Source organism: Kribbella yunnanensis, assembly GCF_039529655.1.
Lineage (GTDB): Bacteria > Actinomycetota > Actinomycetes > Propionibacteriales > Kribbellaceae > Kribbella > Kribbella yunnanensis.
In genome coordinates, this window is the sequence record NZ_BAAANF010000010.1 from 1 (window position 1) to 54,949 (window position 54,949).

The window sequence follows — 54,949 nt, forward strand, 5'->3', positions numbered from 1 at the left end:
AGACATCAACAACACCTCCACAATCAAGGTGTTGCAACGACCACCTGAACCCAAGCGATGTACAACGGCACGGAGGTCGCACTCGACAACACACTCCTCACACTCACTTGTGCTGGCTTTCACCAGGGAGGGTCTGGTCGATCGGGACGTAGTCCGCGTGCCGGTGGGTGATCCTCCACTCGCCCTCCTCGCGGCGAAAGATATGCGTGACGCGCAACGTATACGGCTCAACCGGCACCCCGACGACCGAGTTGGCGATGTGCTCGAACCCGACGATGTACGCCAGGTCCCCACTGACGTCCGCCGCAACAACCTCGAACCGGTAATCCGTGGAGTCGGACCACCGCCCCGCCAGCCAGGTCAGGACCTCGCTGATCTCCTTCCATCCCTGTCGAACAGGCACTTTCGCCCCGAAGACAGTCACCGGGTCCTGCCTCGCAGTCAGCTCCACGCGCAGACTCGCGTCGCCGTCGATCAGCGCCCGCTCCGCCTCCATCTGACGGGCCAACGTCGGCGTCAGGAAGTCGTCGAGGTCACTCATACTCGCCTCCAGGGCTCGTACTCGCCCAGAGATTGTGGCCGGGGCGTTGTCTCGGCACAGCGGTGGGCATCCCATGTTTCCCCGCGCACATACGCCTGGCAACCCTCCGCAGAATGGGTCGAGGTTGCCTGTTCGTCAGAATCCGCGTCAGAGCTCAGCCTGTGCGCACCGGCCCGCCACAGCGGGGTCGGTCGCGCGGCAGCACGGGGTGCGGGCGGCAGCCCGCAGGGGGAGGACGGCGATTAGCCGGGGTGGGTGGGGTGCGCGCGGAGCAGGCGCGTTGAGGAGCGGAGCGACGAAGGTAGCGGCTGCGGAGCACGCGGGGTTGATCGTCGTACAGGTGCCCGGGACGGGATTCGAACCCGTACGCCTTTCGGCTGCGAGGTTTAAGCTCGCTGCGTCTGCCGTTCCGCCACCCGGGCGCGGGGTCGAGAGTACGTTATTTGTAGACCTTGCGGGGGTGTACGGCGTGCGCTCCGGCTACTCGGTCGAGGAAGAGTTTGCCGTTGCAGTGGTCGATTTCGTGCTGGAGGGCTCGGGCTTCGAAGGCGTCGGTGGTGATGGTGACCTGGTCGGTGGTTCCGGGGAGGATGCCGGTGACCGCGAGGCGGGTGGCGCGTTTGACGTCGCCGGTGAAGTCGGGGACGGACATGCAGCCTTCGCGGGCTTTTTCCTGGCGGGAGGCTTCAACCACCACGGCGTTGCAGAGGACGAAGACGCCGTGGCAGGTGCGGGTTTTGGGGTGGCCGGTGACGTCGAGGGCGAACATCTGGGCGGAGATGCCGACTTGAGGGGCGGCGAGGCCGACGCAGCCGGGGGAGACGCGCATGGTGGCGACGAGGTCGGCGGCTAGGGCGATCATGACCGGGTCTAGGGGGTCGACCGCTGCGCCGGGGGTGGCGAGGACCGGGTGGGGGGCGCGGACTACTTCGAGGATGTCGCCGACTAGGCCTAGCTGGGCGGGGCTCCAGCTGGCGAGGGTCTGGTTGAGGTGCGCGACGCTCACAGGTCGTCGCTCTCCGCCGGGCTGAGGGTGACGCCGACGCCGAGCTCCTCGGCGGTGATCTCGAGGGCGCGCTCCAGGGTCTCGAGGTCGGCGGTGACCGGTAGCTCGACCTCGGCGGTCAGGACGTACAGGTCGCCGCTCAGGCGGGTGGCCAGGTCGGTGATGGTGCCGCCGACCGCTGCGACCATTCGGGTGACGGCGGCGACGATGCCGGGGCGGTCGGCGCCGTGGACGCTCAGCAGGTACGACGGTCCGATCGCGGCGTGCTCGTGTTCCGGGCCCATGGCGCGGACTGTGATGACGAGCTCACCGCGGAGTGGTTCCACGGCGGCGACGACCTCGTCGAGGGAGCCGGAGCAGACGATCATCATCGCGAAGTGACCGCGCAGGAGCGTCATCGTGGAGTCCTCGAGGTTGACGCCGGTACCGGCGAGGGCCTCGGTGACGTCCGCGATGATGCCCGGGCGGTCCGGGCCAATGACGGTGACTGCGAGCTGGCTCATGCCCGGGAACCTACCGTCAACCAAAGGAGGAGATCACACCGACTTCGGTATCCGGACAGCCCGGAACGTGCCGGCGGGCGGTTTCCCACCGGTACCGTCAGGTTCATGGAACAGCCTCGGCGCAGCCCACGCGACTGGATCGTGGACAGCGTCGTCTTCGTGTTCGCGATCGTCCTCGGCCTGCTCATCTTCGACGACAGCGCCAAAGCGTCCGAGGGCATGCGAGTGCTGGACGTGTGCCTGGGCCTGGCGCTGAGCCTGACGCTGTGGTTCCGCCGCCGCTGGCCGGTGCAGCTGGCCTTGCTCGCCTCGGCGGTGTCGGTGTTCTCCGAGGTGGCCAGCGGGCCGACCCTGATCCTGATCCTGTCCGTGGCGGTCTACCGACGGCTGCGGACCACGCTGCTGGTGTTCGCGGTGAACGCGCTGTCGCTGGCGGCCTACCTGCAGGTCAAACAGCAGGCCGACGGGCCCGCGGTGGCGGTCGCGGCGATCGCGATCTACATCGCGACCGCGGGCTGGGGGCTGTACATCCGGTCCCGGCGGCAGCTTCTGCAGACGCTGCGGGACCGCGCCGACCGGGCCGAGATGGTGGCCCGACTGCAGGCGGAACAGGGCCAGCTCCGGGCCCGCGAGGAGATTGCGCGCGAGATGCACGACGTACTGGGGCATCGGTTGTCGTTGCTGAGCGTGCACGCGGGAGCGCTGGCCTATCGGCCGGATGCGTCCACCGAGGAGGTCGCCGATGCGGCCGAGGTGATCCGGGCGAGCGCCCATCAAGCGCTGCAGGATCTGCGTGAGGTGATCGGCGTACTGCGGGCTCCCGTCGGCGAGCTGCCTCAGCCCAGCTTCGCGGACCTCCCGGCGCTGGTCGAGGCGTCCCAGGCGGCCGGCGTACCGGTCGAGCTCCAGCAGGACGTGGTCGGCGCGCTCCCCGATCACATCGGACGTACGGCGTACCGGATCGTCCAGGAAGGTCTCACCAACGCGATGAAACACGCACCGGGGGAGCGAGTCACGATCGCGATGAACGGTGCCCCGGGCAACGGCTTGACGGTCGAGGTCCGCAACCCGGCGCCGGACCGGCGGCGTGGCGACGGCCAAGGGCTGCTCGGGTTGGCCGAGCGCGCGGCCCTGGTCGAGGGCCGGCTCGAACACGGCCGCACCCCCGACGGCGAGTTCCGGCTGTCCGCCTGGCTACCGTGGCCGCCATGATCCGGGTACTCATCGTCGACGACGATCCGCTGCTGCGCGCCGGCCTGAAGCTGATGCTGGGTGGTGCGCCGGACATCCGCGTGGTCGGCGAGGCCGGCGACGGGACCGGCGTCACCGGGCTGATCGAGCGGCTCGCGCCGGACGTCGTACTGATGGACATCCGGATGCCGAACACCGACGGCCTGACAGCGACCGAGACGGTACGCCGGAGGCCGGGCGCGCCGGAGATCATCATCCTCACCACGTTCGACGCCGACGAGCACGTCCTGCGCGCGCTCAGAGCCGGGGCCGCCGGATTCGTGCTGAAGGACACCCCACCGGCCGAGATCGTCGAGTCGGTACGGCGGGTTGCCGGCGGGCAGCCGGTGTTGTCGCCGGCCGTCGCCAAGCGACTGATCACCCGGGTCGCAGCGTCGGGTCAGGATCAGCGCAAGACGAAAGCCGTCAACCGGCTGGCCGGATTGAACGAGCGGGAGCGCGAGATCGCCGTCGCGGTCGGCGAGGGGAAGTCGAACGCGGAGATCAGCGCGACCCTCTATCTGAGCGTGCCGACGGTCAAAACCCACGTCTCGCGGATTCTCACCAAACTCGATCTGAACAACCGCGTGCAGATCGCCCTCCTGGTCCACGATGCGGGCCTGCTCCACGAGTAGGACACCTACCGGCCATCTGCGCCTTCTATCGTTGGAACGTCCGTCCGCCAACGGGAGGCTCCTCCATGCGCTTGGTCGCAACTGGTCTCGCACTCGCTCTGCTAATCCCTGCCGTACCCGCTTCGGCGAAGGCGCCGTACGACCCGGCCGCGTACGTCGATCCGCTGATCGGCTCGCTGCGGGACGGTACGACGTGGCCGGGCGCGGTCCGGCCGTTCGGGATGATCTCGTGGAGCCCGACGAGTACGCGCGGCGACCAGACCAGCACCGGCGCGGCGAACGGCTACCAGTACGACGTGACGCGCGTCCGCGGGTTCAGCCTGACCCACCTAAGCGGCGCCGGCTGTAATCCCGGTGCGGCCGGTGACATCCCGATCCTGCCGTACGTCGGGGCGGTCGACTCGTCGCCGACGGCGGACACGAAGGATGCGAAGTACGCCACGAACTTCAGCCACGCGAACGAAAAGGCCGTCCCGGGCCGTTACACGGTCACGCTGGATTCCGGCGTCAAGACCGACCTGGCCGTGACCACGCGGGCGGGTGTCGGCGAGTTCACCTTCCCGGCCGACCAGGCCGCGAACCTGCTCTTCCGTACGTCGAACTCTCTGAACGGCAGCGAGGATGCGGAGATCACCATCGACCCGAGTGGTCGCAAGGTGGCCGGATCCGTGCTGACCGGCGCGTTCTGCGGCCGCCGGGCCAACGGGGGAGTGAACAACCGCAAGACCTACTACCGGCTGTACTTCACCGCCTCGTTCGACCAGCCGATCGTTGCCAACGGCACCTGGAAGAACGGAGATCTGGCCGCGGGCAGCACGCACACTACCGGCGGCGAGGGCTACGCGACCGGTGCTGACCGCGCCGGGCGTGGTTCGGGCGGCTACGTGACATTCGCGTCGGGCGCCAAGGTACGGATGCAGTTGGGGATCTCATACGTGAGCCTGGCCGGTGCCGAGCAGAACCTCCGGACCGAGGTACGGCGCAACGCGACCGTCGCTCAGCTGGCAGCCGACGGGTACGACGACTGGCGGCGCGAACTGCAGGCGATCAAGGTGACCGGCGGGACCGATGCGCAGCGGACCACGTTCTACACCGCGCTCTATCACGTGCTTTTGCAGCCGAACATCTTCAACGACGTCGACGGACGCTACCTGGGCAGCGATCTGAAGATTCACCGCCTCGCGCGCGGTCAGAAGGCGCAGTACGGAACGTTCTCCGGGTGGGATCAGTACCGGGCGCAGATCCAGTTGCTCGCCCTCCTCAAACCCGATGTCGCGGGCGACTTCGCCCAGTCGATGTATCAGTTTGCCCAGCAAAACAAGGGTATCTGGGATCGCTGGCTGCACAACAACGGCCCGACCCATGTGATGACCGGCGACCCGGCCGCGCCCACACTGGCCACGTTCGCCGCGATGGGCGTGCGCAACTTCGACGTACAAGGTGCGTTTGAATCATTGGCTCGCCAGGCCCGCACGCAGAACCCTGACGCCGAGCTAGACGGTGGTTGCCCAGGGCAATGCACCGGCCAACGCCCAGCCCTCAACACCTACCTGGCGCACCAGTACGCACCCCAGGACGCCTGCCACTGCTGGGGCGGCGCCGCCGAAACCCTCGAAAACTCCCTCGCCGACTACTCCCTCGCCCAGTGGGCACAGCGGCTCGGAACGAGCGCACCGGATCTGAAAGACCGCGGTAGCTGGTGGAAGAACACCTTCGACCCCGCAGTCGGCTACCAGCGAGCACGCCGCGCGGATGGCACCTGGGAGCCCAACTTCACCCCATCGACCCAGACCGGCTTCGCGCAGGGCTCGAGTGCGACGTACACCTGGATGGTCCCGCAAGACGTCTCCGGTCTGGCCGCGCAGATGGACGGCAAGGCTGTCGAGCGGCTCGACGCCTTCTTCCACGACGAGCAGGGCAACTGGGCGGTCAAGGGCGGCAGCGCGCTCCGCTACGACCCGACCAACGAGCCCGGTCTGCACACGCCTTGGCTCTACAACGGCCTCGGCGTCGCCTGGAAGACCCAAGCCACCACCCGCGAGATCGTCGACACCGTCTACGGCACCGGCCCGGCCGGCCTCCCCGGCAACGACGATCTCGGCACCCTCTCGGCCTGGTACATCTTCGCGGCGATCGGCCTCTTCCCGCAGACCCCCGGCCGCGCCGAGCTCCTCGTCGGCAGCCCGCTCTTCCCGAAAGTCGAGCTCCGCCGCAGCAACGGCGTACGGATCACTGTGGAAGCACCAGCCACCTCAGACTCCAACCAGTACGTCGAATCGCTGGCCCTGAACGGACATCCGCGAACCGAGTCCTGGTTGCCGGAATCGTTCGTCACGCGCGGCGGGCGTATCGCCGTACAGCTGGTCGACACCCCGACCACCTGGGGCACGGCCCCGATCGACCGCTGACCTTTGCGCGTCGGCGCAAAGGTCGGGCAAGTCGCCTTCCCCGGACCTAGGCTGCGGCCCGGAGAAGGGGAGGGCCCGATGAAGTCACGAATCGCGGCAGTCATGGCCGCCGGCACGTGCGCCGTACTGACCTTGGCCGCACCAGCAGCAAGCGCAGCGGACGATGTCACCGCTCCGGTGCAGGTCAGTGCCGATGCCGGCGCGTTCTTCCGGAATGCGGCCAGTGTGACGCTGAAGTACGCGTTCAAGGACCCGGGGACCGAGGAAGAGCCGGGCAGCGGGCTCGCCGACTACGACGTGCGCTACCAGGAGGAAGCTCGGCCAGCAGGAGTACGGCGAATGGGTCCTCCCCGCGGAGTGGCAGAAGACGACCGCCACCACCGTCACCCACACCGCCGAGCGTGGTACCGAGACCTGCTTCCAGGTGCGAGCCCGAGATGTGACTGGCAACGAGAGCGCGTGGAGTGAGTACTCGACCTGCTCTGTCTGGGACGGAACCCCGCCGGTGTACATCGGCGGCTACACGAGCGGCCGGGTGTCGATCGATGCGTTCTGGCGCGTCTGGTTCGACGACGACAGTGCCCACGAGGACACTGTGGACGTCGCCTACCGGGATCTGGTCCCCGGGAAGCCTCGCGGCCCGTGGGTGTACCCGGACTACTGGCACGACCAGCGCAAGAGCGACTTCTTCTGGGACTCCGTCCCTGGCGTGGACCGGTGCGTGTCAGCGCGCGGCCGGGACTGGGCCGGCAACGTGTCGGGCTGGACGCCCGAGACCTGCGTCCTCGCGCCGTGGGACGACCGCTCGTTCACCTCGACCGGAACCGTCAGCAGGGTGCTCGAGCCGATGGGCTACCGCGGCACCGTCAGCACGCTGAAGTCGAACGGCGCCGCCCTCGTCAAGACCGGTCAGATCGGCAAGCAGATCGCCCTCGTCGCCACGCACGGCCCCGGCCAGGGCACCGTGGACGTCTATCACGCAGGGGTGAAGCTCGGCCGGGTGTCCTTGGCCGCCCCAGCCACGGAGTACCGGAAGATCACCTACCTCCCCGCCGGTGTGCAGCGCACCGGCGACGTCAAGCTCGTGTCAGTCGGTACGGCGCCGGCCGCCATCGACGGCATCGCTGTCATCAAGCTCTGAGCCACTGCAGTAGCGACCGGCCGGGGCGACCGGCCGGTTGCTTCGCGGTTTGCTAGGACTGCGTTGCGCGGCGGAACTCTTCGCGGGGGGCCTGAAGGGTTCCGAGCGAGGTGACCTCGCGGCGGAAGAACAGGGCCAGGGTCCAGTCGAGGATGACGCGGGCCTTGCGGTTGAAGGTGGGGACGCGGGAGACGTGGTACGTGCGGTGCACGAACCAGGCCGGCCAGCCCTTCACCTTGACGCCGAACAACTGCGCCACGCCCTTGTGCAGGCCGAGGCTGGCGACCGAGCCGACGTACTTGTGCTCGTAGTCCTGCGGCGGCTTGCCGTCGACTGTGCGGAGGATGTTCGCGGCGAGCCGGTTGGCCTGCCGAACCGCGTGCTGGGCGTTGGGTGCGCAGTACGCGCCGCTGTCCGAGGTCAGGTCCGGTACGGCGGCGTTGTCGCCTGCGGACCAGGCGTCGGTGACACCCTCGATCCGCAGGTTGGCGAGGCACTTGACCCGGCCCTTCTCGTCGAGCGGGAAGTCCGTGGCGGCCAGCGCCGGGTTCGCCTTCACACCGGCGGTCCAGACGATCGTGTCGGCGTCGAACTCCTCGCCGTCACTGAGGACCACGCGGCCCTTCTCGCAGGACTCCAGCCGGGTCTCCAGCTTGATGTCCATGTTCCGCTTGCGCAGCTGGTCGACCGTGTACTTGCCGAGATCCGGGCCCACCTCGGGCAGGATCCGGTTGGTCGCCTCGACGAGGACCCAGCGCATGTCCTCGGGCTTGATGTTGTCGTAGTACCGGGTGGCGTACCGGGCCATGTCCTCGAGCTCCGCGAACGCCTCGACACCGGCGTACCCACCACCGACGAAGACGAAGGTCAGCGCCGACGTGCGCAGCGTGGGGTCGGGCTGCGAGCTCGCCACGTCCAGGCGGTCCAGCACCTTGTTGCGCAGCGCGATCGCCTCTTCGACGTTCTTGAACCCGGTCGCCTCCTCGGCCAGCCCCGGGATCGGCAGCGTGCGGGCGATCGAGCCGAGCGCGACCACGACCTGGTCGTAGGCCAACTCGTACTCCGGGCCCTCCTCGGGCATCACCTTCGCGACCTTGTGTGCGTGGTCGATCCCGGTCACCCGCCCGGTCACCACCCGGCACCCCTTGAGCGTCTTACGCAACGGCACCACCACGTGCCGCGGCTCCACCGAACCAGCCGCTGCCTCCGGCAGGAACGGCTGATAAGTCATCACCGACCGCGGGTCCACCACGGTCACCCGGATCTTGCCTTTCCTGGCCGCGCGACGCAGTCCGTACGCGGTGTACATCCCGACGTAACCGCCTCCGACGACGAGGATGTGCGGCACCTGGGCTGTCATGCGGTTCACTCTCCCTGAGTGGCTCTACGACTTCATGTCTACTTCAGGTTATCCGTTCGTGAAAACTTTCACAAACCCTCTGGGGAGTGATCTCACCCACCGGAATCCCTCGCTGGAGTGACCACCCATGGGCCTATCGTCACCCGGTTCCCACCCACCGCCCAGCTATCCGCCCACCCGTCACCCAACCGCAAGATGCCCGCGCCCGATGGCACGATGATCGGCATGAGCTGGACTCTGATGGTGTCGCCATTGCATCTCGTGGCCGCGGACGGCGGACTGGAGTGGGCGGCCGAGGCGTCGTTCTCGTACGGACTGCCGGATGCGCCGCCCGATGCACGGGAGCTGCCGACCGTCGCTGAGGTGGTCCGCGTCCTGCGCGAGGCCGGCTGCCACGGTGATGCGTGGTTCCGGGTGCCCGGCCATGGGCTGCCCACCTGTCCTGCGCCTGGGGACTGCGCTTCGGAAGACGGGCTGGACCTCGGGGAGGTCGGTCTGCAGGTGGAGGATTCCGACGAGGACCTCCGGCCTGATCAGGCTGTTGACTGCGTCTCGTTCCGCAAGCCGTCGGGACGGGCAGCGCTGGTGGCCGCGACTGCGTTAGCGGCGGTGGCCGGCCCGCTGGTCGTGTTCGACGACGGCCTCGAGGCGGTGGTCGTCGTGTCCCCGGGCGACGATCCGGAGGTGCTGGCCGTGCTTTGGCCTTGGTGGGCGGACCCCAGACACTCACCAACCTGTCGTGGGGCGGTCCGCTGAGCGTAGCGTGCGCTTCAGAAGTGGGTGAAACGGAGGTTGGTGAGTGGGGGCGGTCCGGCAATCAGGTGAGGCGGTAGACCGAGACGTGCGAGGGGGAGTCGGCGGTGAACTCGGTGCCGGACCAGTCGGCGTGGCGGGATTCGAGGGTGAATCCGGCTAGTTGGGCCATCAGGTCCAGTTCGGCGGGCCAGATGTAGCGATGGGGGGTGCGGGAGAGGGTGGCCTCGTAGCCGTCGTCGGCGAAGCGGAAGTGGTGCGAGACGACGTGCTGGTTCAGTACGTCGTACGTGTCCAGGAGGATGTAGTTCGGGTCGGCGATGCCTACCGTGGCGGGGGTGCCGGGTGGGAGGCGGCGGAGTTCGGGGACCCAGAGTTCGATGACGAAGTGGCCGCCGGGGGTGAGGTGGCGGGCGGCGTTGCGGAAGCAGGCGACCTGTTCTTCCTGGGTGAGCAGGTTCGAGATCGTGTTGAAGACCAGGTAGACAAGGGAGAACTCGCCCGGCACGCGGACGGCGGACATGTCGCCGATGGTGACCGGGATGGTGGCCTCGTCGGCCTTGGTCCGGAGCTGCTCGATCATCGGCGGGGAGAGCTCGATGCCGCTGACGGGGACGCCACGGGCAGCCAGCGGTACGGCGACTCGGCCGGTCCCGATCGCTAGTTCCAGGGCACGTCCGCCGGCGGCTAGTTCGGCCAGGCGGGCGGTGGTCGGGCCGAGGACGTCGTCGGCGAACATGCCGATGCCGGGGGTGTCGTAGGTCGTGGCGAGCTCGGTCGTCCAGATGTCGTGGCGCCAGCGGAGTTTGTCCTCGCGGTCGTCTTCGGCGTACTGCAGGAAGCCGAGGCGGTCGTAGAGACGACGGGCGTTCGGGTTGTCGCGTTCGACACCGAGATCGAGTGGTACGCCGCGGTCGGCCGCTTCCTGCTGCAGTTGCCGGATGATCGCCGTACCGATGCCGCGGCCCTGCACCGACGGATCCAGCTGGATGCCGTTCAGTTCGATCCGGGCCGCCTCCCGAGTGACGCGAAGACGGCCGACCGGGCGGCCGTCGAGCTCGATGACGCTGGTGGTCGACGGGCCGTCGGAGATCTGCCGGCGGGCCAGGTCGAGGTAGCCCTCGCGCCAGCCTGGTTCGTCGGCTGCCGCCGGCAGGCGGCCCTGATCGCGAGATGCCTCGATGGAGACATCCAGCAAGAAGTCGACGTCGTCGAGGGTGGCCGGGCGCAGGGTGTGCATAGCTCAGCACGGTAGGACGCGGAGGCTTCGGTGGCCACTGGATTACGGCTGATAGACGTTTGTGAGAAGGGTTGATCGGGGGTGGGGTCGCGAGGGTCAATGGGATTGTGAATCGCAACCGTGTGCTCGCAATCGGGCTGGTGGTCCCACCGGCGGTGTGTGCTCTGCTCGCGTTGCTGCGCGACAGCTTCGACAATGCGAACGCCGCCTTGGTGCTGGCCGTGGTGATCGTCGGCGTCGCCGCGTTTGGGCAGCGGTCGGCCGGGGTGCTCGCGGCCGTTTCGAGTGCGGTGTGGTTCGACTTCTTCCTGACCGTTCCGTACAACCGATTCACCATCGACAGCAGGGATGACATCGAAACCACGATCCTGCTGGTGGTCATCGGTGTCGCCGTCAGCGAGATCGCCATCTGGGGCCGTCGGCAACAAGCCCGCGCCTCCCGCCACCGCGGCTACCTGGACGGCGTGATCACGACCTCCCAGGCCGTGGCCACAGGTGGTTCGACGCAAGACCTGATCGACCACGTCCGCGCGGAACTGACCGTCGTACTGGGGATCGACGGCGTGAAGTTCGTTGCCGGAAACAACCGAACGTCGGCACCGCAGCTGAACCCCGACGGCACAGTCACCCGCGGCAGTCACATCCTCAAGGTAGAACGCGACGGCCTCCCCACGAACGCCGAGATCGAACTCCCCGTCCAGCACGCCGGCCGCATCCGAGGCCGCTTCCTCCTCACCGCCGCCACCCACATCGCCCGCCCCGACCTGGACCAACGCCGAGTAGCCGTAGCCCTCGCCGACCAGGTAGCCGCCGCCCTCACCACCCAACCCCACTGACCGGCCTGCGGGAGCACCACGTCCCGGGTGGCCGCCGGCAAGCGTCGTACCTGCCCATACAGGTACGACGCCAAGCCGTTTCCATCGGTGGCCGATTGAAATCGTTGGTGGGTTGGGTTTCGGTTGGGGAACGAGGGGTGGATTCTCAGATGTTGTTAAGGGTGGGACCGTAGTATTTCGATACGGCCCCGGATGTGGGTCACCAGGAGGAATGTCATGCAGAGCAGTAACCCGGTCCTGAACCGGTCGAGTGCGTTTGCGCCTGGCCATGGCCAGGCTTATCCGGGGGCCGCTCCGTACGGTCAGCAGCCCGGTCAGTACGGCGGACCGGGTGTGCCGCCCCAGCAGTACCAGGGTGCACCGGCCGGCAGCCGCCCCATGACGCTGGACGATGTCATCGTCAAGACGGCGATCACGCTGGGTGTTGTCGCCGCGACCGGCGCCGCCGCCTGGATCGCGGTCCCGGACCGTTTGGTGTTGCCGGCCTTCCTCGGTGGCGCGTTGCTGGCCTTCGCGGTGGCGATGGTGCTGTCGTTCTCGCGCCGGATCAACCCGGCGCTGGTGATGGTCTATGCGGCGCTCGAGGGTGTCTTCCTCGGTGTCGGTAGCAAGGTCATCGTCAACGTGTTCGCCCGCGGCGACGCGAGCATCGTCGCGCAGGCGATCCTGGCCACGCTGGTGACGGCGGGCCTGACGCTGGCGGCGTACAAGTACTTCGCGATCAAGGTGACACCGCGGTTCCAGAAGATGGTCATCCTCGCGACGATGGGCTTCGCCGGCGTGCTGCTGGTCAACCTCGTGCTCGGGTTCTTCGGGATCACCACCGGGATCAGCGGGATGGGCCCGCTGGGGCTGCTGTTCGCGGCGCTCGGTGTCGGGCTGGCGGTCTTCAACCTGATCCTCGACTTCGACATGGTGGAGCAGGGCGTCCGCGCCGGCGCCCCGCAGAACGAGGCCTGGCGCGCTGCCTTCGGCCTGACCGTCACGCTGGTCTGGCTGTACTGGAACATGCTGCGCATCCTCGCCATCCTGCGTGGCGGCGACTAGTCACACCCGCACGACAACCCGAAGGGCCGGTTCCGCGAGGAGCCGGCCCTTCGGCCGTTTCCGGCCACCGGACGGGAACCGTCCGGAATGAGTTCTAGGGTGCGGAGATGGACAAAGCAGCAGGGCTGGGAGCGTGGTACGACGCGCCGTCGCTGAGCGCTGGAGCCGCGGTGGTGAGGCGACTGGCCGAGGTCGGGCCCCTGCCGGACATCGACCTGCGGCCAAACGGTCTCCGAGTCCGACCGGCTCCAGGTGAAGCAGGTGATTCCAGCGCGCTGCAGGAGTTGCGGATTGTGTTCGACGCGGTGGACACGGCCGCCGTACAAGAGTTTTGGGGTACGGCGTTTGGTTATCGCGTGGCCGGGGGTGGGCGGCTGGTGGATCCGTTGCGCCGGGGTCCGGACGTGATCGTGCTGCCGACTGACGACGTGCGGCCGCTGCGGAATCGGTTCCACGTGGACGTCGTACGGCCGAGCGCGGTGGTTGAGGCGGTGCGGGGAGATCGTGAGCCGGCGGGACCGTGGGGTGTGATGCTGGCCGATAGCGAAGGCAACGAGGTGGATCTTGTCCCGGGCGATTCGCTCGCGCCAACCGCCGACGACTGGCAGACGTTGTTTGCAGCAATGACTTTCTATCCGACGACCTCGGCAACGCAGTCGGTTCAGTTGGTGACGGCCGTTGCGCAGCTTGCTGATGCGGCTGGCAGTCCGTTGATGCTGGACATCCGGGCCGACGGCGTGGTCATCGACCACGGCAAGGACAAGTGGGAAGAAGCTGGAGAAGCGTTCGTCGAGCTGGCGACGCGGATCCAGAGTGCCGCTCGAGACCTCGGTCTGACTGCGAAAACCGACGAGTTGCGGTTCGTGCAACTGGGGCTCGACGCGGTCGACGTACCGGCGGTTCAGGCGTTCTGGACAACGGCTCTCGGCTACACGCGCGACAAGCGGTTCGAGGTCGGTGACAGCTACGATCCGCGGGGTCTCAACCCAGGCTTCATCTTCCAGCATTTGGACCCAACCGAGTCCGAAAGGCGGGAGCAGCGCAACCGCATCCGGCTCGAACTCGACATCGCGCCCGACCAGTTGCCACAGCGCATCGAGCAAGCGGTCCAGGCCGGTGGGACGATCCGCAATGAACTACCGGATCGTTGCTCACTCACCGATCCCGAAGGCAACGAACTCGACCTGATAGCTCGAAAGCCCTTGTAGAACAGGCTGTGTAGAACAGGAAGGGCCCGCCCCTCCACCTGTAGGGGCAGGCCCTCCGAAATCTCTTCTCCTGTTCGGCTGTCAGCCCATTCGCCGGTGTGCTTTGACGAGGTCGTACTCATGGACGATGGCGGTTGCGTGCCCGTGCGCGAGTTCGTACTCGCTGGAGAGCCATCGCACTCTGTCGTCGAAGCGCAGGAACGACGGTCCGTCGTTCATCAGCTGGAACCACTCGGTCATTCCGCGTCCGGTGCATCTGGGCACCTTCTCCACCAAACGCTGGTGCGTTTCCTCGGAGTGGTTCAAGCCCATCGTTGCCTCCCGTTATCGGGGTACCGCGTTGCTATCGACTGTGCACCACGAGGACGCCTACAGGCAAGAGGTTCTTCATGTCTGTCCCATTTCAGTGGCCGGTTTCAGGAGACCCCAGTTTCAGTACTTCGTGTAGCGCACCGAGTCGTACGTCGCGGTCAGTTGGCCTGTGTAGTTGAACGGACCCAGCCAGCCATCAACACCGATGCCCGGCCAGAGGTTCAGCATCACCCGCATCGGCCGGGTCGGCAGGGCCCCGCGGGACCCGTTCTCCTGGTGCACCAGCCGACCGTCGACGAACCAGTTGATCGTGCCCTGGTTCCACCATTCGATCGCATAATCGTGATAGCCGGCTGCGGCGTCGAAGCCCAGGTTGATGATCTTCTCGTGCCCGCCGACGCCGTTGGTGAAGTAGTTGGTCTGCAGCTGGGTCGTGTTCTTGCCGAGGATCTCGACGTCGATCTCGTCCCAGGGCTGGTTGTCGCTCGGACCCGTGTAGGTGAAGAACGACGTCACCGTGCCGGACGCTTTGACCGCCTTGAGACGGGTCTCGAAGCGCCCGTACGAGAAGAGGTCGTTGGTGCGGTACTCGCCGGACGCATACGGCTTCCCCGAACACCCGCCGGGGCAGGACGCGGTGTCCAGGTTGAGGCCCATCACCCCGCCGCTGAACCAGACATGGTCGGCCCGCCAGCCAACGTTGAACATCGAGCCATTGCTCCAGCCGTCGGCTTTGTGCCAGCGGCCGGTGTTGAACCCGTCCAAGTTGTCGACGAAACTGCCGCCGATCGCGGTGGTGGCGGCCTGACTGCCGGTCGGCGTCAGGACGCCACCCAGCAGCGTGAGTGCGGCAAGGACGAGCAGGGCGGGGCGGAACCTGGTCATGGTGACCTCCGGAGCGGTGGGGCGGGCTCCGATCGTGTGTTTGGAAGCGCTCCCAGTCAACCGGCTGCCGGTTCCGGAACTTGATTCAGATGTTGATCAAAGACTCGGATTCAGCCGCGGTCTCCGGCTCGACCCGGTCGACCTCGGCCTTCGGGTGCCGACGACGGTGCCGCAGCTCGGCCCAACGGCCGCGCGGTCCGCGCTCGCGCCCAGCCACCTCGGTCGCGGCGACCTCGGTGCCGGCCGTGCGAGCAGCCTGTACGGCGGCCTCCGCGATCGGCAGGATCGCCTCGCCCCGGAACGACTCGGGGTGCACGAACGACTCCGGGCCGACCCCCATCGCGGCCGCCACGGATGGCAGTAGCGCGGCCGAGGCAGCGGCGTACCCGATGGCGGAGGGGTGGAAGTTGTCCCGGCCCCACATCGTCGGGTCGGACTTGAAGGCCGGTCCGAGCAGTGAGCCCAGCGAGACCGTCCGCCCGCCGGCCTCGACCACGGCGATGGTCTGGGCCGCGGCGAGCCGGAGACTCCACGCGCGGGCGAACTGCCGCAGCGGCGGCACGAGTGGGCGCACCACGCCGAGATCCGGACAGGTGCCGACGATGACCTCACAGTTCGCCGCGCGCAACCGCCGTACTGCCGCGGTGAGCAAGCGGACCGAGACCGACGGCGACATCTGTGCCTTCACGTCGTTCACCCCGATCAGGATGACTGCGACATGCGGGCCGGCCTGGAGCGCGGCGTCGACCTGCTGGGCCAGGTCGGTCGACTTGGCGCCGGTCTTGGAGACGTCGACCAGCCGGACCGGGCGCTCGGCCAGGTCGGTCAGCCCCGAAGCAAGGATCACCCCGGGCGTCTCGTCCGGGGTGTCAGTGCCGTAACCGGCTGCGCTGGAGTCGCCGAGCATGGCGAACGTGATCGGTAATCCTGGGTATCTGCCGTACAGACCGCTCCCCGGAGTGGGGTAGTAGCGCATCGGGCCGATCACGCGCTTCACGTACTCGGCCTCTGCGGTCAGTACGCCGTACAACGTGGCACCGATGAGTCCGAGTCCCCCGCCCCCGAAGGCTGCGGCCTGGGCGAGCCTCTTGGCCGCCCTGGCTTTGCCTTTACTCATAGGTACAAGGATTACACGCTGTCACGCACAAGCAAGGGAAATAGGGGAAACGACACGACAATCACTACAGTGAGAGTGTGCGCTACGCAGAATCTCTCCTGGACCTCGTCGGCAACACCCCGCTCGTGAAGCTGGGCAAGACCACGGACGGGGCCACACCGCTGGTCCTGGCCAAGGTCGAGTACTTCAACCCGGGCGGCTCGGTGAAGGACCGGATCGCGGTCCGGATGATCGAGGCCGCGGAGGCCTCCGGCGAGCTCAAGCCGGGCGGCACGATCGTCGAGCCGACCTCCGGAAACACCGGCGTCGGGCTCGCGATGGTTGCCCAGCAGAAGGGCTACAAGTGCGTCTTCGTCTGCCCGGACAAGGTGAGCGAGGACAAGCGCAACGTGCTCAAGGCGTACGGCGCCGAGGTCGTGGTCTGCCCGACCGCAGTCGCGCCGGAGCACCCGGACTCGTACTACAACGTCTCCGACCGCCTGGTCCGTGAGATCGAGGGCGCCTGGAAGCCCAACCAGTACGCCAACCAGAACAACCCGCGCTCGCACTACGAGACGACCGGTCCCGAGCTCTGGGAGCAGACCGAGGGGAAGATCACCCACTTCGTGGCGGGTGTGGGCACCGGCGGCACGATCACCGGCACCGGCCGCTACCTCAAGGAGGTCTCGAACGGTCGCGTCCAGATCATCGGCGCCGACCCCGAGGGATCGGTCTACTCCGGTGGCACCGGCCGGCCGTACCTGGTCGAGGGTGTCGGTGAGGACTTCTGGCCCGAGACGTACGACCGGGACATCTGCGACCGGATCATCGAGGTCTCGGATGCGGACTCGTTCGCGCTCACCCGGCGGCTGGCGCGCGAAGAGGCGATGCTGGTCGGCGGCTCAGCCGGTATGGCGGCCGCCGCGGCGATCCGGCTCGCGCACGAACTCAACGACCCCGAGGCGGTGATCGTCGTACTGCTGCCGGATGGCGGCCGTGGCTACCTGACGAAGGTCTTCAACGACGACTGGCTCGCGCAGTACGGGTTCCTCGCGGGGGCCCGGCAGGGCACCACGCTCGGTGACGTGCTGGCCGGCAAGGACGGCAGCCTGCCGCCGCTGGTGCACACCCACCCGCACGAGACGATCGCCGAAGCGGTCGCGATTCTGCGCGAGTACGGCGTCTCCCAGATGCCGGTGGTCCGCGCGGAACCACCGGTGATGGCTGCCGAGGTCGCCGGCGCGGTGTCGGAGCGGACGCTGATGGACGCGTTGTACTCCGGCAAGGCGCGGCTGGCCGACATGGTCGAGCTGCACATGGACCCGGCGTTGCCGTCCCTGGGGGCCGGCGAGGCCGTCACGAAGGCGGTCGAGCTGCTCGAGGGTCGGGACGCCCTGATGGTGCTGGACGACGGCAAGCCGGTGGGCGTTCTGACCCGGCAGGACCTGCTGGTCCACTTGTCCGCCGACTGACCTTCCCCGGAGGGGCAAAATTTGTAGAGCCCCAGTAGGGAAAGACTTAACGGTCTACGACCGTAGGCACGATGGCGAGCAGGGCCATGACGACGATGCCGATGACGACGGCTGCTGCTCCCGCGATCTGAAGGATTTCCATATCTCAAGGTTCCTTCAGCGTGGGGCTTCAGACATCGGCCACCGGCATGGTCTTGCCTTCATCCCAAGGTCGTACACGCGACCCTGGGTAGTCATCCTTCAGGAGTGCGGGTGCCCCTTACTTGACCAGCACGAAGTCCGCTGGGTCGAGCTTCCGGGTACGGCGCCAGTAGGACACCGTGAAGTCCGGCCAGATGCCTGAGTTCCGCCCGGTCGCGTCCAGGTACCAGCTCTGACAGCCGGCGTCCCAGACCGTGCCCTTGAGTTCGTCCTGGATGCCGTCGACGAACTTCTGCTGGGCCTCCTCGCGGACCTCGACGTACGTCGCTTTGCGGCGCCGGAGCAGGTCGAGCGCCTGCATGACGTAGCGGACCTGCGCCTCGATCATGAAGACCGCGGAGGAGTGGCCGGTATTGGTGTTCGGCCCGATCAGCAGGAACAGGTTCGGGTAGCCGGCGACCGTGATGCCGAGGTGGGCGCCGATGCCCTCGCGCTTCCAGTGCTCGCCGAGGTCGGTGCCGTCCTTGCCGAGGATCGGCATCCGGGTCAGGCTCCCCATCACCGAGAATCCGGTGCCGAACACGATCGTGTCGCAGGGCCGCTCGATCCCGTCGGCGGTCACGATGCCGGTCGGCGTGATGCGCGTGATCGGCGTGGTGACGAGGTCGACGTTGGACCGGTTGAAGGCCGGGTAGTAGTCGTTCGAGACCATCATCCGCTTGCAGCCGATCTGGTAGTCCGGGGTCAGCCGGGCGCGCAGATCAGGGTCCGGCACCTGCTTGCGCAGATGCTGTTTCGCCTGCATCTCAAGGACTTTCATCAACTTCGGGTTGGCCGCGAAGCCGGCGCCGCGAGCTTCCAGGGCCCAGTAGATCGTGTTCCGGATGAGTCGCTGCCCGGCCGGGAACGCGGCGTGCAACCGCCGCTCCCGCGGTCCGATCTCGCGGTCCGGTTTCGGCGTGATCCATGCGGCGGTCCGTTGGTACACATCCAACTGCTCGACCTGCGGGGCGATCTGCGGCACGTACTGAACCGCCGAAGCGCCAGTGCCGATCGCGGCCACGCGACGACCGGTGAGGTCGTGGTTGTGATCCCAGTGCGCCGTGTGGAACGACGTACCGGCGAACGAGTCGAGGCCTGGGAGGTCGGGCATCTTGGGTTCGTGCAGACCGCCGACCCCGGTCACCAGGGCCTGGGTTTCGATCGTCTCGTCGCCGTTGACCGTGACGGTCCACCGGCCGGTGGTCTCGTCGAACGCCGCCTCGGTGACCTCCGCGCCGTACCGGATCTTGTCCGCGACGCCGTACTTGTCGGCGCAGAACTCGAGGTACTCGAGGATCTCGTGCCAGGGCGCGAACATCCTGGTCCAGCGCGGGTTCTGCTCGAAGGAGTACGAGTAGAGGTACGACGGGATGTCGCACGCGCACCCGGGATACGTGTTGTCCCGCCAGGTGCCGCCGAGGCGATCGGCCTTCTCGAGGATGACGAAGTCCTCGCACCCGGCCTGACGCAGCTTGATCCCCATGCACAAACCGGCGAACCCGGACCCGATGATCACGACCTCTGTCATAGGCCCCGAGGTTACCGGTGAGTCACCGCTCTGGGAACCGTCTATTTCAGGCGGTGGAGGACTTCGCCGGCATTCGGTACGACGAGGGTGTCGGGGTCGGCGTTGTATTCGGCCAGGTCGACGGTGGCCGGGTCCAGGTAGTTGAGGTTGGCCCGGCGGACGACTTCCTCGGGGATGCCGGTGGCGAGGGTGACTTTGACGCGGAGGTGTTCGCCGGTGATGGGGTCCCAGGTGCCGGCGCCGCGGAGGTGGGTCGAGTGTGCGAGGACGCCCCAGTGGATATCGCGGAACTTCTCCCACTGGCCGACGAAGTAGTCGCGACAGTGGTAGCCGATCTCCTCGATCTCCGGATGCATGGCGGCGATCTGCGTGACGTGTGGCGCATAGAGGATGACCTCGCCGCCGTCGGCGACCACGGGCTCGAGTTTGTAGAAGCCCTTGGCCGCGGTCCAGATGTCGGCGTACTTCGCGGGCATCACCGACACGACCCGGCGTACCGGGTGGTCGAGGTAGGTGACGTGGGTCTGGGCGGACACCTCGGCGGCTGCTTGCCAGGCCTCGATGGTGTTGCCGAAGGCGATGGCGTGCAGCGCGTTCGTGCCGGACTGAGCGACCACGGCGAGCGCGAGCTTCTCGGCGGGGATCAGTGCGGCCGCCTCGTTGATGAGGGCGCGCACCGGCGTGACGCCGAGGGTGCCGATGATGCTCGCACTGGTGATCAGGGCGCCGAGCCAGTGTGAGACGTCGATGACCTCCTGGCCGGCGACACCGGGGAAGAAGTACTTGTTGCCGCCGGAGAAGCCGACCACCTCGTGCGGGAAGACCGGGCCGACGACCAGAGCCACGTCGTGCTCGACGACCGCTCGGTTGAGCCGAACCGGGACCTCGTCGTTCAGCAGGCCGCCGGAGATCTCGCGAACGCGGTCGGCACTGATGGAGCCGAGGCCGACGAAGGTTTCCGGCTTCCACCACTCGTGGTTGAGGACGCCGTCGTACTCGGCGCCGAGGTGTTTGCGGAGCTCGTCGGGTGTCATCTCGGCATGGGTGCCGAGGGCAATCAAGATGGTGAGCTTGCTGACTTTCCCATGCAGGGCCTGGTGAACCGCACGGATCAGCAGCGGGAGTGGGCAGCTGCGGGTCGCATCCGGCACGATCACGCAGACGCTGCGACCCTCCAGGCCGGCGCCGGACAAGGCGTCGCCGACGAAGGCCGTCACCTCGTCCTCGCTGAGAACCTGACCTGCTCCGCCGATGATCACGTCGACGACCCTACCCATGCAGGTGTGATCGCGTCATCGGCAGGTAAGCGCGGAGTCGTTGACCGCGCCGGTTCGGCGACGCACGATCGAATGATCACCTGGGGGAGTGCGCAAAGGGGAGATGCAGCATGTCCGAGACAATCGAGGGGTGGAGACCGCAGGGGTTCGGCGGGGTGGTCCTGCGCGACGGTGACCCGCAGTACGACGAGGCCCGGGCGATCTTCAACAGCATGATCGACAAGCGGCCGGGGATGATCGCACAGTGCGAATCGGCCGCCGATGTCCAGGCGGCGGTCCGGTACGGCGTTGAGCGCGGCCTGGAGATCGCCGTCCGGGGCGGCGGACACGGGGTGGCCGGGATGGCCCTCACCGAAGGGGGACTGGTCGTCGACCTGCGCCGCATGAACAGCGTGCAGGTCGATCCCGACGCCCGGATCGCGCGAGTCGGTGGTGGCGCGACCTGGGGAGACTTTGACCGTGCCACGCAGAAATACCTGCTGGCCACGACCGGCGGCCGGGTGTCGACGACCGGAGTCGCCGGGCTGACGCTCGGTGGTGGATCGGGCTGGCTGGAACGGAAGTTCGGGCTCGCCTCCGACTCGCTGATCTCGGCCGAGCTCGTCACCGCGGACGGGCAGTTGGTGATTGCGGACGAGACGAAGAACAGCGAGTTGTTCTGGGCTCTGCACGGTGGCGGTGGCAACTTCGGTGTCGCGACCGCGCTGACCTTCCGCCTCCATCAGCTACCCGCCGCGACGCTGGCGCTCCTGCTCTGGCCGGCGTCGGCGGGACCCGACGTACTGCGCGAGTACCGGGATCTGTTCGAGAAGGGTGTGCCTGAGGAGCTCGGTGGTGGCGTGATCTACCTGACCGGGCCGCCGGAGGACTTCGTCCCGGAGCACCTGCAGGGTCAGTTGGTCGTCGGTGTCGGGGCGGTCTATGCGGGCACTGAGGCGGAGTTGCGAGCGGCGCTCGGGCCGCTGTTCGCGATGTCGCCGGAGGGCGTCATGGTCGCCGAGATGCCGTACGCCGACATCCAGTCCGCGCTGGACGACCCTCCGGGGTTCCGCAACTACTGGTCGGCCGAACACCTGGCGTCGTTCCCCGATGAGGCGATCCGGCGCTTCGCCGGCCGATCCGCGGACATGCCGGCCCCGTCCCCGTCGCAACAGGCGGTGCTGCCGTGGGGAGGCGCCGTACGGCGTGCTGCCGAGCGCTGGCCGCAGCCGCATCGGCAGGCGGACTGGGTGGTGCACCCGTTCGGTCTGTGGTCGGATCCGGCCGACGACGAGCGGGGGATTCGCTGGGCCCGCGGCTTGTGCGCGGACCTCGAGGAATGGTCGACCGGCTACGTCTACCTGAACTTCATCGGCAACGAGGGGCGCAACCGCGTGCTCGCCGGTTTCGGCGAGGACAACTATCGCCGGTTGTCTCGGGTCAAGGGCGAGTACGACCCCGGGAACGTCTTCCACCTCAACCAGAACATCGAGCCTGGCTAAGCAGCCGCGGCGTCCCAGACTGTGTTCGCGAGCTCGGCGACCTGCTGGAGCTGGGCGCGGGACGCGCCGTCGCGGGCCTGCTGCGACATGCCTTGAATCGTGGCCGCGAAGTAGGTCGCGAGGGCCTGCGCGTCCGTGCTGACGGCCAGTACGCCGGAGTCGACGTCGGCCTGGATGTGGTCGCGGAGCACCTCGAGATTGTGCTGCCGGATCGCGCGGAGCTGCTCGGCCACTTCGGCCGACGCGGGGATCGTGTTCTGGGTCGCGCTGATGATCAGGCAACCGGGGGCGTGATCGGTCGCCGTGTACTCGGCGGCCGCCTCGCGGAGGATGCGGGTGATCGCGTCTCGGGCGGTCGGTTCCTCCTCGAGGGCACGGGTGGTGAACGCGCCGTGGGTCGCCTGGTAGCGGGTGATCACCTCGTTGAACAGACTCCGCTTGTCCCCGAAGGCGGCGTACAGGCTCGGGGCTCCAATGCCGAGGGCCGCGGTCAGATCGCTGACCGAGGTGGCGTCGTACCCACGCTCCCAGAACGTCAGCAGCGCCTGTTCGAGCGCGGCGTCGCGGTCGAAGGAGCGCGGGCGTCCGCGGCGGGTCTCGGTCATGGGAATCATTCTATAGCGGTCGCTAGAGAATGTGTTACGGTCCTTTCTGTAACGATCACTAGAGAAAAGGATCTGGGATGAGGACAGCACTGGTGACCGGCGGCAGCCGGGGGATCGGGCGGGCGATCGCGCTGCGGCTGGGCCGGGACGGGTTCCGGGTCGGCGTGCATTACGGCAGCGACGACGCCGCGGCGGAGCGGACCGTGAAGGAGATCGAGACGGCCGGTGGGAAGGCGTTTGCGCTGAAGGCCGATCTGGGTGGGTCGTTGGACGGTCTGTGGGCCGTCTTCGATGCGGCGGCCGACGGGCTGGATGTGCTGGTGAACAACGCCGGGATCGGGCTGCAGCAGCCGATCGCGGACGTTACGGAGGACTGGTTCGACCGGTTGTTCGCCGTCAACGCCAAGGCGCCGTTCTTCCTGGTACAGCAGGCGATTCCGCGGCTCAAGGATGGTGGGCGGATCATCAACATCGGGTCCGGCGCGACCCGGATCGCGTTTCCGCAGGACACGGCGTACTCGATGACCAAAGGTGCGCTGAACACCCTGACGCTGGCGATGGCCAAGGAGCTCGGACCGCGCGGGATCACCGTGAACACGGTCGCTCCCGGGATCATCGAGACCGACATGAACGGCTGGCTCGCCGATCCGGAGGCGGCGCGCGCGGCTGCGGCGTACTCGGTGTTCGACGCGGTGGGTCAGCCGGCCGACGTTGCCGACGTGGTCGCGTTCGTGGCCTCGGGGGACGCGCGGTGGGTCACAGGGCAGACGCTGGATGCGACTGGCGGGTCGCAGCTTTAGTCCACTGGATGTGTACGGCGACGGCGTAGGTGATCGCCGCGAGTGGCGCGGCCCAGAGTCGGAAGAACGGGAGTTGCCCGGTGAGGGCGGTCGCCACAAAGATCACGCCGAAGACGATGCCGCCGGTCGCTGCGCCCCGGCGGCGGCTGTCGAGCGCCGTACTGGGGAGTGGGCCGGTGTGCCGGTCGAGGACGTTCGCGAGCGCGCCGAGGCCGGCGATCGTGGTGATGAGGAACAGGATGCCGCCGATGATGCCGCCGAAGATGATCGCGGCCACGTTGAGGGCGGACGCGACAGCGACGAGCATCAGTACGTCGAGGGCGCCGTACAGGAGGTGGTTGCGGTGCCGGCGGCGCAGGTTGACGTCGTCGGCCGACCTCGCGGGGCCGGGCTCGCCGCTGAGGGTTCGGAGGGTGCGGACGATGCCGGCCAGCACAAGGGCCAGCACCAGGATTCCGGTGACGGACAGGATCACGGACTGGGTCGTCGTCATGTAGTCACGGACGTTGCCGTCGCCGAAGTCGCAGGTGGCGGACGGTGGGAACCAGCTGGTGTCGGCGGTGGCGTCCGGGCCGTACGTCGGACCGAGTTTGTCGAAGCAGGACTTGCTCGGGTCCCACCCGCTCGGCATCGAGGCCGATACGACCACGGTCCAGATCAGTCCGAGACCGAGTCCAGCCGCCAGTACCCACCGCTTCAACGCCGCCACGCGTCCAACCCTCTCATTCGGGGCAAAGTTGGTAGCAGCGCTTGGTGCCGTAGGCAACGAAACCGATCCGGCGCAGGGTGGGTGCGCTGGTCGCGGTCCGCGCACTGACCAGCGCGAGCGTGGCGCCGTCCGCGATCGCGGCCTGGCAGCGGGCGGCGATCAACGCGCGGTAGACGCCGCGGCCGCGCGCCTTCTCGAGTACGCCGGCGCCCCACAGGCCGACCACATCGCCCATCAGCGTGTAGCCGGCTGAACCGACCAGCTCGCCGTCGAGCTCCGCCACGAATCGGCGCGGGGACAGTTCGCCGCGCTCGATGGCGGCGACCTCGTGATCGAGCTCGTTCTGGCTCGGCGGCGGCCAGTCGAACACCTCGGAGTCGATCGCGGCGGCACGCAGGATGGACTCGGCATCCAGAGCTGGGCGGACGGTGATATCCGCGGGGACCTCGAGCTCTTCGGTCAGGTCGCTGGTCAGCGGCCGGGCCAGGATCTCGAGGACCTCCGACAGCTCGAATCCCTTGCTGAGCAGGACTTCGGCGGTGTCCTTCGGCTGGGTCCGGTCGTCGACCCACCAGTTCAGCTTCATCCCGTCGGGCGTCTTCCGGCGCACCTCGGCGATCACCTCGTCCAGCGGCCGCGTCGTCGACGACCACTGCACGGAGGGCCCGCGGCCGCCGTACACGACCGCTCGGTAGTCGTCGGTGACGATGTCCACCGCGTCCGGTGGCACCCACACCCAGTCCGCCGCCGCCTTCAGCACTCGTTCACGCATGCGGAAATCCTAAGGCGGGACGGGGTTTGAGCTGACATGCTTTTGCGATGACCACCACCTATGCCGAGATCGCCGCCGGCTTGCGTCAGTTGGGGCTGGACCGATCCTCCGATGTGCTCGTGCACTCCTCGCTCAGTTCCTTCGGGTACGTCGATGGTGGGGCGGAGGCGGTGTGTCAGGCGCTGGTCGACACGTGCGGGACGGTGTTGATGCCGGGCTGGACGTTCGATCTGACTGGGGTGGCGGTGCCGCCCGGGCTGGAGCGACCGCACAACGCGTATCCGCCGGCGGAGGACTGGGCGACATTCGACGAGAGTGTTGCGAAGGCGACGGCGTACCGGGACGATCTGCCGGTCGATCGGTGGCTGGGGCGGATCCCCGACGTACTGCGGACGTCTTTCTCGCCGCTGCGGAGTTCGCATCCGCTGATGGCGTTCCTGGCCGTGGGAGAGCGGGCGGCGGAAGTGCTGGCGGCGCAGCGGCACGACTGGCCGCTCGGACCGATCGAGGCGCTCGGCGGCGACGTACTGCAGTTGGGTGTCGGGCACACAACGAACACGACGATCCACGTAGCCGAGCAGCACCTCGGGCGTTCCCGCTTCTACCGTTATGCGAAGGTCGGCGAGGGTTCGTGGGCGGAACTCCCGAACATCTCCGGCTCCAGTGAACACTTCGACCTGATCGAGCCGTTGTTGCGCCCGGCAACCACCGAGGTGATGATCGGCTCCTGCCGTGCCCGCCGGATCCCAATCGCCGCCGTCCTCGAAGCCACCCGCCAACTGGTCCTCGACGACCCGGCCGCACTGCTGTGCACCGAAGATCACGACACCCGCTGCGCCGCCGCCATCGAGCAACGGCTACAGCAGTTGTAGGTCGCGCTCGGCGTACAGGCGGTGCTGCCACTCCTCGTTGAGCATGATCTCGAGGCACATCTTGACGTCGTACGCGTCTGCGGGTGGCCAGCTCGGGCCGTCGACAGGGGTGGTTTGCGAGTTCAATTCGTCGTCGGTCAGCTGGTCGACGTACCGGCGTACGCGGCCCATCCGATCGTGACGCAGGACGAGAACCTCGTCGAGACTCGGCTCGATCTCGAGATCCCACGGCAGGCGCGGATCGGGCGTCGCCCCGTCGAAGGGCAGGCTCAGCCGATCCCACGGCTCAGGCTCGCCCTGGATCACGCGGCACAGCCAGACGTCGGTCGCGTACACGAGATGCCTGAGCGTTTGGATGAACGACCATTCGCCGTCTACTCGCACATGCAGCTTCTCCTCCGGCAACTGCCGGGCCCGCTGCACCGTCTCTGCCCACAACCGCTCGACGACAGCCCATCCCTCGCGGACCCCGTCGGCGTTCGCCGGCCGCATCTTGACCCGCTCCGGATCCCGCCGATCCAGCTCGGCCTCCACCAGCGGTGCCACCTCGACCCCGTTGATCACCAGGCCCTCGATATCCCCAGCGATCTCGGCACCCGCGAACTCCACCCCGCGCATCACGGCGCCGGTGAACCCCACTCGCTCGAACCGCGCGCCGCCGAAGTCCACCTCCCGCACCAACCCGCCGCGCAGGTCTTTGCCCACCAAGTTCTCAGCCATAGAACGCACGCTAGTGGGCGTTCCGGACGTTCTACTTCCGATTCAGGACCTTGGTGAACATCAGCGTGAGGGAGTCGTCGTTGCGGATGGTTTCCATCGGGGGGACCTGGCGGCCGTCGTAGATGAGGCCTCGGCCGTCGGGGAGGTAGCCGCGGCGGACGTACATGCGCTGGGCGTTGCCGTAGTCGGGGTAGAGGCCGACGCCGATGCCGACGGTGTCGGAGCGGGTGGCGACGCGGGCCTCGGCGGCGTCCATCAGGGCGGAGCCGATGCCTTGGCGGCGGAGCTTGGGGAGGACGTTGAAGTCCTGGATCTCCGGGATGCCGTCGAACGGCTCGTACGGCGACTCCCAGCGGAGCGTGACATAGCCGGCGTACTCGCCGTCGACCCAGGCCACGAGGACGTCGCGCGTACCCTCGCCTTGCTCGACCAGGTACTTCTCGTATTGGGTGACGGGCTTGGGCCAGCCGAGCTCCTCGAAGGCGGCAGCGATCACCGGCGGGTCCTCGGGCTGCAGCGCGCGAATGGCCAGGTCCATGGCTCGCAGCCTAGGTTTCGGGTTCGCGCGAAGTCTTCTGGTTTTCGCGGGAGTAGCGGACACAACCTGGCCGCTACCCCTTCTAGAGTCGAAACATGACCACGAACGAGCGCGACGACATCATCGACTTCCTGAACAAGCACCGGTACTTCCTGCGGAGCGCCGCCGAGGGCCTCACCGATGAGCAGGCGAGTACCCGCAGCACGGTCAGCGAGCTGACCATCGGCGGTCTGATCAAGCACGTGAGCACAGTCGAGCAGCACTGGGCCGACTTCGCTCGGACGGGTACCAGGGAGGACACCCCGACCGAGTACACCGAAGAGGTGCTCGCGGCGTGGGCCGACCAGTTCCGGCTGGTCGACGGGGAGACGCTGGCCGACGTACTGGCGTCGTACGAGAAGATCGCCGCCGCCACCGACGACCTCGTCCGCACCCTCGACCTCAACGCCAGCTACGAACTCCCCGCTGCACCGTGGCAGCCGCCGGGCGTCTTCTGGTCGGTACGCCGGGTCTTCCTGCACATCACCGCGGAGACGGCCCAGCACGCCGGCCACGCGGACATCATCCGCGAGGCCATCGACGGCAAGAAGTCCATGGGCTGACGATCAGGTTCGGTCGTCCGGGGCGATGTAGGTGAAGGTCGGACCGGGCGTCGTACCGTCTTCTTCCTTCAGGGCAAGGAGTTGGAGCATCTCGGCCTTCAGGGCGAACATCGTGCGGGTCGCGTCGCGGATCAGCGCGGGCTCGCCGTTGAAGGCCTGCTCCAGCAGGTAGAGCACCACGCAGTACGTGTTGTCGAACGCCTCCTGCGCCGCGTGGATCTCCGGATCCGCCGAGCGCTGGGGGTTCGGCTGCATCGGGATGACGCCGGCGGGATCGACCACGACCGGGTCGCCGGTGGGACCGGTCTGCGGGGTGTCGCCGCGCTGGTACCGCCGGCCGAGCTTCAACTCCTCGAAGCGGTAGTAGTGCGCGACCTCGTCGCGATCCGGGTGGAAGAAGTCGCGATCGCCGTCCCAGATCCCACCACTCGACGTACCCTCGCCCTGCTCGACGATCTCCTCCAACGCGGCCAGCGCCGACTTGAGATCCGTGACCTCGCCCAGCTTCCCGTCCGTGTGATGGAACGGGCCTGCGGTTACCTGTCGCGCCGGATCACCCGTGAACACCTTGTCCTCGCCGAGTTCGTCGCAGAGGTACAGCAGCCCGGCCTCGATCGCGTCGTAGAACTGGCCGATCGTCTCGTAGTGATCGCCCTCCGCCGGTGCCCCCGGAGCTTCCGGCTTCTCCAGCCGCAAGAACATCTCGAGCGCCTCTGCCCCGAATGGCAGCAGCCGCAACTCCACTTCGCCATGCGGCAACAACCGCGGGTACGGCGGCATCATCTCCGGCGTATCCAACCGCGGTTCGCCACCCACCGCGTTCAGCAGGTTCGCAGCCAGCGAGAGATGAATCATCTCCTCCACGAACACACTGCTGACCACCTCGACCGCATCCTCGTTCACCCCAGGATCCAGCGAGTACAACGCGCACAGGTACGGCGGCAACGTCGCATGCTCCAACTCGACCGCCCACTGCAGATGCTCCCGCAGACTCGCCAAACTCTCGATCCGCCCAGTACCCATGCTCTCCTCGCTCTGTCCGCCTGTGAACAAGAGCAAAGACAGAACACCCCCGCCATCTGTGACAGCGGGGGTGCAGGCCGTCAGACGACGGTGGTCCAGATCTTGGTGCTGTTTTCGTTGCCGACGAAGGGCTTGTTGGCGGCCCAGAGGAGGCCTTGGCGGTTCTCGGGGACGTCGAAGTCGCACATCACCCAGCCGCCGTCAGCGCCGCGGGTGTTGAAGCACTCGCGGTACCAGTCCGACCCGGAGTCGGTGTTGTAGATCGTGCCCGCGGCGGAATCGCCGTTCGCCTTGGTGTCCTTCACCCACACCTTGTCGCCGTACTGACCGAAGCACGCCTTCGCTCCAGTGGTCGAAACACACCAGACCCCGATGCTGCCCTCGGGCGGCGCACCGCTCGGCTTCCCAGTGGCGGCCGAGGCCACGGCCGTCGTACCCACGGAAATCAACACCACCGCTGCCGGAATCCCGAACAACGCACGTACCAGCCTGCTCACGCAGAGCTCCTCACTTCGTGTACTGCCCCCCGTCCTGCAAGATTCAATCACGTCGCGAACCACGGCCCCGCGGCAGGCGTCACCTTGAAGGTGGACAACTCCCGCTACCTGAAAATGGAAGGCGCGGGGTGGCGGAGGGGTGCCAGGATGCGGGGCATGGTTGAGCGTGCGTTGAGCTTCGGGTCGGTTGCCGAGACATACGAACGGTTCCGGCCGGGGTATCCCGTGGAACTGTTCGAGGTGGTGACGGAGTACGCCGGTGGGCCGATTCGGACTGCGCTTGAGATCGGCGCTGGGACCGGCAAGGCGACGCGGCTGTTTGCGCAGGGCGGGATCGCGGTCACCGCGAGTGAGCCGGACGCTGCCATGCTCGCGGAGCTGCGCAAACACCTCCCGGCGACCGTTACGACCGTGCAGTCCACCTTCGAGGACCTGCCGCTGGATTCGTCGTACGGGCTGGTGTATTCGGCCGCTGCCCTCCACTGGACCAACCCGGTCGGCCGCTGGGAACGCATGTCCGCGCTCGTCGAGCCCGGTGGCGTGTTCGCATCCTTCGGTGCGCCCATCCAGTTGGCCGACCCAGACCTCAAAGAGGCCGCACGCGCCGCACGTGCGCCGTACCTGGAGGACGACGGTGTGCCGTCGCCTGACGGCACACCCGCGGAGCTCCCGATGCAGTGGCCGGGCACCGAGCTCCAGCAATCCGAGTGGTTCACCGACGTCCGTCAGTCGGTGGTCGAGCACCGGCTGACGATCAGCGCCCAGGACTACATCGGCCACCTCTCCACGGTGTCGGCCTACCTGATGCTCGAAGCCGACGTACGAGACGAAGTCTTCCGCCGAATCCTCGCCGTCCTCCCCGACACCGTAGAACTAGACGCCCAGATCCACGCCCACCTCGCCCGCCGCCGCTAAACCTCAGCGGGGAACGGGGCGCCGGTCTTGCTGTGGCAGCGGTAGCCGTTGGGGTTCTTGAACAGGTACTGCTGGTGGTAGGACTCGGCGTAGTAGTGGGCGCCTAGGGGGGCGATTTCGGTGGTGATGTCGCCGTAGCCGAGGGGCTTGATGACGGGGGCGTAGAGGTCGCGGGTGCGTTCGGCCTCGGCGCGCTGGGCGTCGGTGGTGTAGTAGATGGCGGAGCGGTACTGGGAGCCGAGGTCGTTGCCCTGGCGCATGCCCTGGGTCGGGTCGTGGGTTTCCCAGAAGACCTTCAGTAGGTCGGTGAAGGTGGTCTTGGTGGGGTCGTAGACGATGCGGACGGCTTCGGTGTGGCCGGTGCCGCCGGTGCAGACCTCTTCGTACGTCGGGTTGGGGGAGTAGCCGCCCGCGTACCCGACTGCGGTGGTGTAGACGCCGGGGAGCTGCCAGAAGATCTCCTCGGTGCCCCAGAAGCAGCCGGTACCGAACCAGACCTCCTCGAACCCCTCAGGGGCCGGTGCGGTCTGCGGTGTGTGCAGGACGATGTTCTCGGCCGGTACGGCGTAACCGGGGGTGGGGCGGCCGGGCAGTGCGGCCTCGGGCTCGACCAGGGCTGTGTTCCGCTTGAAGAACGACATTCTCACGCCTCTCGCAGTTGACTCTCATAGTCTCTCAACGCGGCCACCGGGGCGAACCTTCCCCCGGCCCCTTACGGGAGGATGACGTCACGCGATCATCGCTGGGGTGAAGCCCGGGGTGCTGCGGGAGCCGGTGAGGGACCGGTACGACGCGGCCAGTTGGCGAACGCCGTCTCGCAGTGCGTCTGGCTCCAGCGTGTAGGGGAGGCGGATGAAGGACTCGAGACCGCCGTCGGGGGAGAAGCGGGAGCCGGCCACGAGCAGTACGCCGTTCCGCTGGGCCACCCCGACCAGGGTGGAGCCGACGGGCTCCGGTAGCTCGCACCACAGCGACAGTCCGCCGCCAGGGACCTCGAAACGCCAGTCGGGGAGCTCTGCGGACACAGCCTCCGCCAGCGCGTCTCGGCGTAGCGCCAGCGCAGCGCGGCGCTCTGGGAGCAGGGTGGCGCGGTTGCGCAGCAGGTGGGTGACCACGAGCTGATCGAGCACAGGTGCGCCCAGGTCGAGTGACGCCCGCGCGTCCAGCACCCGGGCGACCAGCGACGACGGGACGCGCATCCAGCCGATCCGCAGCCCGCCCCAGTACGACTTGCTCACCGAGCCGACCGTGATCACGCCCTCCGGGTGGTACGACGCGAACGGCGGGGGCATCTCTTGTCCGTCCAGCCAGAGCTCGCTCAGCGTCTCGTCGATAATCGCGGTCGTCCGGCTGCGGGCGAACGCGATCGCGAGCCGCTGCCGGTCCTCCGCAGCAAGTAACCAACCGGTTGGATTGTGGAAGTCGACCACCATCCAGGCCGCCCGCGGTGCCGTCTGCCGAATGGTTGCCTCCAGCAAAGGCAGGTCCCATCCACCCGGACTCATCGGCGCGGCGACGACCCGGCAGCCGCTCCGCCGGATCGCGTCAACGGAGTTCGGGTGCGTCGGACTCTCGGTCAGCACCCGATCACCGATCTGCAGGAACGCCCGGATCGCGATCGAGGTCGCGGCCAACGCACCGGCGGTGACGATGATCTGGTCCGGCGACGTCGGCAGCCCACGCTCGTCGTACGTGGCCGCGATCTCCGCCCGCAACTCCGGCAACCCCTGCGGGTGATACCCAGGCGTCGCCAGATGCTCCGGCAACCCCGCGGCCGCCGCGGCAACCGCCGTACTGATCCCCGGTACGGCGGCCGGCGCCGCGCAGGTGAAGTCGTACAACCCGTCCGTGTCGATCCCGGGAGCGTGGTGCCGCCCGAGTTCCGGCCCGACCCTGGTCGGCAGCGCGGTCACACTCCCGGATCCACGCCGGCTCACCAGGTAGCCGATGTCCCGCAACTCCCGGTACGCCGACGCGACCGTCGTCCGGCTGACCCCGAGTGCGTCGGTCAGTTCGCGCTCACTCGGCAGCCGCGCGCCGGGCATGATCCGCCCGTCCGCGATCAGCAGGCGGAGCCGTTCCGCAAGGACCCGGTACGCCGGTCCTGCGTCCGCGGACCAGGTTTCGAGCAGACCACTGAGCGTGCTGGCCGGAAGCTGTTGCCCGTTCATGCAGTCCACTATTGCGCAATTGGCTATCGATCACCAGGCCACTTGACCCGCAAACTGGGCAAGTGACCGCCACTTCGACAGCCCCACCCCGTCAGCTCGCCGCGCTCAACCCGATCCAGCAGCTCAAAGCAGGCCACCTTCCCCGCCGCCTCGTCCAGCTGTACGTCGGCCTGTTCCTCTACGGCTCCTCGATGGGCCTGATGATCCAGGGCAGCCTCGGCCTCGACCCGTGGGACGTGCTGCACTCCGGCATCATCAAGCACATCCCGTGGAGCTTCGGGACGGTCGTCATCGTGATGAGCTTCGTCGTGCTGCTGGCCTGGATCCCGCTGCGCCAATGGCCCGGACTCGGCACCGTGAGCAACGCGATCGTGATCGGTCTGGCCACGGACCTGACGCTGGCGACGGTCGACCGGCCGGACGCCCTCTGGGTGCGGATCCTCTTCATGCTCGCCGGGGTGGTCGTTAACGCGCTGGCCGGCGCGCTCTACATCGGCGCCCAGCTCGGTCCCGGTCCGCGGGACGGCCTGATGACCGGACTGGTACGCCGTACCGGTCTGAGCATCCGGCTCGTTCGGACGACGATCGAGATCACCGTTGTCGCGGTCGGCTTCCTGCTCGGTGGGGCGATCGGCATCGGCACCGTGCTCTACGCACTGTCGATCGGCCCGCTGCTGCACTGGATGCTGCCGATCTTCACGGTCCGCCTGAAGCCTCAGCCTCAGCCTCAGCCGACCGACTAGGACTGCGACGGGATCCCGGACCAGGGGGCCCGGGATCCCGCCGCTGCTATCCGACTGGTTCCAGCTCACGCTCTTCGGCGGCAGGCTGCCGGACCTTGAGCTTGCGCGGCCACCAAGCCCACTTGCCGAGCAGTGCGGTCACACTCGGCACCAGGAAGATCGACATCACGAACGCCGAGACCACGATCCCGGCCGCCACCGAGAAGCCCATCTCGGTCAGCAACGCCATCCCGGCCAGCATCAGCGAGGAGAACGTCCCCGCCAGGATCAGCCCGGCCGACGCCACGGACGGCCCGCCGTGCTCGATCGCGAGATCGGCGGCTTCGCGCGGATCGGTACCCCGCTCGGCCTCCTCGCGCAGCCGCGCGATCATCAGGATGTTGTAGTCGGTGCCGATGGCAACGACAAACAGGTACAGCATGATCGGCAGCGAGAACGTCACCCCGGCATGCCCCACCGCGCCCTGGAAGACGAACACCGTCGCCCCGATCGAGCTGAAGAAGCTCAGTACGACGGCCAGCATCAGCACGATCGGTGCGATCAGCGACCGCAGCAGCAGCGCAAGGATGATCGCGATCAGACCGCCGGCCACCGGGAAGATCACCGACAAGTCGCGGGTGTTCGCGGCCCGGATGTCGGTGTAGCTCGACGTCACCCCACCGACCAGCGCGGTCGTCCCGGCCGGACTTTCGTTGTGTGCAACGTCCTTGAGCTTCCCGTCGACCAGATCCAGAGATGCAGTCGCGTACGGCGCTCCGTTCAGTACGACGTTGATCTGGGCAACGGTCTTGTCGGGGTTGAGAACCGCCACGTTGCCTTTCGCATCCGCCGGGAGAATCGCGCCGACTCCCTCCACCTTCGCGAGTTTTCCGGCGTACTGCGTGAGTTCGGCGGGATCCAGCGCCGTACCGTCGGTGCTGCGCACGTAGACCGTGGTGGGGCTGAGCGCGCCGGCCGGGAATCCGGACTGCAGGTCCTTCATGGCGCGAGCGGACTCGGTGCCCTTCGGGAGTTGGCTGAACGCGTCATAGTCGACCTTCATCCCGAGCGTGCCGAGCGCCAGCGCGACCATCACGGCACCGGAGGCCAGGGCGACCAGTGCGGGACGGCGAGCGGTGAAGCGGCCGAGGCGCTTGAAGGTCGCACCCTTCGGCGTGGTCTGCCAGGACTTCGACGGCCAGAACACCTTCGGACCGAGCAGCGACACGACCGCCGGGACCAGAGTGATCGAGGCGAACGCCATCACGCCGACGGCAATCGCGAGCCCCGGGCCGAGGCTCTTGAATCCACCGAACACGGCCAGCAGCAAGGCACTGAAGGCGACGACGATCGCACCGGCGGCGGAGACGATGACCTCGGCGACTCGGCCGGTCGCGTTCGCCAGTGCGGCCTTCGGCTCCTCGCCGGCGCGCAGACGCTCGCGGAAGCGGAAGAGCAAGAACAGGATGTAGTCCGTGCCAACGCCGTACAGGACGACTGTGAGGATGGTTTGCAGGTCCTGGGTCACCTGGAGTCCGGACCACTTGGCAACCAGGGCGATCAGGCCGGGCGCGATACTCGCGACCAGACCGACCGTGAGGATCGGCAGGAATGCCGCCACTGGGCTGCGATAGATGACCAGCAGCAGGCCGACGATCAGCACGATCGTCGCGATTCCGACCACCACAAACGCGTTGTCGAACGCGTCCTTGTTGTCGAGCATCAACGCGGCGTCGCCGGTGACTCCGTACTCGAGGTCGGCGCCGGTCAGCGCCGTACTCGTGGTGTCGCGGATCTTCTGCACCGCGTCCAGCACGGCCTGCTCCTCGGCCAGTCCCTTGAGGCCGATGCTGACGATCTGGACCTGTTTGTTCGGTGAGACCGCCTGCGGCCCGGTGACCACCGCGACGACCCGGTCGATCTTCGCGGCCGTCAGCTTGGTGGCCAGGTCGGTGACCCTGGTCTGGTCGGCCGCGGTCAACTCACCGCCACCGCCGCGTTTGACCACGATGCTCGCGGTCGCGTCGTTCGTCTGCCCGAAGGCGTCGGTGGCCAGCTTCTGCGCCTGGACCGACTCGTACTTGTCCGGTAGCAGGCTGGTCTGGTCCTTGCTGGTGACGTCCGCGAGCGTCGGCGCGAACGCGAGCACGGCCACCGCCGCGACCACCCACGCGGCGATCACCTTCCACGGGTTGCCGACGACGAATCGTCCTAGTTTGTTGAACACCCTGGTACCCCTCCCAGATCCCTACCTGCCGGTCGGTTGGTAGACTACCTGCCGCACGGTAGGTTGGCAAAGGTGAGAGGGTGGGTGACGTGCAGCACGCGAGTGGTTCCCGGGACACCAAGGCGTCGATCCATCGGGCCGCGCTCGACCTGTTCTCGGCTCAGGGGTACGAGAAGACGAGCCTGCGGGAGATCGCCGAGCAGGTCGGCATCACCAAGGCGTCGCTCTACTACCACTACTCGTCCAAGCAGGACCTGCTGCGGGCGATCATCGGCACGTTCGTCGACGACCTGCGCCAGGTGATGGCGCGCACCGACGGGCTCGACTGGTCACCCGAGGCCGAGCGAGAGTTGCTCGGCGCCTACCTCGACGTACTGATCAAGCATCGAGCCACCGGCCCGACCCTGATGCGGGACATCGGCGCAGTACTCGCGGCGATCGACGAGGATCTCGAGGGCCTGATCGCGACCAGCCGCGGGTTTCAGCTCTGGCTCGCAGGGCCGAACCCCACGGTCCCCGACCGGCTCCGCGCGGCCGCCGCGATCGAGGCCCTGAGTGCCGCGCTGTCCGCGAACCTCTCGCCCGGTGAATTCATCGACTCCGAGATTCACGCCACCCTCCTCGATGCGGCCGCCGCGCTCCTGGGACGACGCAACGCCTAACCGTCGAGGTGGGACTTGAGGGCGTTGAGGTTCGAGTCCCAATTGTTGGCGAGCGCTGCGAGGAACTGCTGGGCCAGCTGGATGGGGGCCGAGTGCAGACGGTAGCGGACGCGGCGGCGTTCGCCGGGCTCGGCGATCAGTAGGCCGGCCTCGGAGAGCAAGGCCAGGTGCTTCGCGATCGCCTGGCGGGTGATCGGCAGGCGATCGGCGAGATCGGTCGCCGTCGCCGGCCCACACGCTGCCAGCTCGGCCAGAATCGTCCGCCGGCTCGGATCCGCCAGCGCCACGAAGACCTGCTCGGCGACCGCCTCGCGATCGATGGATTCGTCAGGCTGCATTGAGGTATTCGACCAGTTCGCCGAGTTCGAGCTGCCAGCCCTCCGTGTTCCCGCCGTACGCCTTCGCGTAGGCATCGTCCGCAAGCTGCGCGAACCCCGACTCGACCACGGTCAACCGCGTGCCGCTGTCGGTCGGCTCCAGAGTGAACTCGACATAGGTACGGCGGGGGTCGTCCGCAGGCAGTCCGTAGATGTGCCACGTGTAGCCGAACACCGCCGGCTCCTCGAGCCGCTCGATCCGGAGCTCGGCCTTGTCGCCGGTCTCCCACGTCAGTACGGCGCTTCCACCCGTTTGCAGGTCGACTGTCGCCGACTGTCCGAACCACGTGCCGAGCCCCTCGGCCGTGGTGAGTGCCGCCCACACCTTCGCCGGCGGGTGCCCGAGCTCCATCGTCCGCTCGATCCGATCCGGGAATCCCATCATCGCCTCCAGGTATAGCAACCGATTAGTTGCAATAAAAGTATTGCAACTAATCGGTTGCGTCAAGTGGGGCTACTTACCGAGGTCGGGACCCTTCTCGGGCTGGTTCTGCGGACCGCGGCCGTCCGGCGTCTGCTGCTGCGGGGTGGTGACAGCCCCGGCAGCCGGCGCGTTTCCGGAGAGAGCGGCGTTGAAGATGGCTTGGTCCGTCGCGCTCATCGTCTCGCCGCGGGCGTTCAGTTCGGCGAGCTGCTGGAGCGCCGACTGCTGCTGCTCCTGCGACTGCGCCTGCACATAGGCGAGCACCTGAGCGGACACGGCCGTGATCGCCTGTGCGGACACCTCGGGGCCGCCGGGGGTCGGAGCCGCCTCGTTGTTCAGGCCGGGGTCGTTGAACTCCTTGACCGCGTGGTAACCGGCGGCGGCGCGAGCGGCCGTGTTGCTGACCTTCTCCTGGAACCACCGCGAGGCCCGGCCGGCGAGTGCGGCCGCGCGTTGCCCCGCGTCGACTGCCGCGTCCCGGACGTTGCCCGCGCCCGACACGACCGCGTCCCGCGCGCTGCCCGCACCGGAGACAACTGCCTCCCGGGCGGTGCCCGCACCGGAGACGACTGCGTTTCGGGCAGTACCCGCACCTGAGACGACGGCGTTCCGGGCGGTGCCGGCGCCTGAGACAACTGCGTTTCGGGCGGTGCCGGCGCCGGAGACGACCGCGTCGCGGGTGGCGGTTGCGCGGTTGGAGATGACTTGGCCGGCGGTGTCGAGGCCTTCGCCGACTCGGGTTGCGGCCACCTCGGCCGCGACACCGGCGCGGTCGCGAAGGTCCGCGGCGCGGTCGACGAGATTCGTCCCGGTCCGGCTGGCCCAGTCGGCGGCCTCCCGCCCGTACTGCTGGGTCTGCGAGACCAGCGACTGCGCACCTTCGCTCAGCCTGTGGCTGGTCCGGCGGGTGAACTCGACCGTGCGGTTGACGGCGTCGTAGATCGGCGCCAGCGCCCGGAACACGTTCATCGCGCGGCGCATCGCGAGCTGGTCGGCCTCGTTGAGGCTCTCGAAGTACTCCCGAGCCGAGTTCTGCCCAGTGGCTTCTTGCTGTGGCGTGGTCATGGTCAGGCTCCTAGTCGAGGAAGACTGCGTAGCCGACGTTCACCGTGCGCGTCAGCGGGTCCGGCGTCGGTTGGTCACTGAACAGCTGGATCTGTGCCCCGGGGCGCAGCCAGATGGCAACGTGCCGCCGGGGTCCGAATCCGTTGGGTGTCCGCCTTCGCAGGAAGCGCTGGTCGGAGAAGTCGCCGAGCTCGTCCGGCTCACCCCAGTGCTTGCGGGCGAGGGCGAGGTGGTCCGGCCAGGCCGCATCGATCCCGGCTTCGGCCTCGGCCATGTCCTCCGGCTTCACCTCGTACCCGACCCAGCCGCTGTGCCGGGTGTCGGGGAACACGAGACCGTCGTACGCCACCAGCGTGCTGCCGCGCTTGGTGGTGAACGCCCACGACGACATCGTGGCGTCGATCTCCTCACCTGGCGCGAGCGGAGCCGGCGTCCACCCGGTCGCCGCGGACACGCGCTCCACCAGCGCCCGGACGAGCGCCGGTCCGGCGTCGTCACTGTCCGGCCCGGCCACTGGCGTCCAGTCGGCGATCTCGGCCAGGTCGGCCATGGCCAGGTCGTCGTCGTCGAGCGGCCTGTCCGCTGTCTTCATCCGGTCGTCCTCCTGTGTTTTGTACGCCGGTCAGCGGGTGCCGCGGCCGTTGGGATCGTTCTTCTGCGCGGCGGACTGCCCGGTGCCGCGAGTCGCCTTGTTCGGGTCGGACTGCGCGGTCCTGGCTGCTTGCTCCGCGGTGCTCGCCCCGGCGCCGGTAGTCCCGTCGAAGGCAGCAGCTGCCGCGCGAGTCGCCTCAGCCTTGCGCGCTGCCTCGTTCGGCTGCTGACCAGCCGCCTGGAACGTCGGCGCCTGCACCGGCGGACGCTGCCCCGGCTGCGTCGTCGCCTGCCTGCCCGCCTCCTGGAACACAGGCCGCGCCGTACCGCGCGGACTAGCCTGCGCAGCCGGCTCCCGTACGGCGGGCTGCTGCTCGCCACCCTGCTGCCCGGCGGACTGCACCTCGGGCTGGGCGGTTGTCGGACCCTCAGCAGCTTGGCCGGCGACCTGCTGAGACTCGGCCGCAGGCTGCTGCGGCGCGGCCTCACCCGGCTGCTGGTTCTCGGGCTGCTGTGCTTCCGTCGTCGGCTGCTGGGCTGCCGGTTGCTGCGCGGACGCTTCTGTCGTCGCCTGGGCGGCCGGTTGCTGTGCGGCTGCCTCCGGCTGGCGTTCGCCTGCTGCGGCGCCCACCCAACGCTGAGCCTTCGACCTGTCGGTCGGCACCGCCTCGTGCTGACCGACGTGCTCCTCCGTCACCACTCGCTGAGCCTCCGCCGACTGCACCTCAGCCGTCTGCCCTTCGACAGTCTGGGGCTGAGCGGTCTGCGCTTCGGCCGTCTGCCCGTCCGCGGTCTGGGGCTGAGCAGTCTGGCCCTCCGTCGACTGCGCCTCAGCGGACTGCGCCCCAGCCGACTGCGCCTCAGCCGACTGGGCTGTGGCTGACTCGGCCTCCGGCTGTTGGGCGGCTCTGATTTCGGCTACTTGTTGTTCCAGGACGGCCAGGCGTTCGTTCAGTTGCTGCATCTCGGCGAGTAGTGCTTCCAGCCGGCTGTCGGACTGCTGCACCGGCCCGCGGGCAGCCGCCTCGCGGGACTGGATCATGCCGTTCTGCATCGGCGCTTGCTGCACCGACTCGGGCGCCTGGATGCCGGGTCGGACTTCGAAGTCGCCGGGGGAGCGGAAAGCCTGGATCAAGTTGCGTTGGGCCAGGTGAGCGAGGTCGGAGCGCGTCATCGTGCTGTGGCCGAGCTGCGCGCGGATGGCCGGGTTGATCGTCTTCGCGTCCTTGGCGGTGAGCGCACCGGCCGCCTTGAGGAGCTTGGTGCCGCGCCGGACGTCCTTCCAGCGGGAGTAGGCGTTCGACAGCATGCCGCCGAGCGTCGGGTTCTCGGTGCGGGCCGCCGTCATCCGTCCTTGCGCGGCCTGGCCGAGTGCGCTGAGCTCGGCGCGAGCCTGCTCGTTCTGCGTGCCGGTGATGCCGCGCTGCATCATGGCGCTCAAGTCGGCGGCGGTCAGGTTCGACCGGCCGATGTCCTCCACCAGGCCTCGGTCGAACTGCTTGATGTCGCGATTCTTCAGAGTGGCGGCAGCCTTCACAGCCTTGGTGCCTCGCCTGGCGGCCTTGCGGTCCGCCCTGCTGAGGCGCCCGCCCTCGGGGGTCGTCTGGCTCATCAGCTCTCCTAGTCGAGGTACACGGCGTAGCCGACGCCGACTGCGGTGGTCAGCGGGTCCTTGGTCGGGCGGATGCTGTAGAGCCGCAGCTCGGCGCCCGGACGCATCCACACGGCCAGGTGGCGGTACTCGGCACCGGCGCCGGGCGCCCACTCGTCGTCGAAGTCGGGGTTGCTGTCGTCACTGATGTAGTCGGGCTGACCGAAGTACTTGCTCACCAGAGCGAGGTGGTCCGGCCAGTGCGCATCCAGACCGGCCTCGGCCGCGCCGATGTCGTCCGGTCCGATCTCGTACGCCGACCAGCCGCTGTCCGGGCAGTCCGCGAAGACCAGGCCGTCGAACACGATCAACGTCGTACGGCGGGGTGTGACGAAGCCCCACGAGACCATCTCGTCGCCGATCGTCTCACCGGCCTGTAGCGGCCAGGGCTGCCACGGAGTCCGCGCCATTACCCGGTGGACGAGGGCCCGCACGACCTCGGGGCCGGACTCGTCGCCGTCCGGGCCGGCCAGCACGGTCCAGTCCTGGATCTCGGCGAGATCGGCCAGTGCCAGGTCGTCCTGGTCGAGTGGCCTGTCCTGCGTCTTCATCCCCAGATCCCATCTCTCTGCGTACGGCGTCGATCGCGGCCGGTGACCGTCCAGCGGCCCGTCAACTACTGCCCGCAACGTTAGGCGGCTGTGTGGGTCACGTGCCAGGGGGTTCGACGGATCTGTGGACAACTTGGATCCCGGTTCACCCAACCGTTGTCTCAGGCCCGGAACCGCGGTTCGGAACCAGGCAGACCAGGCCGTACGCTGGTCCGGTGAATTCCGAACACCACTACGGCTTCGAGACGCTCGCCATCCACGCCGGGAACGAACCCGACCCGACCACCGGCGCAGTCGTCCCGCCGATCTACGCGACCAGCACCTACAAGCAGGACGGCGTCGGCGGTCTGCGCAACGGGTACGAGTACTCCCGTTCCGCGAACCCGACCCGGACGGCGCTGGAGGAGTGTCTGGCCGCGGTCGAGGCGGGGACCCGCGGATTCGCGTTCGCGAGCGGTCTGGCCGCCGAGGACACGCTGATCCGGTCGCTGTGCGTACCCGGTGACCACGTGGTGTTCCCCGACGACGCGTACGGCGGCACCTTCCGGCTCTTCTCGAAGGTCCTGGGCGCATGGGGTGTCGAGATGACCCCGGCCGCGGTCACCAACCCGGAGGCGATCCGCGCTGCGATCCGCCCGGGCAAGACCAAGGTGGTCTGGCTGGAGACCCCGACCAACCCGCTGCTGAACGTCGCCGACATCGCCATCGTCGCCCAGATCGCGCATGACGCGGGCGCACTGCTGGTCGTCGACAACACGTTCGCCTCGCCGTACCTGCAGCAGCCGTTGGAGCTGGGCGCGGACGTGGTCGTGCACTCGACCACCAAGTACATGGGTGGGCACTCCGACGTCGTCGGCGGCGCCCTGATCGTCCGGGACGCCGAGCTGGCCGACAAGATCGCCTTCCACCAGAACGCGATCGGCGCAGTCGCCGGCCCGTTCGACTCGTTCCTGGTGCTGCGCGGTATCAAGACCCTCGGCGTACGGATGGACCGGCACAGCGACAACGCCGAGAAGGTCGTCGAGTTCCTGCAGCGGCACAAGTCCGTCAGCAAGGTCCTCTACCCCGGCGTCGAGGGCCACCCCGGCCACGACACCGCTGCCAAGCAGATGAAGCGGTACGGCGGCATCGTGTCGTTCCGCGTCACCGGCGGCGAGGCGCAGGCGCTCGACATCTGCAACAAGGCCGAGGTCTTCACCCTGGGCGAGTCGCTGGGCGGCGTCGAGTCCTTGATCGAGCACCCCGGCAAAATGACCCACGCCTCAGTAGCCGGCACCCCCCTCGAGGTCCCCGCCGACCTAATCCGCCTCAGCGTAGGCATCGAAACCATCGAGGACCTCCTCGAAGACCTAGACCGAGCCATGTCCTGACCCACGCCCTACCGCCATCTGATGGGTTAACCCATCAGCTTGTGGGTTCTGGACCCGCATGCGGTGGGGGAACCCACAACCTCGTGGGGGAACCCATCAGATGGCGACGCCCTGAGCGGTGGGGGGAGTGGCGGGTGTGATGAGCGGGCGGGGTGTTGGTGAGTGGGGGTGGGTTCGGTGGGGCTGGTGGTGGCGGTTGACTTTGGGTCGACGTTTACCAAGGCGGTTGCGGTTGATGCGGGGTCGGGTGCGTTGGTGGCTCGGGCTGAGCATCGGACGACGATCGACACCGATGTGATGGATGGGTGGCTGGCTTGCCGGGCTGGGTTGCTGGCGGTTGATCGGGGGGTGGAGCGGGCCGAGGTGCTGGCTTGTTCCAGTGCGGGTGGTGGGCTGCGGATCGGGGTTGTCGGCAACGAAGAGCTGGTGACCGCGGAGGCGGGCAAGCGGGTTGCGTTGTCCAGTGGTGGGCGCGTGGTTGCGGTGGTGAGCGGCGGGCTGTCGCCGACATCGCTCAAAGAGCTGCGCAAGGATCGGCCGGATGTCGTGCTGCTGTCCGGCGGCACCGATGGCGGCAACTCCGCCGTACTGCTGAAGGCCGCCAAGACGCTGGCCACCTACAAGTGGCGGCGACCGGTCGTTGTCGCCGGCAACGTTGACGCGCAGGCCGAGATCGCCGAGATCCTCGCTGACGTTCCGCATGTGCTGGCGGACAACGTCGTCCCCGAGATCGGGGTGTTCGCGCCGGACAGTGCGCGGGCCGCGATCCGCGAGATGTTCCTCGCCCACGTGATCGGCGGCAAGAACCTGTCCCGCGATCCCGCGTTCGCCCGGATGGTGCGCGCGGCCACACCGGACGTCGTACTGCGGGGTGTCGAAGTGCTGGCCGGAATGCACGGGGATGTCGCGGTCGTGGACATCGGCGGCGCGACCACCGACGTGCATTCGGTTATCGAGCTCGACCCCGAGGACGCGAATCTCGGTCGCGAGGTGGTCGCCACCCACCCCGTTACCCGGACGGTCGAAGGTGACCTCGGGATGCGCTGGAGCGCCGTACCGGTCGTTGCCTCAGGCATCGAAGCTGGGTTGGTCGGTGACGACGAAGCCCTCCGTACGGCGGCCGCCCGGCGGCACGACGATCCGGCGTACCTGCCTGATTCGCCGGCCGAGTCGCAGTACGACGAGGTCCTGGCCACCGTGGCCGCGACCGTGGCGTTGCGTCGGCACGCGGGTCGGCAGCGGATCGTGTTCGGTCCCGGCGGCCGGGTGATCGAGCGGTCCGGGAAGGACCTGCGCGAGGTCGAACTGCTCGTCGGGTCGGGCGGCGTACTGCGGCACAACGGGCCGGAGGTGGCTGCGCGGATCCTGGGGTCGGTCGGGGCCAACGCTCAGGAGGAGGGCTGGCTGGTTCCCGAGCGCGCTCAGGTCTGCGTCGACAAGGACTACGTGCTCGCCGGTGTCGGTCTCCTCGCCGACACCGATCCGAAGGCAGCGGAGGGCCTCGCCGCTCACATTCATGGAACGGTTCGCACCGGGCACTAGGCTCATCAGGAAGCACAGCGGCGGAGGGGTCTGATGAGCGAGGACGGTAAGGCGAAGGACGAAAGTCCGGTCGCCGACAACGAGGTGGTCGAGGAGACCGCCGACACGGTGGTACCTGACGATCACGTGGTGGCGACGTCGAGTCGCGGGCGGGTCGATACCGGGGTGACGCCGGGGATGCAGATCGCGAGTGCGTGGGCGTGGCGGTTCCTGGTGATCGTGGCCGCGGTGGCCGTGATCGGGTACGGGATGCAGTACCTGTCCGAGGTCGTCGTACCGGTGACTGTCGGCATCCTGCTGACCGCCTTGCTCGTGCCGGTCACCAACGGCCTGCAGAAGCTGCGCTTCCCGCGCGGCGCGGCGGCCGGGGTGACCGTGATCGCGACGATCGTGCTGGTCGCCGGGCTGCTGACCCTGGTCGGGACGCAGATCGCCGGGCAGTTCGAGAGTCTGTCGACCCAGGTCGGCGAAGGTGTGCAGAAGCTGCGCGAACTCGCCCGCCTCAACTTCGGGCTGACCGACAAAGACATCACCGACGCCTTCAAGCAACTGCAGGACGCGATCACGTCTGGCGGCGCACTCGGCCAACGCGCAGCCGAGGTCGGTACGACGGCCACCCACGTGGTCGCCGGGCTGTTCATTTCCTTGTTCTGCTTGTTCTTCTTCCTCTACCAGGGTGACCGGATCTGGGCCTGGCTGGTCCGCCTCTTCCCACGTCAAGCGCGTGAGAAGGCCGACTCGTCCGGCCGCAAGGCGTGGGTCTCGCTGACCGCCTTCGTCCGCGCCACGATCATCGTCGCCGCGGTAGACGCGGTCGGGATCTCGCTCGGCGCGGCCATCCTCGGTCTACCGCTGGTGAGCGCGATCGGCATCCTGGTCTTCGTCGGTGCGTTCATCCCGGTCGTCGGTGCACTGATCAGCGGCATCGTCGCGGTCCTCGTCGCGCTGGTCGCCAAGGGCCCGATCGTCGCGATCGTCATGCTGGCGGTCGTGATCGGCGTCCAGCAACTCGAGGCGCACGTCCTGCAACCGTTCCTGCTCGGCCGTGCCGTCAGCGTCCACCCGCTGGCCGTCATCCTCGCCATCGCCACCGGAGTCGTGATCGCCGGCATCGTCGGCGCCCTGGTCGCCGTACCGACCGCCGCCGTCCTCAACACCATCGTCAACCACCTGGCCGGCAACGACGTAGACCCCGAACCACCCCGCCCCCTCCCCAGACGAAGACCCACCAAACCCACCCCGGAAACCCCACCGATCGAGGCCTAACCGCCCACGGCGGACCGCCCCCACTCACCAACCTCCAAGTTCGGCCCCGACGGCGGCCCGCATGAGCGTGCGGCGGACAGGTCGAGCGGAGTTGGTGAGTGGCTGGGGTCCGCGCCCAAGCCACAGCCCGTCAGCCCGAGGCGACGTGAGCCGCGGTAGCCGACCTCGCCAACCGGCTCAGCCATCTACTCGCTCGCCCTCTTGATTTGTCGGCCGCTAGCGGTCGAGTAGGCGCCGGCCTCGGCCGCAGACGTCCGTGGGTGGTTGCTCGCCGGTGCGGCCGACTAAAAGAAGTGTGGCTGGGCGACGCGGTGGCTGGGCGGGATGGCGAGACCGGCTACCGAGGCTCACGTCGCTTGGGGCTGACGGGCTTTGGTTGCCGTGCGAGAAGAGGTCGCGACCACGCTCGGGTTGGCTGGGGCTGACGGGGCTTTGGTTGCCGTCCGGGGACGAGGCCGCCGAGCTAACCCTTGCCGTCAGAAATGGCGCCTAGTGCTCGGGTCGGTAACTTTTTCTCATATATCGCACCAAAGTTACCGAGTCCGGGATGTGCGACGACCGGCCGCCTCGGGAGGGGGCCGGTCGTCGGGGTGGTGGGGTTAGTGCATTGAGGCGGCGGCGGAGGCTTCCAGGGAGGCGTCGTCGTCGGACTTGGGGCCGTCGGTGCGGCCGGCCAGGCGCTGTTCCGGGGTGATGATCGCCAGGACGAGGGCGATCGCGAGGAACGGCAGGGAGACGAGGAAGACGTCGCCCATGGCGTCGACCAGGCCGTGCAGGGCCCAGCCCTTCATCGGCTCTTGGAGGGCGTGCAGCATCGGGACGCTGTTGGCTGCTTGGGTGAGCTTCTCGATCATGCCGGGGGCCGCGTTCGGGACCAGGGTGGTGAGGTGGTCGGTGAGGCGGCTGGTCAGGACGGCGCCGAAGACCGCGGTACCGATGGCGCCACCCATCGAGCGGAAGAAGGTCATCGTCGAGGTCGCGGTTCCCATGTGCTGGCGGGGGACGCTGTTCTGCGCGGCGGTGACGGTGATCTGCATCGACAGGCCGAGGCCGGAGCCCATGATGAACATGTAGATGGCCAGGTGCCAGTACGGCGTGGTCATGCTCAGCGTGGAGAGCAGCAGCATCGCGGTGCTGACCAGGATCGCGGAGATGATCGGGTAGATCTTGTAGCGGCCGGTCTTGCTCATCAGCTGGCCGCTCGGGATCGAGGCGGAGAAGATGCCGACGATCATCGGGAGCAGTGCCAGGCCCGAGCGGGTCGGGGACATGTCCTTGACGGCCTGCAGGTACAGCGGCAGGAAGATCAGCGCGCCGAACATCGCGACACCGAGCAGGAACGCGAAACCGGCGTACCCGGAGAAGATGCGGCCCTTGAACAGGTCCATCGGGATGATCGGTTCGGCGACTCGCAGTTCGACGAAGACGAAGGCGACGGCGAGGACGACCGAGGCGACGAGCAGGGCGATCGTGGTCGCCGTACCCCAGCCGTTGGTCGGGCCGCTCCAGGAGATGGCCAGCAGCAGGGTGGTGACGGCCGCGGTGACGACGGCGGCGCCGACGTAGTCGATCTTGTGCGAGCGCTTCACGTGCGGCAGCCGCAGTACGGCGGCGACGATGCCCAGGGCGACCAGGCCGATCGGCAGGTTGATCCAGAAGATCCAGCGCCAGCCGGGACCGTCGGTGAGCAGACCGCCGAGCAGCGGACCGGCGACCGAGGACAGGCCGAAGACGGCACCGAAGTAGCCCATGTACTTACCGCGTTCCCGCGGCGGGATCACGTCGCCGATGGTGGCGAACGCGAGCGACATCAGGCCGCCGGCGCCGAGACCCTGGACGGCCCGGAAGCCGATCAGCATCTCGATGTTCTGCGACAGGGCGGCCAGCACGGAACCGCCGAGGAAGGTGACGATCGCCGCGATGAACAGCGGGCGGCGGCCGTAGAGGTCGGAGATCTTGCCCCACAGCGGGGTGGAGGCGGTCGAGGTCAGCAGGTACGCCGTGACCACCCAGGACAGTTTGTCCAGGCTGTTGAACTCACTGACGATCTGCGGCAGCGCGGTCCCGACGATGCTCTGGTCGAGTGCGGCCAGGAACATGCCGGCCATCAGGCCGCCGAGAACGACGAGGATCTGCTTGTGGGACAGGTACTGCGGGCTGTCACCCGGCCCTGAAGCGGGTGCGCCGCCGGCAGTGGCGGGCTCGGTGGTGCTCATGTGGTGCTCTCCAGGTTCTTCTCGGTGTTCTCGCGGGCGGCGTCGTCGTCGACGCCGGGCGCGGAGTCTTGGGTACGGCGGGCGGCCTGCATGGCGGCCCAGCCCTTGTCGGCCCAGGCCAGCTGCGGCGAGGGCTCGGTGCGGGCGGTGACGGCGTCGGCGAACCGGGTCATCAACCGTCCGAAGGTCTCGATGTCGTCCTCGGACCAGCCCTCCAGCGCGGTGCTGAGCAGCTCCATCCGGCGGCGGGCGTTGTCCTCCCACTGCGCGATGCCCTGCTCGGTCAGCTCGACGCGGAAGGCGCGGCCGTCGGCGGGGTCGGGGGAGCGGCGGACCAGGCCGAGCTGCTCCAGCGCGCGGACGTGCCGGCTCGTGGTCGACGCGTCCAGCTCCATCCGGGCGGCCAGCTCGGACAGGCGCAGGGCGCCGCTGCAACGCAGCGCGAACAGCGCGATGTGGGCGCTGTGGTCGATCGTGTCGCCGGGCTGCTTGGCCTTCAGCCGGCGGCCGATCCGGGTGAACGCGTGCATGACGCCCTCGATCGGGGTCTGCGGGGTGTACGCGTCGTTTACTTGCATGCTGCAAGCATATACATAGTTGTATTACGCACGCAAATAGTTTCCGTTACCAACGAGTGAGGAGCCACTCATTTATCCATTGTGCTGATCCAGTCACGGAATGGAGTCGAGGTAGGTCTGGCACCACCATGGAGGGTGGTTCAGCGCCCTGGTCGCTACGGAGCGTGGCCGCCACGCTGGTCAGGTGTCGACGAGCGCGGTGGAGAACAAGACGATGACCAGACGCCGACTGGCTGAGTACGGCGTCATTTGCGTGGCGCTGAGCTGGTTGCCGTGGCTGCTGATGGGGGTGTCGGGCATGCGGCCCGACGAGGGGGCGGGGCAGCTGGTGTTCGCGCTGGCCGCGTCCGGTCCCTCGCTGGCCGCCCTGGTGATGTGGCTCTGGCATCGGGAACGGCGGCCTGGCGTTCGCTGGTCACCAGGCTGGCCAGTCGCGGCCGTCGTACTGGGGGCGGCCGCGCCACTGGTCACCACTGCGCTGGTCGGGAACCTGTCCGAGCTGCCGGGGCATGCGGAGTCGGTGATCGCTGGGGCTGGTGGACTGATTGGAGCGGCTGTCTACACGTTCCTGGCTGGTCCGGTGGCGGAGGAGTTCGGCTGGCGGGGGTACGTGCAGCCGCGGCTGCGCCAGTACTTCGGTCCGTTGGCGACCACCGCCGTACTGGGGGCGGCATGGGGGCTGTGGCATGTGCCGCTGTACTTCCTGACCGGCACTGGTCAGCAGGAGGACGGGCTGTTCACGCAGGAGGCACTCGTGTTTTTCCTGGAGCTGTTCCCGCTAACCTTCCTGATGCTGTTCGTGACTGAGCGGCTCCGGGGTGGGGTGCCGGCGGCGATCCTCATGCATGCAGCGTGGAACCTGTCGACAGAGCTGATCCCGCCGCTGGGCAATGCGGTCTGGCTGGAGCTGGTTGTGGTGACCGCCGTGGCGGGTGCCGCTGGTTGGTACTGGCGGCGTACCTTGCCTGCATGAATCAGGTGGCAGTGGTGACGGGTGGTGGGTCCGGGCTCGGGCGGGAGATGGCGCTGGCACTGGCTGCGGCCGGGTACGACGTGCTGGTGACCGGTCGGACCGAGGCGAGCCTGCGGGACACCGTCGCGATCGGCAAGGTCAAGGGGTACGGCGTACTCGACGTGAACGACGGTCCCGCCGTACGACGGTTCTTCGGTGAGCTGGACCGGATCGACGTGCTGGTGAACAACGCTGGGACCGGGGCGCCTGCGGCCGCCGTACCGGATGTGTCGGAGGAGGACTGGCGGCGGGTGATCGACACCAACCTGACCGGTTCGTTCCTGTGTGCGCAGGCGGCGTTCGCGCGGATGCTCGAGCAGGACCCGAAGGGTGGGCGGATCATCAACAACGGCTCGATCTCCGCGCACGTACCGCGACCGCAGAGCATCGCCTACACCGCCAGCAAACACGCGATCACCGGGCTGACCAAGCAACTCGAACTCGATGGTCGGCCGCACGGGATCACGGCCTGCCAGATCGACATCGGCAACGCGGCCACCGCGATGACCGAGCGGATGGAACAGGGTGCGCTCCAACCGGACGGGTCGATCGCGGTCGAGCCGACGTTCGATCCGAAGATCGTGGCGGACTTCGTGGTGCAGATCGCGCAGTTGCCGACGTCGGTCGCCGTACCGCATCTGATGGTGATGGCGGCGGGCATGCCGTACGCCGGGCGGGGCTAGGCCGACTGCTCAAATCGACAAGAAAACTGTCGGTGACTCGGTTTAGTGTCACCAGTGTGGATGAACAGCGGGAGTCCTTGGTTCATGTGCGCGGCCTGAAGAAGTCGTACGGCGACTTCGAGGCGGTGCGCGGGATCGACCTGGACGTGTGGCGGGGTGAGGCCTTCGGCTTCCTGGGGCCGAATGGGGCCGGCAAGTCGTCGACGATGCGGATGATCGGCGCGGTCTCGCCGACCAGTGGCGGCACGCTGCGGATCCTCGGGATGGACCCGGCCACCGAGGGACCGGCGATCCGGGCGCGGCTCGGGGTCTGCCCGCAGGACGACACCCTCGACACCGAGCTGTCCGTCCGGGAGAACCTGACCATCTACGGCCGGTACTTCGGCCTCAGTCGACCCGAGTGCCGTGAGCGGGCCGACGAGCTGCTCGAGTTCGTCTCGCTGAACGAGAAGGCCAAGGTCAAGGTCGACGAGTTGTCCGGTGGGATGAAGCGGCGGCTGACGATCGCCCGGTCGCTGGTCAGCAAACCGGACCTGCTGCTGCTCGACGAGCCGACCACCGGTCTCGACCCGCAGGCCCGGCATCTGTTGTGGGACAAGCTGTTCCGGCTCAAGCAGGCCGGTGTCACGCTCATCATCACCACGCACTATATGGATGAGGCCGAGCAGCTGTGCGACCGGCTGGTCGTGATGGACGGCGGCCTGATCGCGGCCGAGGGGTCGCCGGCCGAGCTGATCCGGGACTACTCGACCCGTGAGGTGACCGAGCTGCGGTTCGGGCCCGAGGTGATGATGTCCGATCACGACGCGTTGGCCGGGAAGGTCTCCGATCTGGCCCAGCGGATCGAGGTGCTGCCGGACCGGCTCCTGCTGTACACGGATGACGGTGAGCGCGCGGTGGCCGCAGTACACGAGCGTGGCCTGAGCCCCGCGGCAGTGCTGGTACGGCGCTCAACGCTCGAGGATGTGTTCCTGCGACTCACCGGCCGGACGTTGGTGGACTGATGTCTGTCGCGCTGGAGAACGGTCGCCGTCAGTACGACTACTGGCTGACGGTCTACAAACGGACCTGGAAGGGCACGCTGATCGGCAGCTTCGTGCTGCCGGCGCTCTACCTCGCCGCGATGGGGGTCGGCCTCGGCTCGTTCGTCGATACCAAGGGCACAGCCGCGCTGGGTGGCGTGAGCTACCTGCAGTTCATCGCGCCGGGCCTGCTGGCCTCGACCGCACTGCAGATCGCCGTGGGTGAATCGACGTACCCGGTGCTGAGCGGGCTGAAGTGGCAGAAGTTCTACCACTCAATGATCGCGACGCCGCTGAGACCGGCGGATGTCGTCTATGGGCAGCTGGCCTTCATCGCCTTCCGGACCGCGAGCACCTGCATCGTGTTCCTCGGCGTCATCGCTGTGTTCGGCGGGTTGCATTCGCCGCTCGGTGTGGTCGCGTTGCCGGTCGTGGTCCTGGTCGGTATGGCGGCCGCGGCGCCCGTGGTCGCCTTTGCGAGCGGACTGGACAACGATGCCGGTCTGGCGATGGTGTTCCGGTTCGGCGTGGTTCCGGCGTTCCTGTTCTCCGGCGCGTTCTTCCCGGTCTCGCAACTGCCGAACTGGATCGAGTGGCTGGCCTACCTGAGTCCGCTGTGGCACGGCGTTCAGCTGTCCCGCGATCTGAGTCTCGGCACGATTCACCCCTGGCTCGTGCTACTCAATCTCGCGTATCTGCTGGCCTGGTTCGTGATCGGCACCAAGCTCGCCATCCGCGGCTTCACGAGGAAGTTGATCGGCTGATGGCGACCATCGCTGCCCGGGTCGTCCCGGTCCCGCTCCGGCTCGGCGGCCGGCACATCGTCGAGCGCAACTTCCTGCTCTATCGGCGATCCTGGGTCGTCTTCCTGTCCGGCTTCACCGAACCCGTCTTCTACCTGCTGTCGATCGGCATCGGCGTCGCCCAACTGGTCGGCGACTTCACGCTGGCCGACGGAACCACGATCGGGTACGCCGCCTTCGTGGCCCCGGCGATGCTCGCCAGTTCCGCGATGAACGGTGCGATCTTCGATTCGACGTACAACATCTTCTTCCGGATGAAGTACGCGAAGCTGTACGACTCGATGCTGGCCACGCCGATGCGGCCGTGGGACATCGCCACCGGCGAGGTGACCTGGGCCCTGCTGCGCGGCGCCTGCTACTCGGCCATGTTCGTGCTGGTGATGCTCGCGCTTGGCCTGGTGGAGTCCTGGTGGGCGCTCGTCGCGCTACCGGCCTCGGTGCTGATCGGCTTCGCGTTCGCCGGCGCCGGGATGGCGCTGACCACGTTCATGCGCAGCTGGCAGGACTTCGAGTTCGTCCAGCTGGCGACGATCCCGATGTTCCTGTTCTCCGCGACCTTCTACCCGATCGAGACCTACCCGGGTGCGATCCGCTGGCTCGTCGAGATCACCCCGCTCTACCAAGGCGTCCACCTCGAACGCGCCCTCACTACCGGCACCGTCGGCTGGTCTCTCCTCCTGAACGCCGCCTACCTCACCGCCATGGGCGCCACCGGTATGTACATCGCCTCCCGCCGCCTCGGCACCCTCCTGCTGAAGTAACCGGATGTAAGGGGATTGCTACGGATCGGAACGAACAGGTTTGGGGCGACGTCGTACAGGCATGATGCGCCGGGTGAGGAATCCGATCGGAGCGTTGCGGCGGGGGCAGCAATTACGGGCCCGGCTGAAATTGCCGCAGGAGCGGTTGGCCGGTGGGCGACGGCGGTGGATCCGGTCGTCGATGGACTGGCTGGTGGGGGAGTTCGGGCGGGAGGTGCTGTTGCGGCCGATCGTGGTGCCGAGCGATGTCATACCGGCCGGGTACGACGGTTCGCTAGAAGCGGCCGAGGACGTGTGCGCGCGGGTTGCGGAGCAGATGGGGCTCAAGCCGGGGCAGTGTGCGTTGAGCTTTGGACTGGTCGATGGGGTGCGGCGGCATCGGGTCGGGACCGTGCGCGAGTCGACTGGGCGATGGGTGCGGGCAGCGGCAGGGAACGAGATTCATCTGTCACCGAGCCTGGCCACCGATCCGGTCGCGCTCACCGCAATCTACGCACATGAGGTCGGACATGAGCTGCTGCTCGGGACCGGCCGGATCACGTTCGCGCACCGCCCGGACCACGAATCGCTGACCGACCTCATCACGGTGTTCTACGGACTCGGCATCTTCACGGCCAACGCGGCGTACGAGCGACGCCCGCGTCCGAACGGACGTGGCAAGCAACCGCTCGCCCGCGGCTACCTCCGTGAGACCGCGCTCGCCGAGGCACTGGCCTACTACGCGTTCCTCCGCAATGAGCGCTACCCGGCGTGGGACCGGCACCTCGATCCACCAGTACGCCGGGTCATGCGGAACCACCTCAACGTACTGTGCCGTTGACGAGTCGCAGCCACCAGAACGCACCCCGCGTCATGGACTCCCGATCCGGCCCGGTGACGTTGTGCATCAGGTGCAGAGACGTCATCACCTGATGCAGCGCGCCGAGCTGATGGGCGAGCTCGAGCGCACGACGCAGGTCGGCCATCGGCGCGTACTCGGTCCACTCCTCGAGGTAGGCGTCCCGCACGCGGTCGTCCATCGACAGCGGTGACCGCTTCTCGACGAACGTCACCATGTCCAGGAACGGATGCGAGAGCGCCGCATCCGTCCAGTCGAACGCGAGCACCTGCCCGTCGCGCACCGCGATGTTCCGCGGATGCAGATCGCCGTGCAGCAACGTCTCCGGTACGCCGATCGCCGCCAGCTCGGCGATTGCCGAACGCAACTCCGGACGACGCGCCGCCAACTCGTCCCGCTCGTGCGGCTCCAGGCGGGCGGTCGCCGGGTTGTCGCCGAGCAACTGATCCAGCTCCGCATCCAGTACGGCGAGTCGCCGGTCGACGCAGCTGATGTCGAGCAGGTGGTCCGCGCGGCCGACGTACGAGCGCTGCAGTCGTGCATGACTCCGAACAGCCTCGATCCAGACCGAGATGTCCGACTGAGCGGCCAGCGGCGCACCGAGATCGGGTAGAAGCATCCAGACACGCTTCTCGTCGACTGCGAGTGGCCGCGGCACCGCACCCTCGAGTGCCGTCAGCAGCTGCGGCTCGTGCGCGAACAGCAGCGGGAGCTCAGCTGGCGGCAGCGTGCTGGAGTGGGCATGCGCCTTGAAGTAGACCAGCCCCTCGGTCGTGGGAATGCGCAGCACGTTCGACAGACCCCAGACACGCACCTGAACCGGGGGACCGGTCCGCGGAGCCGGGAGGTGCTCGTCTATCCAGGGCAGGGCATCGGCGTACCAGCCGGCCTGAGTCCACGCGGGCGCGGTCGGGGCGGCCGGTGCGTCGGCGGGCAACCTCACATAGTCGGCGGGCAGCATCACGTAGGTGGTGTGCTCTGCCTCCGCCTGCTGGCAGCTCAGCACATAGGCCGAGACCCCGTGCTGGTCCTGCAAGGCTTGCAGGACCGGTTCGACGTCGGGGAACCAGAACTCCCCTGGGACCTCGATTTCGAGCTGGACGAGCGCGGTGACCTTCATCGATGCAGGGTAGTTGGCCGAATTCCCGAGCGCAGGCGCTTTTCGTGCGTAGGGTGAAGACGTGATCGATGCCAAGGACATCGCGCGGGCCGCGGATCTGCTGCACGACGTGGTCGCGCCGACGCCGCTGGAGTACTCGCGGTGGCTCAGTGAGCTGGTCGGTGGGGACGTGTTCCTCAAGTGCGAGAACCTGCAGCGCACCGGCTCTTTCAAGCTCCGCGGTGCTTACGTGCGGATGGCGCGGCTGTCCAAGGCCGAGCGGTCCCGCGGGGTGGTCGCGGCGAGCGCCGGGAACCACGCGCAGGGGGTCGCGCTGGCCGCGCAGCTGCTCGGCATCAAGGCGACCGTTTTCATGCCCCAAGGGGCACCGATCCCGAAGGAGAAGGCGACCCGCGCGTACGGCGCGGAGATCCGCTTCGTCGGGACGTCGATCGACGACTGTCTGCGCGAGGCGCTGAAGTTCGAGGCGGAGACCGGGGCGGTGCTCATCCACCCGTTCGACCACCCCGACATCGTCGCCGGCCAGGCGACCGCCGGGTTGGAGATCGTCGAACAGTGCCCGCAGGTGCGGACTGTCGTCGTGCCGACTGGTGGCGGTGGTCTGGTCGCCGGGATTGCGACCGCGATGCAGCGCGACGGCATGCCGATCGGGGTCGTCGGCGTCCAGGCGGCCGGGGCGGCGGCGTACCCGGCCTCGCTCGAGGCGGGCGCACCCGTTCAGCTCGCCGGGATGAGCACGATGGCCGACGGTATCGCGGTCGGCCTGCCGGGCAAGGTGCCGTTCGAGGCGGTCCAGCAGTACGTCGGCGACATCCGCACGGTGACCGAGAGTTCGTTGTCCAAGGCGCTCCTGCTGATTCTCGAACGGGCCAAGCTGGTAGTCGAGCCAGCCGGTGCCGCGGCAGTGGCCGCGATACTCGACGATCCGAAGGCCTTCAAACCGCCAGTCGTGGCGGTGCTGTCCGGCGGCAACATCGACCCGCTGCTGCTGATGCGGGTGATCCGCAACGGCATGGCGGCCGCCGGTCGGTACCTGTCGCTTCGGGTGCGCATCCCGGACACCCCCGGGGGCCTGGCCACGCTGCTGACCCAGCTCGCCCAC

Annotated in this window: 56 protein-coding genes and 1 tRNA gene (1 of these 57 cut by a window edge); 27 read left to right on the forward strand and 30 right to left on the reverse strand. The window is 67.9% G+C overall.

The features are described 5' to 3' along the window. Positions 1-103 precede the first annotated feature (103 nt). From ABD231_RS15485 to ABD231_RS15500, 4 genes are all read right to left on the reverse strand, one after another. The gene (locus ABD231_RS15485; protein ID WP_344151247.1) at positions 104-541 is read right to left on the reverse strand and encodes a YybH family protein; all 438 of its coding nucleotides are present in this window, start codon (positions 539-541) and stop codon (positions 104-106) included. A 341-nt stretch (positions 542-882) separates the two neighbouring features. After that, positions 883-963: transfer RNA gene (locus ABD231_RS15490), tRNA-Leu, on the reverse strand. 17 nt (positions 964-980) lie between these two features. Further along, complete coding sequence (locus ABD231_RS15495; protein WP_344151250.1) at positions 981-1,547, reverse strand: peptide deformylase; 567 nt, start codon at positions 1,545-1,547, stop codon at positions 981-983. After that, the gene (locus ABD231_RS15500; RefSeq protein ID WP_344151253.1) at positions 1,544-2,050 is read right to left on the reverse strand and encodes a glycine cleavage system transcriptional repressor; all 507 of its coding nucleotides are present in this window, start codon (positions 2,048-2,050) and stop codon (positions 1,544-1,546) included. The genes ABD231_RS15495 and ABD231_RS15500 overlap by 4 nt, the downstream gene beginning before the upstream one ends. A 105-nt stretch (positions 2,051-2,155) precedes the next feature. Between ABD231_RS15500 and ABD231_RS15505 the strand changes: the two genes are divergently transcribed. From ABD231_RS15505 to ABD231_RS15525, 5 genes are all read left to right on the forward strand, one after another. Then, positions 2,156-3,262 (forward strand): sensor histidine kinase, encoded by a 1,107-nt coding sequence (locus ABD231_RS15505; protein WP_344151256.1) that lies wholly within the window; start codon positions 2,156-2,158, stop codon positions 3,260-3,262. Further along, complete coding sequence (locus ABD231_RS15510; RefSeq protein ID WP_344151259.1) at positions 3,259-3,915, forward strand: response regulator; 657 nt, start codon at positions 3,259-3,261, stop codon at positions 3,913-3,915. The genes ABD231_RS15505 and ABD231_RS15510 overlap by 4 nt, the downstream gene beginning before the upstream one ends. A gap of 65 nt (positions 3,916-3,980) precedes the next feature. After that, the gene (locus tag ABD231_RS15515) at positions 3,981-6,323 is read left to right on the forward strand and encodes a GH92 family glycosyl hydrolase (RefSeq protein WP_344151262.1); all 2,343 of its coding nucleotides are present in this window, start codon (positions 3,981-3,983) and stop codon (positions 6,321-6,323) included. Between the two features lie 78 nt (positions 6,324-6,401). Next, positions 6,402-6,791: a hypothetical protein gene (locus ABD231_RS15520; RefSeq protein WP_344151265.1), complete on the forward strand. Its 390-nt coding sequence runs from the start codon at positions 6,402-6,404 to the stop codon at positions 6,789-6,791. After that, the gene (locus ABD231_RS15525; protein ID WP_344151268.1) at positions 6,763-7,464 is read left to right on the forward strand and encodes a hypothetical protein; all 702 of its coding nucleotides are present in this window, start codon (positions 6,763-6,765) and stop codon (positions 7,462-7,464) included. The genes ABD231_RS15520 and ABD231_RS15525 overlap by 29 nt, the downstream gene beginning before the upstream one ends. A 52-nt stretch (positions 7,465-7,516) precedes the next feature. Here ABD231_RS15525 and ABD231_RS15530 read toward each other — a convergent pair whose 3' ends face one another. After that, complete coding sequence (locus tag ABD231_RS15530; protein ID WP_344151271.1) at positions 7,517-8,824, reverse strand: NAD(P)/FAD-dependent oxidoreductase; 1,308 nt, start codon at positions 8,822-8,824, stop codon at positions 7,517-7,519. Positions 8,825-9,049: 225 nt separating this feature from the next. Between ABD231_RS15530 and ABD231_RS15535 the strand changes: the two genes are divergently transcribed. Continuing rightward, positions 9,050-9,580, forward strand: a complete 531-nt coding sequence (locus ABD231_RS15535; RefSeq protein ID WP_344151274.1) for a hypothetical protein — start codon at positions 9,050-9,052, stop codon at positions 9,578-9,580. A gap of 61 nt (positions 9,581-9,641) precedes the next feature. Here ABD231_RS15535 and ABD231_RS15540 read toward each other — a convergent pair whose 3' ends face one another. Continuing rightward, on the reverse strand, positions 9,642-10,817 hold the full coding sequence (locus ABD231_RS15540; protein ID WP_344151277.1) for a GNAT family N-acetyltransferase: 1,176 nt from the start codon (positions 10,815-10,817) through the stop codon (positions 9,642-9,644). A gap of 107 nt (positions 10,818-10,924) precedes the next feature. On the opposite strand from ABD231_RS15540, the gene ABD231_RS15545 reads away from it, so the two are divergent. The 3 genes from ABD231_RS15545 to ABD231_RS15555 all read left to right on the forward strand — a co-directional run bounded on the left by ABD231_RS15545 (position 10,925) and on the right by ABD231_RS15555 (position 13,908). Then, the gene (locus tag ABD231_RS15545; RefSeq protein ID WP_344151280.1) at positions 10,925-11,653 is read left to right on the forward strand and encodes a DUF4118 domain-containing protein; all 729 of its coding nucleotides are present in this window, start codon (positions 10,925-10,927) and stop codon (positions 11,651-11,653) included. A gap of 216 nt (positions 11,654-11,869) precedes the next feature. Further along, entirely contained in the window at positions 11,870-12,700 is an 831-nt protein-coding gene (locus ABD231_RS15550; RefSeq protein WP_344151283.1) for a Bax inhibitor-1/YccA family protein, read from the forward strand. Positions 12,701-12,807: 107 nt separating this feature from the next. Beyond that, complete coding sequence (locus ABD231_RS15555; protein ID WP_344151286.1) at positions 12,808-13,908, forward strand: VOC family protein; 1,101 nt, start codon at positions 12,808-12,810, stop codon at positions 13,906-13,908. Positions 13,909-13,989: 81 nt separating this feature from the next. Here ABD231_RS15555 and ABD231_RS15560 read toward each other — a convergent pair whose 3' ends face one another. The 3 genes from ABD231_RS15560 to ABD231_RS15570 all read right to left on the reverse strand — a co-directional run bounded on the left by ABD231_RS15560 (position 13,990) and on the right by ABD231_RS15570 (position 16,222). Then, a complete protein-coding gene (locus tag ABD231_RS15560; protein ID WP_132404770.1) occupies positions 13,990-14,220 on the reverse strand; it encodes a DUF4287 domain-containing protein in 231 nt (76 codons plus the stop codon). A gap of 120 nt (positions 14,221-14,340) precedes the next feature. Further along, positions 14,341-15,105, reverse strand: a complete 765-nt coding sequence (gene bglS / locus ABD231_RS15565; protein WP_344151293.1) for a beta-glucanase — start codon at positions 15,103-15,105, stop codon at positions 14,341-14,343. Positions 15,106-15,190: 85 nt separating this feature from the next. After that, positions 15,191-16,222: an SGNH/GDSL hydrolase family protein gene (locus ABD231_RS15570; protein WP_344151296.1), complete on the reverse strand. Its 1,032-nt coding sequence runs from the start codon at positions 16,220-16,222 to the stop codon at positions 15,191-15,193. Positions 16,223-16,299: 77 nt separating this feature from the next. On the opposite strand from ABD231_RS15570, the gene ABD231_RS15575 reads away from it, so the two are divergent. Continuing rightward, complete coding sequence (locus tag ABD231_RS15575) at positions 16,300-17,673, forward strand: cystathionine beta-synthase (protein WP_344151300.1); 1,374 nt, start codon at positions 16,300-16,302, stop codon at positions 17,671-17,673. Between the two features lie 259 nt (positions 17,674-17,932). On the opposite strand, the gene ABD231_RS15580 is transcribed toward ABD231_RS15575, so the two are convergent. Together ABD231_RS15580 and ABD231_RS15585 are read right to left on the reverse strand one after the other, a co-directional pair. After that, positions 17,933-19,384, reverse strand: a complete 1,452-nt coding sequence (locus tag ABD231_RS15580; RefSeq protein ID WP_344151303.1) for a flavin-containing monooxygenase — start codon at positions 19,382-19,384, stop codon at positions 17,933-17,935. 41 nt (positions 19,385-19,425) lie between these two features. Beyond that, positions 19,426-20,661 carry a lactate racemase domain-containing protein gene (locus tag ABD231_RS15585; protein ID WP_344151306.1) on the reverse strand — a complete coding sequence of 412 codons (1,236 nt, stop codon included), beginning with the start codon at positions 20,659-20,661 and terminating at the stop codon, positions 19,426-19,428. Between the two features lie 110 nt (positions 20,662-20,771). Here ABD231_RS15585 and ABD231_RS15590 point away from each other — a divergent pair, with 110 nt between their 5' ends. Next, complete coding sequence (locus ABD231_RS15590) at positions 20,772-22,142, forward strand: FAD-binding oxidoreductase (protein WP_344151309.1); 1,371 nt, start codon at positions 20,772-20,774, stop codon at positions 22,140-22,142. Here the strand turns inward: ABD231_RS15590 and ABD231_RS15595 are convergent. Continuing rightward, a complete protein-coding gene (locus ABD231_RS15595; RefSeq protein WP_344151312.1) occupies positions 22,139-22,747 on the reverse strand; it encodes a TetR/AcrR family transcriptional regulator in 609 nt (202 codons plus the stop codon). The genes ABD231_RS15590 and ABD231_RS15595 overlap by 4 nt on opposite strands. Positions 22,748-22,824: 77 nt before the next feature. Here ABD231_RS15595 and ABD231_RS15600 point away from each other — a divergent pair, with 77 nt between their 5' ends. After that, a complete protein-coding gene (locus tag ABD231_RS15600; RefSeq protein ID WP_344151315.1) occupies positions 22,825-23,547 on the forward strand; it encodes an SDR family oxidoreductase in 723 nt (240 codons plus the stop codon). Here the strand turns inward: ABD231_RS15600 and ABD231_RS15605 are convergent. Then, a complete protein-coding gene (locus ABD231_RS15605; protein ID WP_344151318.1) occupies positions 23,504-24,256 on the reverse strand; it encodes a hypothetical protein in 753 nt (250 codons plus the stop codon). The two genes, ABD231_RS15600 and ABD231_RS15605, sit on opposite strands and share 44 nt — an antisense overlap. 13 nt (positions 24,257-24,269) lie before the next feature. Further along, a complete protein-coding gene (locus ABD231_RS15610; RefSeq protein ID WP_344151321.1) occupies positions 24,270-25,028 on the reverse strand; it encodes a GNAT family N-acetyltransferase in 759 nt (252 codons plus the stop codon). A 47-nt stretch (positions 25,029-25,075) separates the two neighbouring features. Between ABD231_RS15610 and ABD231_RS15615 the strand changes: the two genes are divergently transcribed. After that, positions 25,076-25,900 (forward strand): AAC(3) family N-acetyltransferase, encoded by an 825-nt coding sequence (locus ABD231_RS15615; protein WP_344151324.1) that lies wholly within the window; start codon positions 25,076-25,078, stop codon positions 25,898-25,900. Here ABD231_RS15615 and ABD231_RS15620 read toward each other — a convergent pair. Next, the gene (locus tag ABD231_RS15620; RefSeq protein WP_344151327.1) at positions 25,886-26,620 is read right to left on the reverse strand and encodes a DinB family protein; all 735 of its coding nucleotides are present in this window, start codon (positions 26,618-26,620) and stop codon (positions 25,886-25,888) included. The two genes, ABD231_RS15615 and ABD231_RS15620, sit on opposite strands and share 15 nt — an antisense overlap. 31 nt (positions 26,621-26,651) lie before the next feature. After that, positions 26,652-27,158, reverse strand: a complete 507-nt coding sequence (locus tag ABD231_RS15625) for a GNAT family N-acetyltransferase (protein WP_344151330.1) — start codon at positions 27,156-27,158, stop codon at positions 26,652-26,654. A gap of 95 nt (positions 27,159-27,253) precedes the next feature. Between ABD231_RS15625 and ABD231_RS15630 the strand changes: the two genes are divergently transcribed. Then, entirely contained in the window at positions 27,254-27,760 is a 507-nt protein-coding gene (locus ABD231_RS15630; RefSeq protein WP_344151333.1) for a DinB family protein, read from the forward strand. Between the two features lie 3 nt (positions 27,761-27,763). Here ABD231_RS15630 and ABD231_RS15635 read toward each other — a convergent pair whose 3' ends face one another. After that, positions 27,764-28,783 (reverse strand): ferritin-like domain-containing protein, encoded by a 1,020-nt coding sequence (locus ABD231_RS15635; protein WP_344151336.1) that lies wholly within the window; start codon positions 28,781-28,783, stop codon positions 27,764-27,766. Positions 28,784-28,863: 80 nt separating this feature from the next. After that, the gene (locus ABD231_RS15640) at positions 28,864-29,280 is read right to left on the reverse strand and encodes a hypothetical protein (RefSeq protein ID WP_344151339.1); all 417 of its coding nucleotides are present in this window, start codon (positions 29,278-29,280) and stop codon (positions 28,864-28,866) included. A gap of 156 nt (positions 29,281-29,436) precedes the next feature. Here ABD231_RS15640 and ABD231_RS15645 point away from each other — a divergent pair, with 156 nt between their 5' ends. Further along, positions 29,437-30,195, forward strand: coding sequence for a class I SAM-dependent methyltransferase (locus ABD231_RS15645; protein ID WP_344151342.1), 759 nt, complete (start codon positions 29,437-29,439; stop codon positions 30,193-30,195). On the opposite strand, the gene msrA is transcribed toward ABD231_RS15645, so the two are convergent. Together msrA and yczR are read right to left on the reverse strand one after the other, a co-directional pair. Further along, the gene (msrA, locus tag ABD231_RS15650) at positions 30,192-30,836 is read right to left on the reverse strand and encodes a peptide-methionine (S)-S-oxide reductase MsrA (RefSeq protein ID WP_344151345.1); all 645 of its coding nucleotides are present in this window, start codon (positions 30,834-30,836) and stop codon (positions 30,192-30,194) included. The two genes, ABD231_RS15645 and msrA, sit on opposite strands and share 4 nt — an antisense overlap. Positions 30,837-30,923: 87 nt before the next feature. Then, the gene (gene yczR / locus ABD231_RS15655) at positions 30,924-32,366 is read right to left on the reverse strand and encodes a MocR-like transcription factor YczR (RefSeq protein ID WP_344151348.1); all 1,443 of its coding nucleotides are present in this window, start codon (positions 32,364-32,366) and stop codon (positions 30,924-30,926) included. 62 nt (positions 32,367-32,428) lie between these two features. Between yczR and yczE the strand changes: the two genes are divergently transcribed. Next, positions 32,429-33,109: a membrane protein YczE gene (gene yczE / locus ABD231_RS15660; protein WP_344151351.1), complete on the forward strand. Its 681-nt coding sequence runs from the start codon at positions 32,429-32,431 to the stop codon at positions 33,107-33,109. 46 nt (positions 33,110-33,155) lie between these two features. On the opposite strand, the gene ABD231_RS15665 is transcribed toward yczE, so the two are convergent. Continuing rightward, the gene (locus ABD231_RS15665; RefSeq protein WP_344151354.1) at positions 33,156-35,315 is read right to left on the reverse strand and encodes an MMPL family transporter; all 2,160 of its coding nucleotides are present in this window, start codon (positions 35,313-35,315) and stop codon (positions 33,156-33,158) included. An 80-nt stretch (positions 35,316-35,395) separates the two neighbouring features. On the opposite strand from ABD231_RS15665, the gene ABD231_RS15670 reads away from it, so the two are divergent. Continuing rightward, a complete protein-coding gene (locus ABD231_RS15670; RefSeq protein WP_344151357.1) occupies positions 35,396-35,977 on the forward strand; it encodes a TetR/AcrR family transcriptional regulator in 582 nt (193 codons plus the stop codon). Here ABD231_RS15670 and ABD231_RS15675 read toward each other — a convergent pair. The 6 genes from ABD231_RS15675 to ABD231_RS15700 all read right to left on the reverse strand — a co-directional run bounded on the left by ABD231_RS15675 (position 35,974) and on the right by ABD231_RS15700 (position 40,636). Beyond that, positions 35,974-36,315, reverse strand: a complete 342-nt coding sequence (locus ABD231_RS15675) for an ArsR/SmtB family transcription factor (protein WP_344151360.1) — start codon at positions 36,313-36,315, stop codon at positions 35,974-35,976. The two genes, ABD231_RS15670 and ABD231_RS15675, sit on opposite strands and share 4 nt — an antisense overlap. Then, positions 36,305-36,736, reverse strand: coding sequence for an SRPBCC domain-containing protein (locus ABD231_RS15680; RefSeq protein ID WP_344151363.1), 432 nt, complete (start codon positions 36,734-36,736; stop codon positions 36,305-36,307). Before ABD231_RS15680 ends, ABD231_RS15675 begins: the two co-directional genes overlap by 11 nt. A gap of 72 nt (positions 36,737-36,808) precedes the next feature. Beyond that, positions 36,809-37,843, reverse strand: a complete 1,035-nt coding sequence (locus tag ABD231_RS15685) for a hypothetical protein (RefSeq protein ID WP_344151366.1) — start codon at positions 37,841-37,843, stop codon at positions 36,809-36,811. Positions 37,844-37,853: 10 nt separating this feature from the next. After that, positions 37,854-38,435, reverse strand: a complete 582-nt coding sequence (locus tag ABD231_RS15690; RefSeq protein ID WP_344151369.1) for a hypothetical protein — start codon at positions 38,433-38,435, stop codon at positions 37,854-37,856. 30 nt (positions 38,436-38,465) lie between these two features. Further along, positions 38,466-40,046 carry a hypothetical protein gene (locus ABD231_RS15695; RefSeq protein WP_344151372.1) on the reverse strand — a complete coding sequence of 527 codons (1,581 nt, stop codon included), beginning with the start codon at positions 40,044-40,046 and terminating at the stop codon, positions 38,466-38,468. A gap of 8 nt (positions 40,047-40,054) precedes the next feature. Continuing rightward, positions 40,055-40,636 carry a hypothetical protein gene (locus ABD231_RS15700; protein ID WP_344151375.1) on the reverse strand — a complete coding sequence of 194 codons (582 nt, stop codon included), beginning with the start codon at positions 40,634-40,636 and terminating at the stop codon, positions 40,055-40,057. Positions 40,637-40,851: 215 nt separating this feature from the next. On the opposite strand from ABD231_RS15700, the gene ABD231_RS15705 reads away from it, so the two are divergent. The 3 genes from ABD231_RS15705 (at position 40,852) to ABD231_RS15715 (ending at position 44,814) form a co-directional block, all read left to right on the forward strand. Then, the gene (locus tag ABD231_RS15705) at positions 40,852-42,006 is read left to right on the forward strand and encodes a cystathionine gamma-synthase (protein WP_344151378.1); all 1,155 of its coding nucleotides are present in this window, start codon (positions 40,852-40,854) and stop codon (positions 42,004-42,006) included. Between the two features lie 177 nt (positions 42,007-42,183). After that, the gene (locus ABD231_RS15710) at positions 42,184-43,548 is read left to right on the forward strand and encodes a glutamate mutase L (protein ID WP_344151381.1); all 1,365 of its coding nucleotides are present in this window, start codon (positions 42,184-42,186) and stop codon (positions 43,546-43,548) included. 33 nt (positions 43,549-43,581) lie between these two features. After that, on the forward strand, positions 43,582-44,814 hold the full coding sequence (locus ABD231_RS15715) for an AI-2E family transporter (RefSeq protein WP_344151384.1): 1,233 nt from the start codon (positions 43,582-43,584) through the stop codon (positions 44,812-44,814). 599 nt (positions 44,815-45,413) lie between these two features. Here ABD231_RS15715 and ABD231_RS15720 read toward each other — a convergent pair. Next, the gene (locus ABD231_RS15720) at positions 45,414-47,030 is read right to left on the reverse strand and encodes an MDR family MFS transporter (protein WP_344151387.1); all 1,617 of its coding nucleotides are present in this window, start codon (positions 47,028-47,030) and stop codon (positions 45,414-45,416) included. Next, a complete protein-coding gene (locus ABD231_RS15725) occupies positions 47,027-47,608 on the reverse strand; it encodes a MarR family winged helix-turn-helix transcriptional regulator (protein WP_344151390.1) in 582 nt (193 codons plus the stop codon). The genes ABD231_RS15720 and ABD231_RS15725 overlap by 4 nt, the downstream gene beginning before the upstream one ends. A gap of 184 nt (positions 47,609-47,792) precedes the next feature. On the opposite strand from ABD231_RS15725, the gene ABD231_RS15730 reads away from it, so the two are divergent. From ABD231_RS15730 to ABD231_RS15755, 6 genes are all read left to right on the forward strand, one after another. Beyond that, on the forward strand, positions 47,793-48,581 hold the full coding sequence (locus ABD231_RS15730; protein WP_344151393.1) for a CPBP family intramembrane glutamic endopeptidase: 789 nt from the start codon (positions 47,793-47,795) through the stop codon (positions 48,579-48,581). Continuing rightward, positions 48,578-49,303, forward strand: coding sequence for an SDR family oxidoreductase (locus ABD231_RS15735; protein WP_344151396.1), 726 nt, complete (start codon positions 48,578-48,580; stop codon positions 49,301-49,303). Before ABD231_RS15730 ends, ABD231_RS15735 begins: the two co-directional genes overlap by 4 nt. Positions 49,304-49,359: 56 nt before the next feature. Next, a complete protein-coding gene (locus ABD231_RS15740) occupies positions 49,360-50,307 on the forward strand; it encodes an ABC transporter ATP-binding protein (RefSeq protein ID WP_344151399.1) in 948 nt (315 codons plus the stop codon). Beyond that, positions 50,307-51,089 carry an ABC transporter permease gene (locus ABD231_RS15745; protein WP_344151402.1) on the forward strand — a complete coding sequence of 261 codons (783 nt, stop codon included), beginning with the start codon at positions 50,307-50,309 and terminating at the stop codon, positions 51,087-51,089. The genes ABD231_RS15740 and ABD231_RS15745 overlap by 1 nt, the downstream gene beginning before the upstream one ends. Beyond that, positions 51,089-51,889: an ABC transporter permease gene (locus ABD231_RS15750; RefSeq protein WP_344151405.1), complete on the forward strand. Its 801-nt coding sequence runs from the start codon at positions 51,089-51,091 to the stop codon at positions 51,887-51,889. Before ABD231_RS15745 ends, ABD231_RS15750 begins: the two co-directional genes overlap by 1 nt. Before the next feature lie 73 nt (positions 51,890-51,962). Further along, positions 51,963-52,709, forward strand: coding sequence for a hypothetical protein (locus tag ABD231_RS15755; RefSeq protein ID WP_344151408.1), 747 nt, complete (start codon positions 51,963-51,965; stop codon positions 52,707-52,709). Here ABD231_RS15755 and ABD231_RS15760 read toward each other — a convergent pair. Then, positions 52,690-53,847, reverse strand: a complete 1,158-nt coding sequence (locus ABD231_RS15760; RefSeq protein ID WP_344151411.1) for a phosphotransferase family protein — start codon at positions 53,845-53,847, stop codon at positions 52,690-52,692. The two genes, ABD231_RS15755 and ABD231_RS15760, sit on opposite strands and share 20 nt — an antisense overlap. 61 nt (positions 53,848-53,908) lie before the next feature. Here ABD231_RS15760 and ilvA point away from each other — a divergent pair, with 61 nt between their 5' ends. After that, a protein-coding gene (ilvA, locus tag ABD231_RS15765; RefSeq protein WP_344151414.1) for a threonine ammonia-lyase crosses the window boundary here: on the forward strand, positions 53,909-54,949 show its 5' portion. It continues 162 nt past the right edge of the window; 1,041 of the gene's 1,203 nt are visible here — the first part of the coding sequence; its start codon is at positions 53,909-53,911; the stop codon falls past the right edge of the window.

Excerpts from the sequence above, each read along its gene's own strand:
- ABD231_RS15600 (WP_344151315.1), top strand. The coding sequence starts at position 22,825 with ATGAGGACAGCACTGGTGACCGGCGGCAGCCGGGGGATCGGGCGGGCG.
- ABD231_RS15535 (WP_344151274.1), top strand. The coding sequence starts at position 9,050 with ATGAGCTGGACTCTGATGGTGTCGCCATTGCATCTCGTGGCCGCGGAC.
- ABD231_RS15530 (WP_344151271.1), bottom strand. The coding sequence starts at position 8,824 with ATGACAGCCCAGGTGCCGCACATCCTCGTCGTCGGAGGCGGTTACGTC.
- yczR (WP_344151348.1), bottom strand. The coding sequence starts at position 32,366 with ATGAACGGGCAACAGCTTCCGGCCAGCACGCTCAGTGGTCTGCTCGAA.
- ABD231_RS15520 (WP_344151265.1), top strand. The coding sequence starts at position 6,402 with ATGAAGTCACGAATCGCGGCAGTCATGGCCGCCGGCACGTGCGCCGTA.
- msrA (WP_344151345.1), bottom strand. The coding sequence starts at position 30,836 with ATGTCGTTCTTCAAGCGGAACACAGCCCTGGTCGAGCCCGAGGCCGCA.
- ABD231_RS15540 (WP_344151277.1), bottom strand. The coding sequence starts at position 10,817 with ATGCACACCCTGCGCCCGGCCACCCTCGACGACGTCGACTTCTTGCTG.
- ABD231_RS15615 (WP_344151324.1), top strand. The coding sequence starts at position 25,076 with ATGACCACCACCTATGCCGAGATCGCCGCCGGCTTGCGTCAGTTGGGG.
- ABD231_RS15585 (WP_344151306.1), bottom strand. The coding sequence starts at position 20,661 with ATGGGTAGGGTCGTCGACGTGATCATCGGCGGAGCAGGTCAGGTTCTC.
- ABD231_RS15555 (WP_344151286.1), top strand. The coding sequence starts at position 12,808 with ATGGACAAAGCAGCAGGGCTGGGAGCGTGGTACGACGCGCCGTCGCTG.
- ABD231_RS15690 (WP_344151369.1), bottom strand. The coding sequence starts at position 38,435 with ATGAAGACAGCGGACAGGCCGCTCGACGACGACGACCTGGCCATGGCC.
- ABD231_RS15735 (WP_344151396.1), top strand. The coding sequence starts at position 48,578 with ATGAATCAGGTGGCAGTGGTGACGGGTGGTGGGTCCGGGCTCGGGCGG.
- ABD231_RS15720 (WP_344151387.1), bottom strand. The coding sequence starts at position 47,030 with ATGAGCACCACCGAGCCCGCCACTGCCGGCGGCGCACCCGCTTCAGGG.
- ABD231_RS15645 (WP_344151342.1), top strand. The coding sequence starts at position 29,437 with ATGGTTGAGCGTGCGTTGAGCTTCGGGTCGGTTGCCGAGACATACGAA.
- ABD231_RS15505 (WP_344151256.1), top strand. The coding sequence starts at position 2,156 with ATGGAACAGCCTCGGCGCAGCCCACGCGACTGGATCGTGGACAGCGTC.
- ABD231_RS15485 (WP_344151247.1), bottom strand. The coding sequence starts at position 541 with ATGAGTGACCTCGACGACTTCCTGACGCCGACGTTGGCCCGTCAGATG.
- ABD231_RS15700 (WP_344151375.1), bottom strand. The coding sequence starts at position 40,636 with ATGAAGACGCAGGACAGGCCACTCGACCAGGACGACCTGGCACTGGCC.
- ABD231_RS15550 (WP_344151283.1), top strand. The coding sequence starts at position 11,870 with ATGCAGAGCAGTAACCCGGTCCTGAACCGGTCGAGTGCGTTTGCGCCT.
- ABD231_RS15560 (WP_132404770.1), bottom strand. The coding sequence starts at position 14,220 with ATGGGCTTGAACCACTCCGAGGAAACGCACCAGCGTTTGGTGGAGAAG.
- ABD231_RS15500 (WP_344151253.1), bottom strand. The coding sequence starts at position 2,050 with ATGAGCCAGCTCGCAGTCACCGTCATTGGCCCGGACCGCCCGGGCATC.
- ABD231_RS15610 (WP_344151321.1), bottom strand. The coding sequence starts at position 25,028 with ATGCGTGAACGAGTGCTGAAGGCGGCGGCGGACTGGGTGTGGGTGCCA.
- ABD231_RS15630 (WP_344151333.1), top strand. The coding sequence starts at position 27,254 with ATGACCACGAACGAGCGCGACGACATCATCGACTTCCTGAACAAGCAC.
- ABD231_RS15580 (WP_344151303.1), bottom strand. The coding sequence starts at position 19,384 with ATGACAGAGGTCGTGATCATCGGGTCCGGGTTCGCCGGTTTGTGCATG.
- ABD231_RS15745 (WP_344151402.1), top strand. The coding sequence starts at position 50,307 with ATGTCTGTCGCGCTGGAGAACGGTCGCCGTCAGTACGACTACTGGCTG.
- ABD231_RS15725 (WP_344151390.1), bottom strand. The coding sequence starts at position 47,608 with ATGCAAGTAAACGACGCGTACACCCCGCAGACCCCGATCGAGGGCGTC.
- ABD231_RS15750 (WP_344151405.1), top strand. The coding sequence starts at position 51,089 with ATGGCGACCATCGCTGCCCGGGTCGTCCCGGTCCCGCTCCGGCTCGGC.
- ABD231_RS15510 (WP_344151259.1), top strand. The coding sequence starts at position 3,259 with ATGATCCGGGTACTCATCGTCGACGACGATCCGCTGCTGCGCGCCGGC.
- ABD231_RS15620 (WP_344151327.1), bottom strand. The coding sequence starts at position 26,620 with ATGGCTGAGAACTTGGTGGGCAAAGACCTGCGCGGCGGGTTGGTGCGG.
- ABD231_RS15715 (WP_344151384.1), top strand. The coding sequence starts at position 43,582 with ATGAGCGAGGACGGTAAGGCGAAGGACGAAAGTCCGGTCGCCGACAAC.
- ABD231_RS15685 (WP_344151366.1), bottom strand. The coding sequence starts at position 37,843 with ATGACCACGCCACAGCAAGAAGCCACTGGGCAGAACTCGGCTCGGGAG.
- ABD231_RS15635 (WP_344151336.1), bottom strand. The coding sequence starts at position 28,783 with ATGGGTACTGGGCGGATCGAGAGTTTGGCGAGTCTGCGGGAGCATCTG.
- ABD231_RS15595 (WP_344151312.1), bottom strand. The coding sequence starts at position 22,747 with ATGACCGAGACCCGCCGCGGACGCCCGCGCTCCTTCGACCGCGACGCC.
- ABD231_RS15695 (WP_344151372.1), bottom strand. The coding sequence starts at position 40,046 with ATGAGCCAGACGACCCCCGAGGGCGGGCGCCTCAGCAGGGCGGACCGC.
- bglS (WP_344151293.1), bottom strand. The coding sequence starts at position 15,105 with ATGACCAGGTTCCGCCCCGCCCTGCTCGTCCTTGCCGCACTCACGCTG.
- ABD231_RS15570 (WP_344151296.1), bottom strand. The coding sequence starts at position 16,222 with ATGAGTAAAGGCAAAGCCAGGGCGGCCAAGAGGCTCGCCCAGGCCGCA.
- ABD231_RS15680 (WP_344151363.1), bottom strand. The coding sequence starts at position 36,736 with ATGGGATTCCCGGATCGGATCGAGCGGACGATGGAGCTCGGGCACCCG.
- ABD231_RS15675 (WP_344151360.1), bottom strand. The coding sequence starts at position 36,315 with ATGCAGCCTGACGAATCCATCGATCGCGAGGCGGTCGCCGAGCAGGTC.
- ABD231_RS15515 (WP_344151262.1), top strand. The coding sequence starts at position 3,981 with ATGCGCTTGGTCGCAACTGGTCTCGCACTCGCTCTGCTAATCCCTGCC.
- ABD231_RS15760 (WP_344151411.1), bottom strand. The coding sequence starts at position 53,847 with ATGAAGGTCACCGCGCTCGTCCAGCTCGAAATCGAGGTCCCAGGGGAG.
- ABD231_RS15625 (WP_344151330.1), bottom strand. The coding sequence starts at position 27,158 with ATGGACCTGGCCATTCGCGCGCTGCAGCCCGAGGACCCGCCGGTGATC.
- ABD231_RS15590 (WP_344151309.1), top strand. The coding sequence starts at position 20,772 with ATGTCCGAGACAATCGAGGGGTGGAGACCGCAGGGGTTCGGCGGGGTG.